The 57281-nt window shown below is 72.7% G+C and carries 54 protein-coding genes, 1 tRNA gene and 1 pseudogene (2 of these 56 running past the window's edge); 24 read left to right on the top strand and 32 right to left on the bottom strand.

Annotated elements, in window-relative coordinates; all coding sequences use genetic code 11:
* The 4 genes in view from GA0070618_RS18455 to GA0070618_RS18440 are tightly spaced (at most 11 nt apart) and all read right to left on the bottom strand, a layout consistent with a single transcriptional unit that may run on beyond the window.
* Positions 1-336, bottom strand: partial view of an FMN-binding protein gene (locus tag GA0070618_RS18455; protein WP_088982744.1) — the 5' portion only. Its footprint begins 264 nt before the window's first position; 336 of the gene's 600 nt are visible here — the first part of the coding sequence; its start codon is at positions 334-336; its stop codon lies beyond the left edge, outside the window.
* A gap of 11 nt (positions 337-347) precedes the next feature.
* The gene (locus GA0070618_RS18450; protein WP_088982743.1) at positions 348-1766 is read right to left on the bottom strand and encodes a ferredoxin reductase family protein; all 1419 of its coding nucleotides are present in this window, start codon (positions 1764-1766) and stop codon (positions 348-350) included.
* The gene (locus tag GA0070618_RS18445; protein ID WP_088982742.1) at positions 1763-3142 is read right to left on the bottom strand and encodes a DUF1501 domain-containing protein; all 1380 of its coding nucleotides are present in this window, start codon (positions 3140-3142) and stop codon (positions 1763-1765) included. The genes GA0070618_RS18450 and GA0070618_RS18445 overlap by 4 nt, the downstream gene beginning before the upstream one ends.
* 8 nt (positions 3143-3150) lie before the next feature.
* The gene (locus GA0070618_RS18440; RefSeq protein ID WP_088982741.1) at positions 3151-5268 is read right to left on the bottom strand and encodes a DUF1800 domain-containing protein; all 2118 of its coding nucleotides are present in this window, start codon (positions 5266-5268) and stop codon (positions 3151-3153) included.
* A gap of 522 nt (positions 5269-5790) precedes the next feature.
* On the opposite strand from GA0070618_RS18440, the gene GA0070618_RS18435 reads away from it, so the two are divergent.
* Positions 5791-6048, top strand: a complete 258-nt coding sequence (locus GA0070618_RS18435; protein WP_088982740.1) for a DUF3040 domain-containing protein — start codon at positions 5791-5793, stop codon at positions 6046-6048.
* A 349-nt stretch (positions 6049-6397) separates the two neighbouring features.
* Here GA0070618_RS18435 and GA0070618_RS18430 read toward each other — a convergent pair.
* Together GA0070618_RS18430 and GA0070618_RS18425 are read right to left on the bottom strand one after the other, a co-directional pair.
* Positions 6398-7321, bottom strand: a pseudogene (locus GA0070618_RS18430) (SWIM zinc finger family protein); the annotation flags it as partial.
* Positions 7318-10566, bottom strand: coding sequence for a DEAD/DEAH box helicase (locus GA0070618_RS18425; RefSeq protein ID WP_088985639.1), 3249 nt, complete (start codon positions 10564-10566; stop codon positions 7318-7320). The pseudogene GA0070618_RS18430 and the gene GA0070618_RS18425, both read right to left, overlap by 4 nt.
* Positions 10567-10629: 63 nt before the next feature.
* Between GA0070618_RS18425 and GA0070618_RS18420 the strand changes: the two genes are divergently transcribed.
* Entirely contained in the window at positions 10630-11502 is an 873-nt protein-coding gene (locus GA0070618_RS18420; protein ID WP_088982738.1) for a carbohydrate kinase family protein, read from the top strand.
* Positions 11503-11515: 13 nt separating this feature from the next.
* Here the strand turns inward: GA0070618_RS18420 and GA0070618_RS18415 are convergent, their stop codons facing one another.
* The gene (locus GA0070618_RS18415) at positions 11516-12049 is read right to left on the bottom strand and encodes a DinB family protein (protein ID WP_088982737.1); all 534 of its coding nucleotides are present in this window, start codon (positions 12047-12049) and stop codon (positions 11516-11518) included.
* 167 nt (positions 12050-12216) lie between these two features.
* On the opposite strand from GA0070618_RS18415, the gene GA0070618_RS18410 reads away from it, so the two are divergent.
* Positions 12217-12420: a hypothetical protein gene (locus tag GA0070618_RS18410; RefSeq protein ID WP_088985638.1), complete on the top strand. Its 204-nt coding sequence runs from the start codon at positions 12217-12219 to the stop codon at positions 12418-12420.
* 55 nt (positions 12421-12475) lie between these two features.
* Here GA0070618_RS18410 and GA0070618_RS18405 read toward each other — a convergent pair whose 3' ends face one another.
* Entirely contained in the window at positions 12476-13615 is a 1140-nt protein-coding gene (locus tag GA0070618_RS18405; protein WP_088982736.1) for a polysaccharide pyruvyl transferase family protein, read from the bottom strand.
* Positions 13616-13825: 210 nt separating this feature from the next.
* Here GA0070618_RS18405 and GA0070618_RS18400 point away from each other — a divergent pair, with 210 nt between their 5' ends.
* Complete coding sequence (locus tag GA0070618_RS18400; RefSeq protein ID WP_088982735.1) at positions 13826-14761, top strand: aminoglycoside phosphotransferase family protein; 936 nt, start codon at positions 13826-13828, stop codon at positions 14759-14761.
* A 95-nt stretch (positions 14762-14856) separates the two neighbouring features.
* Here GA0070618_RS18400 and GA0070618_RS18395 read toward each other — a convergent pair whose 3' ends face one another.
* Positions 14857-15654, bottom strand: a complete 798-nt coding sequence (locus tag GA0070618_RS18395) for an alpha/beta fold hydrolase (protein WP_088985637.1) — start codon at positions 15652-15654, stop codon at positions 14857-14859.
* Positions 15655-15883: 229 nt separating this feature from the next.
* A complete protein-coding gene (locus tag GA0070618_RS18390; RefSeq protein WP_088982734.1) occupies positions 15884-16450 on the bottom strand; it encodes a GNAT family N-acetyltransferase in 567 nt (188 codons plus the stop codon).
* A 106-nt stretch (positions 16451-16556) separates the two neighbouring features.
* On the opposite strand from GA0070618_RS18390, the gene GA0070618_RS18385 reads away from it, so the two are divergent.
* Positions 16557-16877, top strand: a complete 321-nt coding sequence (locus GA0070618_RS18385; protein WP_143740191.1) for a hypothetical protein — start codon at positions 16557-16559, stop codon at positions 16875-16877.
* 134 nt (positions 16878-17011) lie between these two features.
* Here GA0070618_RS18385 and GA0070618_RS18380 read toward each other — a convergent pair whose 3' ends face one another.
* Positions 17012-17461: a hypothetical protein gene (locus GA0070618_RS18380; RefSeq protein WP_088982732.1), complete on the bottom strand. Its 450-nt coding sequence runs from the start codon at positions 17459-17461 to the stop codon at positions 17012-17014.
* A 43-nt stretch (positions 17462-17504) separates the two neighbouring features.
* Positions 17505-18770, bottom strand: coding sequence for a pentapeptide repeat-containing protein (locus GA0070618_RS18375; protein WP_157748956.1), 1266 nt, complete (start codon positions 18768-18770; stop codon positions 17505-17507).
* Positions 18771-18998: 228 nt separating this feature from the next.
* Here GA0070618_RS18375 and GA0070618_RS18370 point away from each other — a divergent pair, with 228 nt between their 5' ends.
* The 3 genes from GA0070618_RS18370 (at position 18999) to GA0070618_RS18360 (ending at position 20432) form a co-directional block, all read left to right on the top strand.
* On the top strand, positions 18999-19565 hold the full coding sequence (locus GA0070618_RS18370; protein ID WP_143740189.1) for a hypothetical protein: 567 nt from the start codon (positions 18999-19001) through the stop codon (positions 19563-19565).
* Positions 19566-19671: 106 nt separating this feature from the next.
* Entirely contained in the window at positions 19672-19977 is a 306-nt protein-coding gene (locus GA0070618_RS18365; protein WP_088982729.1) for a hypothetical protein, read from the top strand.
* A gap of 158 nt (positions 19978-20135) precedes the next feature.
* Positions 20136-20432 (top strand): hypothetical protein, encoded by a 297-nt coding sequence (locus GA0070618_RS18360; RefSeq protein ID WP_143740188.1) that lies wholly within the window; start codon positions 20136-20138, stop codon positions 20430-20432.
* Positions 20433-20604: 172 nt separating this feature from the next.
* Here the strand turns inward: GA0070618_RS18360 and GA0070618_RS18355 are convergent, their stop codons facing one another.
* From GA0070618_RS18355 to GA0070618_RS18350, 3 genes are read right to left on the bottom strand one after another with little or no spacing between them, the layout of a single operon-like run.
* Positions 20605-20835, bottom strand: a complete 231-nt coding sequence (locus GA0070618_RS18355) for a hypothetical protein (protein ID WP_088982727.1) — start codon at positions 20833-20835, stop codon at positions 20605-20607.
* A gap of 3 nt (positions 20836-20838) precedes the next feature.
* Positions 20839-21135, bottom strand: a complete 297-nt coding sequence (locus tag GA0070618_RS34730; RefSeq protein WP_094977932.1) for a hypothetical protein — start codon at positions 21133-21135, stop codon at positions 20839-20841.
* 17 nt (positions 21136-21152) lie between these two features.
* Positions 21153-22049, bottom strand: coding sequence for a helix-turn-helix domain-containing protein (locus GA0070618_RS18350; protein ID WP_231931360.1), 897 nt, complete (start codon positions 22047-22049; stop codon positions 21153-21155).
* A 322-nt stretch (positions 22050-22371) separates the two neighbouring features.
* Here GA0070618_RS18350 and GA0070618_RS18345 point away from each other — a divergent pair, with 322 nt between their 5' ends.
* Together GA0070618_RS18345 and GA0070618_RS33520 are read left to right on the top strand one after the other, a co-directional pair.
* Complete coding sequence (locus GA0070618_RS18345; RefSeq protein ID WP_088982726.1) at positions 22372-23820, top strand: helix-turn-helix domain-containing protein; 1449 nt, start codon at positions 22372-22374, stop codon at positions 23818-23820.
* Between the two features lie 562 nt (positions 23821-24382).
* The gene (locus GA0070618_RS33520; RefSeq protein ID WP_143740187.1) at positions 24383-24715 is read left to right on the top strand and encodes a hypothetical protein; all 333 of its coding nucleotides are present in this window, start codon (positions 24383-24385) and stop codon (positions 24713-24715) included.
* Between the two features lie 264 nt (positions 24716-24979).
* Here the strand turns inward: GA0070618_RS33520 and GA0070618_RS18340 are convergent.
* The 7 genes from GA0070618_RS18340 to GA0070618_RS18310 all read right to left on the bottom strand — a co-directional run bounded on the left by GA0070618_RS18340 (position 24980) and on the right by GA0070618_RS18310 (position 31498).
* Positions 24980-25051 (bottom strand) — tRNA-Val (locus GA0070618_RS18340).
* Positions 25052-25131: 80 nt separating this feature from the next.
* Positions 25132-25599, bottom strand: coding sequence for a peroxiredoxin (locus GA0070618_RS18335; protein ID WP_088982725.1), 468 nt, complete (start codon positions 25597-25599; stop codon positions 25132-25134).
* Between the two features lie 63 nt (positions 25600-25662).
* Positions 25663-26100: a DUF3052 domain-containing protein gene (locus GA0070618_RS18330; protein ID WP_088982724.1), complete on the bottom strand. Its 438-nt coding sequence runs from the start codon at positions 26098-26100 to the stop codon at positions 25663-25665.
* A gap of 113 nt (positions 26101-26213) precedes the next feature.
* Positions 26214-28586 (bottom strand): transketolase C-terminal domain-containing protein, encoded by a 2373-nt coding sequence (locus tag GA0070618_RS18325; RefSeq protein WP_088982723.1) that lies wholly within the window; start codon positions 28584-28586, stop codon positions 26214-26216.
* A gap of 114 nt (positions 28587-28700) precedes the next feature.
* Positions 28701-29183, bottom strand: coding sequence for a MarR family winged helix-turn-helix transcriptional regulator (locus tag GA0070618_RS18320; RefSeq protein ID WP_088982722.1), 483 nt, complete (start codon positions 29181-29183; stop codon positions 28701-28703).
* Between the two features lie 143 nt (positions 29184-29326).
* The gene (locus GA0070618_RS18315) at positions 29327-31021 is read right to left on the bottom strand and encodes a DUF4139 domain-containing protein (RefSeq protein ID WP_088982721.1); all 1695 of its coding nucleotides are present in this window, start codon (positions 31019-31021) and stop codon (positions 29327-29329) included.
* A 72-nt stretch (positions 31022-31093) separates the two neighbouring features.
* Positions 31094-31498 (bottom strand): secondary thiamine-phosphate synthase enzyme YjbQ, encoded by a 405-nt coding sequence (locus GA0070618_RS18310; protein ID WP_170107774.1) that lies wholly within the window; start codon positions 31496-31498, stop codon positions 31094-31096.
* A 231-nt stretch (positions 31499-31729) separates the two neighbouring features.
* Between GA0070618_RS18310 and aceE the strand changes: the two genes are divergently transcribed.
* Positions 31730-34480, top strand: coding sequence for a pyruvate dehydrogenase (acetyl-transferring), homodimeric type (gene aceE, locus GA0070618_RS18305; protein WP_088982719.1), 2751 nt, complete (start codon positions 31730-31732; stop codon positions 34478-34480).
* A 134-nt stretch (positions 34481-34614) separates the two neighbouring features.
* Here the strand turns inward: aceE and GA0070618_RS18300 are convergent, their stop codons facing one another.
* The gene (locus GA0070618_RS18300) at positions 34615-35064 is read right to left on the bottom strand and encodes an SRPBCC family protein (RefSeq protein WP_088982718.1); all 450 of its coding nucleotides are present in this window, start codon (positions 35062-35064) and stop codon (positions 34615-34617) included.
* 183 nt (positions 35065-35247) lie between these two features.
* Here GA0070618_RS18300 and GA0070618_RS18295 point away from each other — a divergent pair, with 183 nt between their 5' ends.
* The 4 genes from GA0070618_RS18295 (at position 35248) to GA0070618_RS33515 (ending at position 39983) form a co-directional block, all read left to right on the top strand.
* Positions 35248-36588: a GH1 family beta-glucosidase gene (locus GA0070618_RS18295; RefSeq protein ID WP_088982717.1), complete on the top strand. Its 1341-nt coding sequence runs from the start codon at positions 35248-35250 to the stop codon at positions 36586-36588.
* A 90-nt stretch (positions 36589-36678) separates the two neighbouring features.
* Entirely contained in the window at positions 36679-37950 is a 1272-nt protein-coding gene (locus tag GA0070618_RS18290; RefSeq protein WP_088982716.1) for an MFS transporter, read from the top strand.
* Between the two features lie 266 nt (positions 37951-38216).
* Positions 38217-39626 (top strand): glutamate--tRNA ligase, encoded by a 1410-nt coding sequence (gene gltX / locus GA0070618_RS18285; RefSeq protein ID WP_088982715.1) that lies wholly within the window; start codon positions 38217-38219, stop codon positions 39624-39626.
* 219 nt (positions 39627-39845) lie between these two features.
* Positions 39846-39983 carry a hypothetical protein gene (locus tag GA0070618_RS33515; protein ID WP_157748955.1) on the top strand — a complete coding sequence of 46 codons (138 nt, stop codon included), beginning with the start codon at positions 39846-39848 and terminating at the stop codon, positions 39981-39983.
* A 76-nt stretch (positions 39984-40059) separates the two neighbouring features.
* Here GA0070618_RS33515 and GA0070618_RS18280 read toward each other — a convergent pair whose 3' ends face one another.
* The gene (locus tag GA0070618_RS18280; RefSeq protein ID WP_088982714.1) at positions 40060-40671 is read right to left on the bottom strand and encodes a copper resistance CopC family protein; all 612 of its coding nucleotides are present in this window, start codon (positions 40669-40671) and stop codon (positions 40060-40062) included.
* Positions 40672-40896: 225 nt separating this feature from the next.
* Between GA0070618_RS18280 and GA0070618_RS18275 the strand changes: the two genes are divergently transcribed.
* Positions 40897-41538, top strand: coding sequence for a hypothetical protein (locus GA0070618_RS18275; RefSeq protein ID WP_088982713.1), 642 nt, complete (start codon positions 40897-40899; stop codon positions 41536-41538).
* 196 nt (positions 41539-41734) lie between these two features.
* Here GA0070618_RS18275 and GA0070618_RS18270 read toward each other — a convergent pair whose 3' ends face one another.
* Together GA0070618_RS18270 and GA0070618_RS18265 are read right to left on the bottom strand one after the other, a co-directional pair.
* Complete coding sequence (locus GA0070618_RS18270; RefSeq protein ID WP_088982712.1) at positions 41735-42061, bottom strand: hypothetical protein; 327 nt, start codon at positions 42059-42061, stop codon at positions 41735-41737.
* 425 nt (positions 42062-42486) lie between these two features.
* Positions 42487-43119 carry a phosphatase PAP2 family protein gene (locus tag GA0070618_RS18265; protein WP_088982711.1) on the bottom strand — a complete coding sequence of 211 codons (633 nt, stop codon included), beginning with the start codon at positions 43117-43119 and terminating at the stop codon, positions 42487-42489.
* Positions 43120-43185: 66 nt separating this feature from the next.
* Between GA0070618_RS18265 and GA0070618_RS18260 the strand changes: the two genes are divergently transcribed.
* The 5 genes from GA0070618_RS18260 to fabF all read left to right on the top strand — a co-directional run bounded on the left by GA0070618_RS18260 (position 43186) and on the right by fabF (position 48236).
* Positions 43186-44412, top strand: a complete 1227-nt coding sequence (locus GA0070618_RS18260) for a PucR family transcriptional regulator (protein ID WP_231931359.1) — start codon at positions 43186-43188, stop codon at positions 44410-44412.
* A gap of 115 nt (positions 44413-44527) precedes the next feature.
* On the top strand, positions 44528-45703 hold the full coding sequence (locus GA0070618_RS18255) for an acyltransferase domain-containing protein (RefSeq protein ID WP_088982710.1): 1176 nt from the start codon (positions 44528-44530) through the stop codon (positions 45701-45703).
* Positions 45700-46644 (top strand): beta-ketoacyl-ACP synthase III, encoded by a 945-nt coding sequence (locus tag GA0070618_RS18250; protein ID WP_088982709.1) that lies wholly within the window; start codon positions 45700-45702, stop codon positions 46642-46644. Before GA0070618_RS18255 ends, GA0070618_RS18250 begins: the two co-directional genes overlap by 4 nt.
* A gap of 123 nt (positions 46645-46767) precedes the next feature.
* Positions 46768-47007 carry an acyl carrier protein gene (locus GA0070618_RS18245; protein WP_088982708.1) on the top strand — a complete coding sequence of 80 codons (240 nt, stop codon included), beginning with the start codon at positions 46768-46770 and terminating at the stop codon, positions 47005-47007.
* A 2-nt stretch (positions 47008-47009) separates the two neighbouring features.
* The gene (gene fabF, locus GA0070618_RS18240; RefSeq protein ID WP_088982707.1) at positions 47010-48236 is read left to right on the top strand and encodes a beta-ketoacyl-ACP synthase II; all 1227 of its coding nucleotides are present in this window, start codon (positions 47010-47012) and stop codon (positions 48234-48236) included.
* A 132-nt stretch (positions 48237-48368) separates the two neighbouring features.
* On the opposite strand, the gene GA0070618_RS18235 is transcribed toward fabF, so the two are convergent.
* Complete coding sequence (locus GA0070618_RS18235) at positions 48369-49148, bottom strand: acetoin reductase (protein ID WP_088982706.1); 780 nt, start codon at positions 49146-49148, stop codon at positions 48369-48371.
* Positions 49149-49617: 469 nt separating this feature from the next.
* Between GA0070618_RS18235 and GA0070618_RS18230 the strand changes: the two genes are divergently transcribed.
* From GA0070618_RS18230 to GA0070618_RS18220, 3 genes are read left to right on the top strand one after another with little or no spacing between them, the layout of a single operon-like run.
* A complete protein-coding gene (locus GA0070618_RS18230) occupies positions 49618-50334 on the top strand; it encodes a class I SAM-dependent methyltransferase (protein WP_088982705.1) in 717 nt (238 codons plus the stop codon).
* A 41-nt stretch (positions 50335-50375) separates the two neighbouring features.
* On the top strand, positions 50376-51281 hold the full coding sequence (locus tag GA0070618_RS18225) for a helix-turn-helix domain-containing protein (RefSeq protein WP_088985635.1): 906 nt from the start codon (positions 50376-50378) through the stop codon (positions 51279-51281).
* A gap of 48 nt (positions 51282-51329) precedes the next feature.
* Positions 51330-51794, top strand: a complete 465-nt coding sequence (locus tag GA0070618_RS18220; RefSeq protein WP_143740186.1) for a hypothetical protein — start codon at positions 51330-51332, stop codon at positions 51792-51794.
* Between the two features lie 181 nt (positions 51795-51975).
* Here GA0070618_RS18220 and GA0070618_RS18215 read toward each other — a convergent pair whose 3' ends face one another.
* The 5 genes from GA0070618_RS18215 to GA0070618_RS18190 all read right to left on the bottom strand — a co-directional run.
* Positions 51976-52905, bottom strand: a complete 930-nt coding sequence (locus tag GA0070618_RS18215) for an ROK family protein (protein WP_231931358.1) — start codon at positions 52903-52905, stop codon at positions 51976-51978.
* A gap of 37 nt (positions 52906-52942) precedes the next feature.
* Entirely contained in the window at positions 52943-54469 is a 1527-nt protein-coding gene (locus GA0070618_RS18210; protein ID WP_088982703.1) for a lyase family protein, read from the bottom strand.
* A gap of 61 nt (positions 54470-54530) precedes the next feature.
* Positions 54531-55484, bottom strand: coding sequence for an amidohydrolase family protein (locus GA0070618_RS18205; RefSeq protein ID WP_197701554.1), 954 nt, complete (start codon positions 55482-55484; stop codon positions 54531-54533).
* Entirely contained in the window at positions 55481-56584 is a 1104-nt protein-coding gene (locus GA0070618_RS18200; RefSeq protein ID WP_170107773.1) for a creatininase family protein, read from the bottom strand. The genes GA0070618_RS18205 and GA0070618_RS18200 overlap by 4 nt, the downstream gene beginning before the upstream one ends.
* Positions 56572-57281, bottom strand: the 3' portion of a protein-coding gene (locus GA0070618_RS18190) for an ABC transporter permease (protein ID WP_231931357.1). Its footprint extends 1084 nt past the window's final position; 710 of the gene's 1794 nt are visible here — the last part of the coding sequence; its start codon lies off the right edge, out of view; its stop codon occupies positions 56572-56574. The genes GA0070618_RS18200 and GA0070618_RS18190 overlap by 13 nt, the downstream gene beginning before the upstream one ends.

Here is a 57281-nt window from a genome sequence, read left to right as displayed (position 1 = left end):
CGGCCCGGTGACCGTGCGTCGTCCCGACGGCGGCGCGGTGGTCCGGCGTGGGGTGGGGGTGGCGGCGGTGGTCCGGTCGCCCGCGCTCCGGGGCGTGCGGGTGGTCGCGGGGGTGGACGGCTCGTCCGACCGTACGGTGCTCCGGGGCGCGCCGGTCCGGTCGGGGCTGGCCGGCGCGGAGTCGACGGGCGTCGGACCGGTGGGCGCGGGGACCACCGGCGGGCGCTCGGGTGCGGCGGTCTCGGCGACCCGGGTGGTCTCCGGCGCGCCCTTGAGCACGACCAGCAGGGTCGTGCCGGCGGCCAGGCCGGTGACGGCGAGGAACGCGCGACGCATGGGGAACCTCCCTACAGCTCGAACGTGGCGAGGTGGATCTGCCGGCGGGGCACGCCGGCCCGGCGCAGTGCCCGCACCGTCGAGGTGACCAGGCCGGGTGGCCCGCAGAGCCAGACGTCCCGGTCGGCGAGGTCCGGCACGAGCTGGCGCAGCCCCTGCGGGCTCATCAGCCGCCGGGGGCCGGGGTCGTCGCGGGAGCCGATGACGTACCAGACGTCGGTGCCGTGGGCCTCGGCGAGCCAGTCCAGCTCCCGGTGCAGCAGCACGTCGTCCGGGGTCCGGGCCCGGTAGATCAACGCCGCGTTCGGCGGCAGCTCCTCCAGCAGCGCCCGGATCGGGGTGATGCCGCTGCCACCGGCGATCAGCAGGGCCCGGTCCCGGGTGCGGTGCGCGGCGGTGAAGACCCCGGACGGCCCCTCCGCCCAGACCCGGGTGCCCGGGGTCAGGCCGCGCAGGCCGGCGGTGTGCCGGCCGACGACCTTGACGGTCAGTCGCACCCACCGGCCGTTGCCGGCCGCGGACGGGGAGAACGGGTGCGCCTGCCACCAGCGGCCGGCGGTCAGGAAGCGCCACCGGAGGAACTGGCCGCCGCGCAGGTCGAGCAGGTTCAGCCGGCGGCCGGTCAGGTAGATGGAGATGGTGTCCGGGTTCTCCGCGACCACGTCGGCGACCCGCAGGCCGTGCCGGAGGTTGAAGCGCAGCGGCACCACCACCCGACCCCAGAGCAGCGCGGCGGCCACCAGCAGGTACGCCACGATCCAGCCGGTGCGCACCGGTCCGGGACGGAAGAGCTGCTGGCCGTGGGCGAACTGGTGGCCGAACCCGAGCAGCAGCACCAGGTAGCTGCTCAGGTGCAGGTGGTGCCAGAGTTCGTAGGGCAGGGCGGTGCGGACGGCCCGGATCCCGGTGAGGCCGAGCAGGGTCAGGATGCCGGCGGCGGCGAACGCGCCGGGCATGTCCTCGTAGTCGCGCAGCAGCACCCCGGCCTCGGCCAGCACCGACTGCTTCTGCAACCGGGCATAGCCGGTGAGCGTCAGCGACACGTGGGCCAGCACCGCGACCAGCAGGGTCACCCCGATGTCCCGGTGCCAGCGGGCGATCTGCTCGCCGCCGAGCCGGCGTTCCAGCACCGGCAGGCGGCTCATCAGCAGCACCTGCACCAGCAGCAGGTAGCCGGCGACCAGGCCGGTGATCCGGCCGGCGGCGGTCAGCGTGGCGGTGGTGGTGCGCAGCGAGTCGTCCGGGGTCTGCCACCACCAGGGCAGCACGGCCAGCAGCAGCCCGGCCCAGAGCACCGCGAGCACCGCGCGGCGGCCGGCGGGTCCGCGCCGGGGCGGCACCCGTGGCGGTACGGCCGCAGCCGACCGGCCGCCGGAGCGGGACGGAGTCCCGCCGCGACGGCCGGCGGCGTGGGTACGGGGGTACGTCACGCGTACAGCTTGATCGGGGTGTACTTCATCCGGGGGAAGATCTTGTCCACCTCCGCGTTGGTCAGCCCGAAGCGACCCTGCGCGACGGAGCCGTAGACGTTGAACATGTTGTTGTACTCCGGGACGTCACCGCTGTCGAGGTCGTCCAGCCCCTGCCAGGCGCCGAGCAGCGAGCCGGCGAGCTTGCGTCCGGACAGGACGGTCACCACCCCGCCGTGCCCGTGGTCGGTGCCGCCGCTGTTCGAGGCGACCCGGCGGCCGAACTCGCTGGAGACCATCACCGTGACGTCGGCGGCCCGGTCGCCGAGGTCGGTGAAGAACGCGGCCATCGCCTCGGCCAGCTCGTTGAGCCGGCGCCAGAGTTGCCCGCCGTCGCGGGTGCCCTGGTTCTCGTGGGTGTCGTAGCCGCCCATGCCGACGGTGGCCACCCGGACGTTCGCGCCGCCCTTGATGAGCTGGGCGAGCTGCTTGAACGAGTTGCCGACGCCCCGGTACTCGACCCCCTCGGCGGCCTGGTACGGCTTGGCCGCCAGCTTCTGGGCGGTGGCGAGCGCACCGAGGCCGTCCTGGACGGCCTCCTCGACCGGATGGTTGATGCCGGTGAAGAGTCCCTTGATGGCCTTCTCGGTGGCGGCCCGGTACTTCTCGTCGCCGTTGAGCCGCAGCGAGCCGACGCTGCCCAGGGAGAGCGCGCCGTTGGTGCCGACCAGCGACCGGGGCAGGGTGCTGCCGATGCCGACGCTGCGGAACGCGGTGCCCTTGCCGAGGTGGTCGACGAGGCTGTCCAGCCAGCCCCGGCCGCCGGTCTCGCCGGGCAGGCCGCCCAGGTTGCAGGCGTCGGCGGCCTGGAAGTGGCTGCGGGACAGCCGCTCGTCGGAGACCGCCGGGACGAAGCCGAGCTGACCGGCCTTCAGCCACTTCTCCAGCGGCTTGAACGCGCTGGTCAGCTTGAAGCCCCGGGCCAGCGCGAGGGAGTCGGAACCGAGCAGCAGGTCGGGGCGGGCCTTGCGGAGCACCGGGTCGTCGGCGGGGGCGACCAGGCTCAGCCCGTCGAGTCCACCGTAGAGGAAGACGTGGATCAGGGTGCCGGTCTTGGTGGCGGCGAAGGAGGCCGAGGTGGTGACGAACTGCGCGGTGGCCAGCGCGGTGGCGGTGGCCGCGGCCCCGGCGACGAAGGTCCGCCGGGTCACCCCGCGACCGTCCTGCTGGGCCTCCTCCTCCGCTTCCAGCCGCAGGTAGCGGTCCCGCTCGGCGGCGTTCTCGGCGGCCACGACGTCCGCCTCCGCCCGCAGCAGCGCCTCCGCCGGGTCGTCCGCCAGCCGGCGCAGGTCCGGGCATTCGGGGTGCAGGGGGTACGAGTACACAGTCTTCTCCATCGGGTGCCTCACCGGAGGTGGTGCTGGGGGGACGCGAGGATCGCCCGCGCGACGGCGGAGACGGCCCCGTTGAAGGTGGCGTCGACTTTCGTGTCGGCCGACACCCCGGCGACGCCGAGGATCAGCGCCTTCTCCCGGGCGGTCAGCTTCTGGTGCACCAGCCGCCGGGCGAGCGCGTCCACGTACGCCCCGGCGGTGGTCGGCGGCTTCGCGACCAGCCGTTCCGGCTTGACGTAGGAGAACTCCCGGCGGTAGCCGTTGACCACGTCACCGGCCTCGTTCCAGCCGTTGACCATCGTGCCGGCGGAGGTCCAGGCGACGTAGACGTCGGGGTAGCCGTCCGGGGTGGGCTGGCCCATCGGAAAGTGGCCGAGTTCCCGCAGCCGGTCGTGGATCCGGCGCAGCCCCCGGGCGTACGGGGTGCGCTTGCTGTCGTCGGCCTTGTAGTCGGGGGACGCCTCCGGCGAGACGCCGAGCACCCGGTACGTGGCGATCAGGTACTCCATCGGACGGCGGACCTTCTGCCCCACCGACGCCCAGAACTCCGACGAGCTGAACAGGGTCATCAGCACCGGCTTGATCAGGCCCTTGTTCACCGTGTACGTCTTGGCGAGCCGGTCCACCAGGGACTTCGGCGGGGTGTCCGAGACGAACCGGGTGGCGAGGCTCTGTGCGACGTACCGGGCGGTGGAGGGGTGCAGCGCGATGTAGCGGATGTACGCGTCGATGACCGCGTCGGCCTTCGCCGGGTCCTTCGAGCTGTTGGCGTGGCTGAAGCCGAGGATCTTGACCTTGCCGACGTAGTGCCGGTCCTCGCGGAAGACGTACTCGCCGTCGGAGACCCCCCGTCCGGTCTGGAGCAGGGCCGCCTGCCGGACGTCCTTCTCGGTGTAGCCGCCGTCCACGCCGACCGAGTACAGCTCCAGGTTCTCCCGGGCGAGGTTCTCGTTGACCGCGTCGGCGCGGGAGTCGTTCTGGTTGAGGTAGAGCAGCAGCGCCGGGTGCCGGTTCGCGGCGACCAGCATCTCCGGGTAGCTGGTCAGGGCGTACTTGCGGACCACGTCGACGTCGAAGGAGTGCCGGTACACCTCGCCGCCGTCGAAGTCGGCGGCGACGTGCAGGAAGTCGTTCCAGAAGTCGACCATCACCTCGAAGAGCTGCCGCTCCGACCAGATCTGCCGGGCGATGGTGGCGTCGACCATCTCCTTCTCCGGCTGCGCGCCGCACTCGTTGAGCTGCTCACGCTGCTCACGCAACTGCTTCGGGCTCAGCCGCAGGGTGGGCAGCTCGCTGAGCTTCAGCTCGGCCTTCGTCGGGGCGATCTTCTCCGGGTCGAGCTGCCAGCGCAGCCAGGCGTCGATGCCCATCCGTTCGATGTCGGCGAGTACCTTCGGCGTCGCGCCGAACGTGGTCCGGGTGGCGAGGTGCCGGGCCGGGTCCTTGGCCAGCACCGTCTTGACGGTGACCGTGGTGGCCGCCGCCGCGGCGGCCGGACCGGGGAACGTACGGCCCCCGGCCGGGGTGTTCTTCTTCAGCGCCGCGCCGGCCCGGGAGCCCATGTAGCTCTCGTTCTGCTCGGTGTAGGTGCGCACGGTGCTCGGTTGCTGCCCGCTCGGACGGTTCGCGTTGCCGTCGGTGGCCCGGGTGACGGTCGCGTCGCCGGCCGCGTCGTCGCCGAAGAGGCCGCGCACCTGCGGGGTCATCGCGAGCGCGGCCCCACCGGCGACCACCGCGGCGGTGCCGCCGAGCGCGGCGAGGGCCCGGCGCCGGCTCCGGCGGCGGCTGTCGTCGGAGTCGTCGTCCAGGTCGGGCAGTCCCGGGTCACCGCCGGGTCCCTGGGGGCCGGCCGGGCCGATCCACTGCGGCCCCCGGTGGGCGGTCGACCCGGCCGAGCCGGGCCAGGAGGCCGGTGCCGGTTGCGCCTGGCCCGGCCACGGGGCGTACGACGCCCGAGGGTCGTCGGGCTGCCCGGCGTGCGGGTGACCGTACGGATAGGTCGACCCGGAACCGGACGAGTACGGCGGGGACGGGTACGGGTCGTGGTACGCGTCGGGGGTGGGGTGGTGTCGTCCGTCCCAGCGGCCCTCGTCCCGCGGCCGGCGTGGTGGCACGTTCTGGTCGGCCATGTACCAATCCTGTTTTCTGCTGAATTGCTGCCCGGAACCGGCGCCAGGTGCGGGGCGACGGCGAGGACAGTCGATGCCTGAGGTGGTGCTACGGCACGGTAACCAAGCGGTAGAGGGCCATCAAGGTGCGCGAACGCCACCCACGGGGCCACTTAAGACACGCCTGCACCAGGCGCCGACCGGGTCGGATATCCACCGATGCGGTGGCAGCCGTCCCGAGCAGGCCCGACCCGGGGCCGGACCGCCCGAACGCGACGTTTCCCCACGTCGCCGCGCGTTCCGTCGAGGCCACCGGCACAGTGAAACTTAAGGTTCCACTAAGTGGTCGCTGAGGCGGCCACCTGCGGGCACTCCAGGCGGGGCCGAGAGCTTGCTGCCGCCGCTGGCGAACCACCGGCCGGGAGCCGGCGCACCCGACGCCGTCGCGGCATCGCGGGCAAAGAAGCAGCAGCAGGGGCGTGAGCCGCCACCGCAGCGGGTATGCCGCCGGACCGCTGAACCGCATGAGGGGAAGGCACCGCCATGCTCAGCAAAGAGGACCAGCGAAGGTTCGAGCAGATCACCCGGTATCTCCGGGAGAGCGACCCGGCGTTCTTTTCCCGGCTCGACCAACGGGCGCGGGCGCACCGGGGCCGCTACCTGGTGCTGTTGACGATCGTGCTGTGGGCCTCGCTGCCAGCGATGACCGTGCTCGCCGGACGGGTGGCCGGCGCGATCTGCGCCGTGGTGCTCCTGGCCAACTCCGCCTTGCTGTGGCGTCACCGACGGCGATGGCTGTGACGGCCCACCGGTCCCACCGGGCCGCTTCTCGCCCCGGACGGCTTCACCGCCGGCCCCGCCGGGGGGCGGGTCGCCGTCACTCCCGACCGTCCTCGGCGGAGTCGGCACCGGACGGACCACTGCCGGACGGACCGACGGGGCCGGCGCCGACCACGCCGCTGTCGGTCGTGCCGCCGTGGATCGCGCTGTCGCCGGTCGTACCGTCGTCGGTCGTGCCGGCTTCGCTCGCGCTGTCGTCGGTCGTGCCCGCTTCGAACGTGCCCGCTCCGAACGTGCTGTCGTCGGTCGTGCCGGCTTCGAACGTGCCCGCTTCGAACGTGCCCGCTTCGGTCGTGCCGGCTTCGGTCGTGCCGAAGCGTCGGTACGCCCGGCGCAACCGCTCGGTCAGGCCCGGCCCGCCGAGCGCGCTGTCCGGCGGCCCGAGCTGGCGCAGCACCAGCTCCGGCTCCGTGGCCAGGGTCGGCGGACGCTCGGGCAGGGGCACCGGCGGCAGCCAGAACCGGTCCACCTGGTCGACCAGGGGCGGGTCGGGCAGGTCGCCGAGCACCCGTCCGGCACCGGCCGCACGGGGTGCGGCCGACCCGGTGGTGGGCTCGGCGGCCGGCCGCCCGCCGCCCGGTCCCGTCGACGTGCCGACCGGCGCGGTAGTGGCCGGACCCGGGTGGGACGTGGCCGCGCCGCGCAGGGCGCGGAGCCGGTCGAGCAGTTCCGCACGACTCCGGCCGCGCCAGTGCAGCAGCCGGAACGGGTCGGCGTCGAACGCCTCGGCCAGCAGGTAGAAGGTGGCCGCCAGATGCTTGCAGGGCACCGCGACGTCGGGGCAGGAACAGTGCTGGTCCAGCTCGCCGACACCGGCCGGGAACAGGGGCGCGCCGACGGAGGTGAACAGCTCCTCCAGCTCGCCGGGAAGGTCGCCGGCGAGCAGCCGGGCGCTGAAGAACGCCTGCGCGGCCAGGGCCTCCTCCAGGCGCGTCCAGACCGGTTCCGGGAACCGGGCCAGCTCGATGCGGACCTGGTACGGCCGGGGTCGGGAGCCCTGCACCACGGCGGTGACCGCGCCGGGCGCGACGTCCAGGGCGAGCACCTGGCCGGCGCGGGCGTAGGCACGTCCCCGGGTCAGCCGGGTGCCCAGCGCGAAGGACTCCAGCACCTCCACGAACCGCCGGGACCACCAGGACTGACCGATCGCGCCCCGGCTGCTGCGGGCCCGTAGTCCCCCGGTGACGCGGCGGGGTGGACCGTAGTCGGCGAACCGCCGCTCGGCGGGGCTCACTCGACCACCGCCTGCGGGGCGAGGGTGAGCAGGTCACGCAGGTCAGCGGTGGACAACTCGGTCAACCACTGCTCGCCGCTGCCCACGACCCGCGCGGCCAGCCCGCGCTTCTCGGCGATCATGGCGGCGACCTTCTCCTCCACCGTGCCGGCGCAGACGAACTTGCGGACCTGCACGCGGCGACGCTGCCCGATCCGGAACGCCCGGTCGGTCGCCTGGTCCTCCACCGCCGGGTTCCACCACCGGTCCACGTGCACCACGTGGTTCGCGGCGGTCAGGGTGAGCCCGGTGCCGCCGGCCTTGAGGGAGAGCACGAACAGCGCGGGGCCGTCCGGGGACTGGAAGCCGGTGACCATCTCGTCCCGGTCGGCCTTGCCGACCCCGCCGTGCAGGAAGAGCACCTCCCGGCCGAACCGGGCCGACAGGTGCCCGCGCAGCATGCCGCCGAACTCGGCGTACTGGCTGAACAGCAGCGCCTTCTCCCCCGCCGCGAGGACCTCGTCGAGGATCTCCTCCAGCCGGGCCAGCTTGCCCGAGCGGCCGGGCAACGCCGAGCCGTCGCGCAGCAGGTGGGCCGGATGGTTGCAGACCTGTTTCAGCTTGGTCATGGTGGCCAGCACCAGACCGCGCCGCTCGATCCCGTCGCTGGACTCGATCTTCGCCAGCATGTCGTCGACCACTGCCTGGTAGAGCGCGGCCTGCTCGGCGGTGAGGTTGCAGAGCACCTCCATCTCCAGCTTCTCCGGCAGGTCCGAGATGATCGACGAGTCGGTCTTGAGCCGCCGCAGCACGAACGGCCCGGTGACCCGGCGCAGTCGCCCGGCCGTCTCCTCGTCGCCGTGGCGCTCGATCGGCTCGGCGTACGACCTCCGGAAGGAGGCGGCCGGGCCGAGCAGGCCGGGATTGGCGAACTGCATGATCGACCAGAGGTCGGCGAGACGGTTCTCCACCGGCGTACCGGTGACCGCGATCCGGTGCCGGGCGGGCAGCGCCCGGACCGCCTCGGCCTGACGGGTGGCCGCGTTCTTGATCGCCTGCGCCTCGTCCACCACCACCCGGTGCCAGTCGATACCGGCCAGCGCGACCGCGTCCCGGGCGGCCACCGCGTACGTGGTGATCATCAGGTCCGTGTCCTGCACCGCCTCGGCGAACCGCTCGCCCCGCGCCCGGTCCGCGCCGTGGTGCACCCGCACCCGCAGCTTCGGGGTGAACCGGGCGGCCTCCCGCTGCCAGTTGCCGACCAGCGACATCGGGCAGACCAGCAGGGTCGGCCCGACCTCCGGCGAGTCGGCGGCGAGCAGGGCGAGCAGTTGCACCGTCTTGCCGAGCCCCATGTCGTCGGCGAGGACCGCGCCCAGCCCGAGGGACTGGAGGAAGGCCAGCCAGGCCAGCCCCCGCCGCTGGTACGGCCGCAGCTCGCCGGTGAAGCCCGGCGGCGGGTCCAGCGGGGCGAGCCGCCGCTCCGCCTCCCCGGAGAGCAGGTCGCCGAGCGCGCCATCAGCGCTGATCTCCAGTACCGGCAGGGACGCGTCGTCGCCGTCGGCCAGGCCGAGCCGGAGCAGGTCGGCCACGGTCAGCTCACCGGAGGAACGGAGCAGCCGCAGACCGGCGGCGAGCCGCTTCGGGTCCAACTCGACCCACTGCCCGCGCAGCCGGACCAGCGGGCTCTTCCGTTCCGCCAACGCAGCCAGTTCCTCGGCGGTCAACGGCTGGTCGCCCAGGGCCAGCTCCCAGCGGTAGTCCACCAGGGCGTCGAGCCCGACGCCGCCAGGGGTCGCCACGGTGCCCGGGGCGGTCCGGCTACGGGCCTGCAGGCGCGCGCCGAGCCGGGCACCCGGGCGGTGCCACCAGCCGGGCAGCAGCACCCCGAAGCCGGCGGCGTGCAGCACCGGGGCGCCCTCCCGGAGGAAGCGGTGCGCCCCCTCGGCATCGAGCTCCAGGGCCTCCGGAGCCGCGGTACGCAACGCGCCGTCCAGCTCCGGCCAGAGCCGGCTGGCCCGGCCCAGCTCGGCCAGGAGCGTCTCCTGCGGGGCGTCGAGCCGGTCCGCGAACACGGTGGCGCTCGCCGGGTCACGCCAGATCGACTCGGCATCGACCAGCAGGCCCGGCTCGTCGGCGGCCTGCAACCCGAACTCGACCCGCCAGACGCCCCGATCGGCGGGATCGTCCGGCGCGGTCGGGGCGGTCGGGGCGTCGGAGGCGGTTGGGCCGTCGGAGGCGGTCGGGGCGTCGCAAGCGGTCGGGGCGTCGGGGGCGTCCACGTCGTCGAAGGCGTCCGCGACGGTCGGCGGCTCGGTCAGCCGGAAGCTGGCCCGGACCGGACTACCGACCGCGTCCCGCTGCCAGGCGTGCAGCCCGGCCCGGAGCGCCTCGCGGTCGACCGGATCGACGGCGAACCCGGGCCGAGGACCGGTCAGCGCGGTCAACCAGGCGGCGACCGGGTCACGCCGTCCGGTGCCGGGCAGCCGGAGGCCGTCCAGGGCGGCCCGGGCGGCGGCGTCGGTGAGCGCGTCGAGCGCGTCGGCGACCACGTCGGCCGGACTCGGGGCACCGTCGGCCCGGCTCGACGTGCCACCGGCGACCCGACCGCGCCGACCCGACATGCTGTCGTCGGTCCGCCCCGCCGGGCCCGGCCCGCCCCCGGCGAGCGGTGCCGCGGCACGGACCGACGGCGGCAGGGCCAGGGTGAGCGCCCGCGCCCAGCCGGCGTCCGCGCCGGTGAGTAGGGGATGCCAGCAGGCGAGGGCCCCGTTGGTGCGGTCCCGGCCCGGCCGGTCGTCGTCGGCCACGACCGGCAGGACGCGCCCCCGGGCCACCAGATCGGCGGCGAAGGCGGACAGCTCGGCGAGGTGCCGCAGGCCGGCGCCGGGCGTCCCGGCGTACCCGTCGATCCGAGCAAGCACGGCGAGGGCGTCGGCCGGGGCGTACCCCAGGGTGGGCACCCGCCAGCGGGCCAGGGTGACCGCGCCGCGGACCGGGTCCACGGCGGCGGTACGGACCAGTTCCGGCGAGTCGAGCGGCGCGCCACCCCGGGTGGGCAGGACGAGCGCCGTCGAGCCGTGGGTGGCGGACGCGGCAGCCGGACCGAGCGCGGCAGCCAGCGCGGCGTGGTCGGCGGCGAAGGGGTGCGGACGTTCCCGCGGAGGACGGCCGGCACGTCGGGGCGGACGCGACGGGCCGGTGCTCTCCTCGGCCCAGAGGGCGAGCCCGACGCCGACCAGCCACACCCCGTGGATGAGCAGCACACGTCTCCCCTCGTCGTCGCCCCGGGACAGGATAGTGAGGCGGTCCGGGATACCGTCGGCGCCGTGTCCGGACTTCTGGTGATCGGCGGTCTCGGCGTGGACGTACGGGTACGCGTACCCGCGCTTCCGCTGCCCCTGGCCGACTCCCTCCACGTGGACCCCGTCGACCTGCGGATCGGCAACACCGGTGCGGGGGTGGCGCTCGCCGCGCACGCGCTCGGACTGCGGGTGACCGTGGTCGACGTCATCGGCGACGACCCGCCCGGTGACGTGATCCGGGCGGCGCTGGCCCGCACGGACGCCACGACGGTGCTGCGGACGGACGACCGGGGCACCCGACGGTCGGTGAACCTGGTCGACCCCGCCGGACGGCGCATGTCGCTCTACGACTCCCGCCCGTGGCAGGGGCCGCCCCCGTTCACCGCCGACGAGCTGGCGGCGCTGGTCGCGCGGGCGACCCACGTACACGTGTCGATCATGGATTGGACGCGCGACCTGCTGCCGACCCTGCGTGCCGCCCTCCCAGAGGGGGTCGGCGTCTCGACGGACCTGCACGACTGGGACGGCCGGAACCCCTACCACCGGCCCTTCGCCGAGGTCGCCGACCTGGTCTTCGTCAGCGGGGTGCGGCTGGGCGCGGTCGCCGCCGAGACGGCCACCGCGCTGACGCCCCGGACCGTGGTGGTCACCCACGGCGCGGACGGCGCGGCGCTGTACCGGCCGGGCCACCCGCCGGTCCGGGTGCCGGCGGCGACGCCGCCCGCGCCGGTGGTGGACAGCAACGGCGCCGGGGACGCCTTCGCGACCGGGTTCCTCGCCGGCCGGCTGCGCGGCGACGCCCCGGAGACAGCGGCCCGGTACGCGGCGGAGGTGGCGGCGGCGGCGTGCGCCCACGACGGCATGGAGTACCCCCCGGGACTGCTCCCGCAGCCGTGAGACCCGTCCCCGGTCACACCGTTCCGGTCGCCCCGTCGGTCAGTTCCCGCAGGATGTCCGCGTGGCCGGCGTGCCGGGCGGTCTCCTCGATCATGTGCACGTAGATCCAGCGCAGGTTCACCTCGCCGAGTTGCGGCTGCGGCACCACGTGGTCGAGCGGGAACCGGGCGGCGACCTCGCGGGACCGGGCGCAGGCCGCCTCGTACCCGGCGGACAGCCGTTCGACGGTGTCCTCCGGGTCGACGGTCCAGCTGCGCCGGCCCGCCTCGGCGGAGAACACGTGCTCCTCGCCCGGTGCGGGGGCGAGCAGGCGGGGGAACCAGTTCGCCTCCACCATCGTGAGGTGCTTGACCACCCCGGCGACTGTCGTGTCGGAGGGCACCAGCCGGCGGGTCGCGTCGGTGGAGGTGAGGCCCCGCAGCTTGCTGAGCACCACCTGCCGGTGCAGGTCGAGGAAGGCCTCCAGCACGGCCCGCTCGTCGCCGGTGCGGGCGATCACCGGGGCGAGCGTGGGATCGATGGACGGGTGGATCGTGGTCTCGGCCATGCGTGGACCGTAGCGAGGGACGCCGACGTCCTGCGGTCCCTTTTCCGCCCGGGAACGCCGATTCCGCACTCCGGGGCCCGCGCGACGGACTCCCCCGCCGCTGCCGACAGGTGCCCGGTCGTGGCATAGCCGTGCGGGTCGACCGGGGTGCGTGCAGGATGGGGGCCATGGCATCCACGGCAGAGATTCCCCTGGTGGGCGGCGCCTTCGACGGCGAGACCGTCACCGTCGAACTGGACCCGAACGGCCGTCCGCCGTTGACCCACCACCACCTCGGCGCCGCCGGGCTGGCCAACGCGGAGATCTACGAACTTGAGTCTGCCGAGGGCGAACCGACCTGGCGCTACTGCTGGCGCGGCCCCGCCACCTGAGCCCGGCGGGAACGGCGCTCAGGCGGTGCCGAGGCAGCGCGGGCGGAAACGGCGCTCAGGCGGTGACCCGGGCGCGGGCGCGGGACCGCAGACCGTCCAGCACCGCCCGGGTCACGAGAGAGGTGCTCCGGGCCTGTTCGCACATCTCCGCCACCCGTCGGGAGACGGATTCGGCGCGCGTGTCGCGTTCGTCCCAGAGCCGGTCGACCTCGGCCAGCAACGGCCCCTCCACCTCCCGGGCCACCCCCTTGAGCGCCGGCACGCCGAGCCGCTGGGCCAGGTCGAAGACCTTCCCGGCGTACGGCAGGGGCAGGAACGGGATGTTCGCCCTCGCCGCGAAGATCAGGAAGTGCAGGCGCATCCCGACGGCCAGGTCGAAGTGACGCATCAGGCCCAGCACCTGCGGTGGTGAGTAGTCGCCGTGCAGGATCCGCCCCCGTTCGGCGGCGGTCATGTGGGACATCACGCCGTGCGAGTGGCGGATGTCGTCGCGTTCCATCGGCACGAAGACCACATCGGCGTCGATCCGGTGCACCAGGAAGTCCCCGACCTGGGCGAGCAGGCGGTGGTACGCGTCCACGTCCAACCGCTCGGCGGCCCGGCCCGGTTCCCGTACGCTCATCGCGACCAGCCGCTTCCCGTTCGGTACGCCCTCCTCACGCAGCAGTCGGGCGGGAAAGTCCTCCGGTTCCAGCAGGAACGCCGGATCGGCGGTGACCGTGATCGGGGTGAGCAGGCCGGCCTCCTCCAGGACCACGCGGGACTCCTCGTCCCGCACGGTCACCTCGGTGGCGCTGGTCAGCGTCTCGCGGACCATGCCGCAGTCCACCGCCTCGGTCAGCGGCCCGACCCCCACCGCGTACGTCAGCAGCGGCAGGCCGCGTTCCTGGGCCACCCGCACCACCCGCAGGTAGCGGCGGGCCTCCCGGTCGTAGAGGATGCCGCCGCCGCCGAGGATGAGCAGGTCGAGCCGGTCGAGGACGGCTGCCGAGTCGACCCGGCTCACCCCCTCCCACGGCACCGCCTCCACCCCCGGATGGTGGGCCAGGGTGTGCGTGGGGTTACGGGAGAAGACGACGATCCGGGCACGGGGCTGCTGGTCGCGCAGATCGGCCAGCAGGGCGCTCAGGATCGCCTCGTCCCCGAGGTTGCGCCCCCCGTAGGAGCCCAGCACGCCGATGGTCAGCTCTCCCATGCCGCCCTCCCCTCGCCGGTTCCCGGGCCTACCCGTCCCGGCCCCGGCCATGCCTGCCCGCAGGTCACGGTGCCGGCCCGGTAGCTGGCTCGCGGCGGGCGGGGGTGGTCGCGGCGCCTCCCGCCGGAACCGATCGTGACCGGCCCCGGCGGGCCACGGGCGGCGACCAATCCGCTTGCCCGCCGGGGTCGGCCCGGCCACCGTGGACGGATGAACACCACCACGAACCGCCGGATCGGCTGGGCCGACCTGCCGGCCGGGGTGCGGACGGAGGTGGAGCGGATCGTCGGGGGCGAGGTCGTGGCGGCGGTGTCCCAGCCGGTCGGCTTCTCCCCCGGCACCGCCGACCGGGTGCGCACCGCCGACGGCCGGCGCGCCTTCGTCAAGGCGGTCAGCTCCGCCCAGAACGACCGCAGCCCGCACCTGCACCGGCAGGAGGCCCGCAACGCCGCCACCCTGCCCGCGCACGCACCGGTGCCCCGGCTGCTCGGCTGTCACGACGACGGCGACTGGGTGGCGCTGGTCTACGCCGACGTCGAGGGCCGTCACCCGGTCACCCCCTGGCACGCCGACGAGCTGGCCGCCGTCCTGGACACGCTGGCGGCGCTGGCCGCCGTGCTCACCCCCGCGCCGGCCGGTCACGCGCCCACCGCCACCGAGAGCCTGCGGTACGACTTCGCCGGCTGGCACCGGATCGCCGCCGACCCGCCGGACGACCTCGACCCGTGGGCGCGGGGGCACCTGGCCGCGCTGCGCGCCGCCGCCGACCGGGGCCTCGCCGCGTTGGCCGGGGACACGCTCTGCCACGTCGACGTACGGGCGGACAACCTGCTGGTCGACGCGGCCGGCCGGGTAACGGTGGTCGACTGGCCGTGGGCCTGCCGGGGGCCGGCCTGGCTGGACAGCGTGATCCTGCTGGTCAACGTCGCGCTGTACGGCGGGCACGACCCCGAGGCGCTGCTGCGCTCCCGGCCGCTGACCGCCGACGTCGACCCGGACTCGGTGACCGGGGTGCTCGCCGGGTGGGCCGGCTTCTTCCTGGACGCGGCCCGGCTGCCCGCACCGCCCGGCATCCCCACCGTACGGGCGTTCCAGCGGGCCCAGGGCGACGCGCTCCTGCCCTGGCTGGCCCACCGCCTACGTTGACCTACGCCCCTCGACGCGTGCGGGAGGCGGGCCAGCGGCGGGGCGTCGGGCGGCCAGCGGCGGCGTCGGGCGGGGCGGATCAGCAGCGGGACGGATCAGCCGGGTGGGCGTACCGGATGGGTGAGGAAGGGCAGCACGGCCGCCGGCAGGGCGGGTGAGCCGACGATGTCGTGGTGGGTGTGGCCGGGCAGGACGGCCAGCCGGGACGTGGGCCGGTCGGCGCCGTCCGGACCGGCGTCGTGGTGACCGCCGCCGAGCAGACCGAAGAACTCCACCACGTGGGCGGTACGCACCGCGTCCGCGTCGGCGAAGACCAGCAGGGTCGGCACGGTCAGGGCGGCCACCTCGGCGGACCAGTCGTAGTCACGCCGCAGCAGGGCGCCCAGCTTGGTCCAGAGCACCGGCCAGTCCTGCGGTCTCGGGGCGACCCGCGTGTGGTGCGCGTACGCCGCCGAGGCCCGGCTCTCGGCGGCGGTCCTCTCCCCCATGCCCGCCATGCCGGCGAGCACCTCGGGGTACCACCCGTCGCGGCGGCACGGGGCGGAGACGCAGACCAGCCGGCGGACCAGGTCGGGATGTTGGATCGCGGTCCGCAGCGCGACCGCGCCGCCGAGGGAGTACCCCATGACCTCCGCTTCGGCCAGTCCGATCTGGTCGAGCAGGGCGGCCACGTCGTCGGCCAGCGCCTCGTGGCGCAGCGGACGGTCCACGTCCGGCGTCCGACCGTGCCCCTGGAGATCGACGGTGATCACCCGGCGGTGCGCGGTGAACGCCGGCAGGGCCGACGCGAACATCTCCCCGGTGCCGATGCCCCCGTGCAGCAGGACCAGCGGAGGGCCCGACCCGTGGCTCTCGTGCCACAGACGCACCCCGTTGACGTCGGCGTAGCTCACGGTCCCCTCCAGCCCCACGGATCGTCGGACCCTCGGGAGTTCCCCCCGACCGGCCGGGCAGTCCGGCCGGGCGCGGTGAACCGGTGGTCCGGATCCCACCGGACTGCTGCGCTCCGGGCCGGAGCCCACCGGTCCTGGCACATGTCGACGCCGGTCAGCCGGCCCGAGCGGCTACGCCCTGAGGAGTACCTGCTCCGCGTGGTCCGCCGGGCGGACACGCCGTGCGCGGTCAACCGCCGCGCCGGTGCGCGGTCCGCGTCCACTCGGCGTGGAGCAGCGCGTAGACGTACTCGTCCCGCCACTCCCCCTTACCGAACGCGCACTCCCGGAAGTGCGCCTCCCGGCGCATGCCCAGCCGCTCCATCAGCTGGGCCGACGCGGTGTTCCGGGTGGAGCAGCGGGCGACGATCCGGTGCAGGCCGAACGTCTCGAAGCCGTACCGGAGCATCGCGGTGGCAGCCTCCGTCGCGTAGCCGTGGCCCTGGTGACGCGGGTCGAGAACGTACCCCAGCTCGCCCCGCCGGTGCTCGCGGCTGCGCCACACCAGTTCCACGTGGCCCACCACCCGGCCGGTGTCCCGTCGGACGACCGCCAGGGTCAGGCAGTCACCCTCGACGCGGAGCCCGTCCTCGCGGACCATCTGCTGAAGGGAGCAGCGGGACTGCTCCCGGTCGCGGGCGGACCAGGACATGAACCGGGCCACCTCCGGCCGGCGCTGGTAGGCCCAGACGTCGTCGAGGTCGCCCAGGGTGAAGGTACGCAGAATCAGACGTGAGGTGGAGAAGGGGCCGACCACCGGCCGAGCCTATGCGCCACACTGGGAAACCCTTCCCATACACCACCGCCATTCTGCGATGCGACACTCGCCGGGTTCGAAGAACCGTAAGCCGGAAAGGAATCGCATGAGGCGGAAACTTCTCAGCGTGTTCGCCGCTCTGACGATCACCGTTGGTGGCGGGACGCTGGCCACGGCGAGCCCCGCGCACGCCACTGGCACGTTCGGTCTGCTCTGCAACCTCAGCTCGAACGGATGGCTGTTCGCCTCGTACGACAGCTACGGCGGGGTCGGCTACCTGCGGACGCTGCACGCCGGTCGCGGGTTCCGCTACCACCTGTCGAGCATCCGGGACGTCCACGGTCGCATCTGGATCTTCGGCCACGGCGCCGAGGCGGACACCACGGACGGGTGGATCCTGGAGAGCCACGTGCACTGCCCTGGCTGAGCTGCCGTAGCAGCCCCGCTCAACCCCGTCGATCATGGAGTTCAGGCACCAGCCAAACCCCCGCAACAGGGGCTTTCCGTGCGCCACAACTCCATGATCGACAGGGTGGGCGTCGACCGGACCGGACGGCCGCGCTAGTCGTTCCGCACCTCGTGGAGGATCGGGTCGATCTCCGCCAGAATGGCGAGCAACTGGTCGGCGCCGCGACGCACGCGTTCGTCCGGGTCCCGGGTGAGCGCCGCACAGTCCCGCATCGCGGCATCCCGGTCGCGGGAGAACACACCGAACACGTCGATGACCGCCGCGTGAATCCAATCGCCATGGTTGGAGTCGGTCTGCGCCAGCGCGCAGGCGACAGTGGCGAGTCCGACGGTGTCCATTCGCCGGAGCAGAGCTTCGGTGGTCGCACGGGTGACGAAGGTGTCGTCGACATCGAGCACGAGTTCTCGCAGCGCCTCGGCAGCCTCGGGTCGCTCGGCAAAGCTCGCCAGCGCGCGGCCCGCGTCCGCCCTGTCCCGGTAGTCGCGACTGCGCACAAGATCCTTGAGCGCTGCCACTGCCGCACGTCTCGCCTCGTCGTCCACGCTCCTACTCCCTCAGCCTCGGCAGGACGGCCGGCGGCACTGCTCATGCTCCGGCACGGGTGGCGGCCTTCCCTGTGCTCGCCACGTCGGCAGGGTCGGCGGGGAGGCGTAGCCCGGCCGGTACGGGAACTCCCACCGGCCACGGTCTCGCCGCCGGAACCCAATGATCCTCGTCCACCGTCGACAGGTCGACCACGCCTCCGGTGAACCGGGCGCCGCTGAAGCAGACACTGCCGCCGGCGAACCGGGCACCGTCGAAGGAGACGATTCCGCCGGCGAACGTCGCATCGGTGAACATCAGCGGGCCGGTGATCGTGGCGCCGGCGAACGTGACGGTGCCGTTACCGGTGAACGTCGCGCCGCTGAAGTCACCACCGTCGAAGACAGCGCCGGAGAAGTCGAAGTCGTGTCCGCGCCAGCTGCGGAGGTCGTCCTCGGGGAAGTGGAGATTGTCCCGGATGAGCCGGATGATGGTCAGCCGGAGCTGGCGATCCTGCGCCGACGCCCGGCCACCCTGCATCGGCTCGGTCGTGACCTGTGCCCGCTCGGACCGCCCCGGCGGGCCAGCGTCCCCGCCCATCGCCTCCGGCGAAGGCTCGTAGGGCTGACGGAGGTACGCACACAGCACGTCGATGCAGCCCTGACGCGCCTCGGGCGCGTCGTTGGCCAGGGCGGCGAAGGCGTAGACACCGGCGGTACGGACAGCCGCCTCCGGCGATCCCAGCAGTTCCGCCGCCGCGCAGAACCGGTCCAGCAGCACCTTGGTGTCCTCACGATAGGCGGCCACCTCGCTGAGGCGCTGCCGTCGGTAGGCCACCGTCAGGGCGACGACCGCTCCGACGCCACCCACCACGGTCAGCACGATCTTCACCCCTTCGAGCGCCTGCTGCACGTTCCACGTCGCTGACGCCGTGGGCGCCGCCGGTCCGACGGGCGAAGCGCTGATGGCCGGCTCTCCGAGAAGACGCCACAGCAGCACACCGACCACCACCGCGACAGCCACCGCCACTGCCAGCAGCAGCGCGACGTGCGCCAGGAGGGATGTGGTCGGGGTACGGGGCCGGTGTCCGACAGCCGTGGCCTTCCGCCGCCGGCCGCCGGCCGCGAGCACTACGGCCGCCAGGAGCAGGACCGCCACCAGCCAGAAGCGCCCCGGCCACCGGGCAGCCGAGACCACCACATGCCCCCACCACTCCGGTGCCGCAGCCACCACGGCGGTGGCGAGCAGGGCCACCACCACCACATGTCGCACGGGCAGTTTCCGTGGGAAGCCGCGTACCGCTTGGCTCACCTGCAATCGCTCGCTCACATCGAACATCGTGACCCGACGACGCCAGTCGTCACCCGCTCACCCACTGCGACCACTCACGCACGAAAGCCGCTTATAGCAGTTGTTGTCCACATATCGGCAGAGCGGACCTTTATTCATCCACCGGTAGACCCAAGGCCAAGAAACCAGCCTGATGGACAGCTACGACAATGGACAGATTTCTATGATGTGGGTTCCTGCCTCTCCGTAGGTGAGGAACGAGCCAACATGACCAGACCAAGCAGGTTGACCGTTTTCCGTCTTGCGGTTGCCGTGGTGGTCGCAGCAGGCGCACTGGTGATCGCGCAGGAGGTGGTCCGCTGCTCTCCGCCTCGCGACCAGGCAGACATGATCAAGCTGTACGAGGCCGACCCTCTGCTCGCAGTCGCGCCGCACGACGGACAACTCGTCGACGAGTATGCACACAGCTTCACCTGCGACTCAGGCCACGGGGGCAGCCCAACAGGTCCGGGCTTCGCGGAAGTGATGAGGCGTTACCAGACGCCCGACGCCTACAGCGTCGACCAACTGCGACAGCGATTTGATGAACCGGCAACTGCGGCGGGCTGGCGCATCGTCAGGGATCGGACCGACCCGCAACACGAGCCTGTCATCTACTGCAAGCAGACCGGCAGGCGGGCGTCCTACGCTCGGGTGTTCTCCTCGCCCTACACAGTTCACCAAGGCGGGTCAGCAGCGGGTCCCGGCATCGAACTGGTGATCGGCGCAGCCGGGGACGGCACCCGGTGTGTCTTCGACGTTGGCGGTCAATTTTCTGCTCCGCCCGAGAACTGAGTGCACTGACAGCGGAGCCGCCGCCCTGACCCGCCCCACCCCTGCGTCGGGCAAGGATCGGACACAACACAGATGCCCATGCGCCGTCGCGTGGAAGGCTTACGGCGTGGGGCTGAACAAGGAGACCGCAGCGCGGCCCGCCGAGACACGCTTGGCGGAATGGCGACGCCTCGGCTACGACGACTGGCGTGCAATGCTCGACGACAAGGAGCTACGTCTAGTCGTCGGCCAGGACGACAAGCGGTACAGCGTGGTCAGCTATGCCCTTGACGACGGAGACGGGCGTGTCCGCATGTCGGTGGCCGTGGACGACGGCGGCTGGTCAGCTCTCGCACCGCTGGTGCGAGACGAGATCATGAACTCGGACGGCACGTTCGTCTCTTCAGAGATCGAGCAGACACGGCGGAGATGATCACCTGGCTGGCGTCAGTACCACTTTCGACAGCCGGAGAGTCTCCCACCAGCACACCAGGTGCGCCGGGTCTGCTGCTCAGGCTGACCGACTTGCCGCGCGAGGAGCTTTGGGCATAATCGGTTCGCTCGCAAGGCAACCGATCGAGAGGAAGCGCATTGAAGCGCAATGTTGTACGCGTGCTGGCGGTCATGGCCGTCGTCGCCGCCGGATCGGCCGTGGTGTCCACTCCGGCCGTCGCCAGCGACAGCCCTGGTGACATCTGCGTGACCAACCAGTCCACCTGGCTGCGCGACCAGCCCTGGGGCAACGTCCTCCGCACCCTGAGCCCCGGGCGAGGCTTCCGCGTCCACTCGATCTACGGCGGCAGTGACATCGGCACCTGGTACTACGGCCACGGGGCCGAGGCGCCGGGGCAGGACGGCTGGATCCCGGCCGCCAACTGCAACTGGTAGACACCCCCAGCTTCTGACCGTTGGTCAACTGCTTCAGAAGAGGCATCCTCTCTCGAGGGTGCCTCTTCTGCACTATGTCGTTGAAGGGCGATACCGGGATCGAACCAGCGACCTCTTGGGTGTGAACTGTAGGTAGGGCGGTCGGCTCGAATGTCATCCGAGATCAATCGGCCTACTGGGGCTCGTCCGGGTCGGGTGTGGTCCGCTCGGTTGCGGTACTCCGCTGCTGCAATTCCTCTGCGGCGCGGAGGACCTCGCGGGCGGCGGTCGCCACCGAACACCCTGCGGTCCGGCAGATCGGACAGCGGCTGTCGAGGCCGGGTCGGTGGTCGCGGAGGATCGCTCGGGCGGTGAGGATCAACCGGTTGCGGATCTGCGCCAGGGACAGGAACGGCGCGGTCACCGCTCAGCCCACCTTGAGAGTGACGGCGAGGTGGGTGAGCGTCGTCGGGGCGGCGGGGTCACGGGCGATCTGGGCGAGTACGTCCCGGCCGGCTGGTCGGTGGCGGATCTCGGCCGGCGCGATCCGGTCGGCCTCCATCAGGACCCGGCCGGCGCTGACCGGGTCATCGGCATACAGGTACGCGCGGGCGACGTCGACCAGGTACGCGGCTCGGTGCTCGGCGGCAAGCCACCGCCACCCGTCCCCCGAGGTCGCCTTCTCGTGCCAAGCCATCGCCTCCTCCACGTCGCCCCGTTCCACCGCTGCGAGGATTCGGGTCAACTCGACCGCCGTCGGCCCGAACCCCGTCCGGTGGTGGTCGTGACCATCCCCCCCCCCCCCCCCCGCGCCGCCATGTCTGCGGCCTCGTCGACCAACTCCACGGCAGCACGGTCGTCTCCGTCACGGGCGGCGGCCAGGGCGCCCTGTACCAGCAACGTTCCGCACAGGGACAACTCGGCCGGGTCACCGAACTCGACTACCGACGGAGCGACCCGGTACGCCGCCGCCAGCATCACCGACTTCGCCACCCTCGCCCGCCCCGAGGCACGCAACACCTGACCGAGCTGCACCGCAGCAGCAGCCACCAGCACCCGATCACCGGTGGCAGCCGTCATCGCCCGGTCGACGGCCAGCCATGCCACATCGGGTTCACCGAGCTTCACCAGCAGCGCGGCCGTCAGGCGGTACGCCTCTACCAACGGCACCCGACTCCTGCCGGGATCGTGGGCGTGGCTGCGTTGCGCGTCGGCCACCAACTGCGGCAGCAGATCGACCACCTGTGGGTAACGGGCGTGCTGAAAGGTGGTCCACACATGCACGACCTCTCGCGCCAACCTTTCGGCCGGCATCGCAGGGCGGCGGGGAGCCGGCCGCTCCAACGCGATCTCGTACGCCGACAGCGCGCCTCGGATCCGCTCCACACCCTCGACACGCTCAGCCACCCCGGCCGGCTGGACGCCCCCACCGAGCAGCAGCCCCGTGTCGATTCGCAGGACGGTGGCGATGTCCTGGAGCGTCGACACCTTGTCCAGCGACCGGACACCCCGCTCGACCTTGTCCACCCAACTCTTCGACTTACCCAGCCGATCGGCGAGCACCTGCTGCGACAGCTTCCGCCGCCCCCGCCAGTACGCCACCCGCCGGCCGACCGGCAACAGCTCACTGCCGTCCACGGCCCCACCGCCACTCCGGCACCGCCCGAATCGTCTCCCCAACGCGGTTGACGCCGCCTGCGCGGAGGACCCAACAGATGACGCGGCCGTTCTCGGCGTGGGCGCCCTTGAGCCCACCGCCCAACCTGCGTCCGATGGACAGCACATCTGGTGCGCTGGGCGGCGCACTCACCGAAAGCCCCATGTTCCTCACGATCTGCTGAACCGATACCGTAAGGAACAGCATTGATCGGGCACCAACCCAGCACTCGGCCAGCGTGCAGGCATCTGCTGGCACCCTGCCTACCGGATGCCGGGTGACTGCCACAGGCAGGAGAGCAGAATGGGCGCGACCCCGCCGAACCGCATCCGCGAACTTCGCACTGCGGCTGGCCTCTCCCAGCGCGACCTCGCCGAGCGGATCAACGAGCTAGCCCGGCACGAACAACACCGCACGGCAGCTGCCAGCGCAGACAGTGTCGGACGCTGGGAACGGGGCGATCACACACCCCAGCCGCTCTACCAACGGCTACTCGCCAAGACCCTCGGCGTCACTGTGCAAGACCTGCACCTCGTCCCGACGTCAGCCCGCCCAGGACCCCTCGATGCCCCCGAGGACTACATGGACGTCGTCACCCTCGACCCGCGCGTCAAACACAGCCAAGACGAGTGGCGCTACACCCGCAACGCCCTCAACGCCCAACGGCACGCCCTCTCCCAGCTCGCGGCACGCCTCTACCCGGAGGCTCACCGCCTCGGCACCACCGGACTGATCGCCCACCCCGCCTGGCTGCCCAGCACGCCCGTCGACCTCGCCGACATCGAGCTTGAACACCAGCCCCACGCCCCGTCGCCGGCATCCGAACTCGACGGACAGGAAGACGAGGCGTCCTACGCCCGGCCGATGCAGTCCATCAACCGGCGGTACGCCCGGTACACCCAGGCCATCCGTGACCTCGCCAAGCCGCGGCTGTTCGACAACCGGCTGTGCTGGCGGCTCACCGAAGTGTCGTGGGGCGACAACCTGATGGCGTTCGGCGACACCACATACTTCGCCGCCTGCGATGTTTTCGAGTCCACCGCCCACGAGCTGGCGTGTGCGGCTCTTGCCGAGGACGGCACTCCACGGGACCGGTCGCCGACCATGCGGGACCTGCCGTTCCGGCGTCTCATCGGCAATCCGTTCAACCTCGGCCGCCGTCCCGTGATGCCGGCAATCTCCACCCTGACCATCCGCAACGCACCGGGCGGTGCCGAGTTCCTGCTACACCGCCGCGATCCCCGCTCGGTGGCCGCAGCCGGCGGCATGTTGCAGGTCATTCCGTCCGGCATCTTCCAACCGTCATCGGTGCTGCCATCTGCGCAGGAAGCCGACTTCGACCTGTGGCGCAACTTCATGCGCGAATTCTCCGAGGAACTTCTCGGCAATCCCGAGCATGACGGCGACGGCCAGCCCGTCAACTACAGCCACGAGCCGTTCGCCACCCTCGAAGCAGCGCGGCGAGACGGCCGCATTCGGATCTACTGTCTCGGCGTCGCCATGGATGCGCTGACGCTGGTCGGGGAGATCATGACGGTGGCCGTCGTTGACGCAGAACTGTTCGACGAACTGGGCCGTGACTTCGTCGACCGCAACGACGAGGGAGCCATCGTCAACGAGCGCGTGCCGTTCACCGAGAAGGCCATCGCCGGCCTACTGGCCGGCGGGCGGGTCGCCCCCGCCGGGAGCGGCTGCATCGAGCTGGCCTGGAAGCACCACGCGGCGATCATGGATACCCGGGGCACTCTGTGACGAATTGACGGTCATGCGCGGCGGCACAGGGCAACCCCACCGACACCCGGCGATTGGGGGTTCGCCCGACCGAACGGCGGACCAGCCCCGGGCAGGTTGCTGAACAGGTCGCCAGACTGCTCGGAGGGACCGACGACTGAGACGACGCAGCATACCAGCAGGGCACCGGATGATCGGTGCCCTGCTGGTGTGCTGGTCAGATGGTAGCCGCGGCAGGTTTCGAACCTGCGACCACTCGCTTGTAAGTTCTGGGCGCCGCGTCCGGCGGTTTTCATCCCCATGCTCTTTCCGCGTGCAACCTTGGGCAACTGTCCGCTGACTTCCGCCTGCAGCCGCCCACGTCGAGGCCTGAGCTGGTCATTATGCCCTAGGACCGATGGCCTGCTGGTGGCCAATTTCGACCCACGCATTCACGCACGCCATATTAACTTAGGGTATTCGGGCCTTGACTCTGGATGGTTGTGGCCGCTAGCGTGATCTCCGGCACCGCAAGAGCGGCTTGGCGCCGAGTCGCTGATTGCGCAATTCGGGGAAATGCAAGTCAACCACGGGAGGATGCGTCATGCGCAAGGGGCTTGTGAGGTCCGTCCAGATCGGTCTGACGTCAGCGGCAATGCTGTTGGCGTCGGCAACAATGGCGTCGGCGGCCTCGACTGTCGAAGCGGACGCCTCTCGAAGCGGTGACTCGGGTGGGGTTTCGATCCTGGCAAACACCTGCGGCTACCGCACCTCCGCATACCCCAACAGCTACTGGGTGCTCAGTCTCGCTCCGTCGCTGTGCGCACAATGCCCGACGCACGCAGCCAATTACGAGGCCAGCAATCCCGGTAAGGACTTCTACTGCACCTACAACCCCAGCAACGACAAGGTCGACCTCCACTGGCGCTACATCTGACCTGGGGCACCCGCAGGTCAGGTAGCTCAGCAAGTGTGATGTGAAGGACGGCGGAGCTTCTCACGGGCTTGTCATCAACTGGCAGCTTCGGGTGAGGCTCCGCCGGTCCGTGCGTCGACGAAATTGATGCAGAGCCGGTGTGCATCGGCGTGGCCTTTGCGGCTCGGATGGGATCGCCGAAATGGTGGCCTCAAGCGCTGACCAATGCCATGACTGCACGGCCTGCGACACACCGTCGCAGCGCTTCGCGCTGATGGTGATGGGTGGGCGCGGCAGGTTTCGAACCTGCGACCCCTCGCTTGTAAGGCGAGTGCTCTCCCACTGAGCTACGCGCCCGGACGCCCGTACGGCAGGCCGGTGGCTGGCAGCTTACCTGCCGGCCACCGGCCTGGTCGAACCGTATGCCGGGTGGGATCTCAGGCGGCGGCGGTCTCCGCCAGCGCCTTGCGCCAACCCTGCTGGTCGCGGGCCTCGCCGGGCATGTTCATCTCGGCGAAGCGCACCACACCGGCCTTGTCGATCACGAAGGTGCCCCGGTTGGCGATACCGGCGACCTCGTTGAACACCCCGTACGCCTGGGCGACCGCCCCGTGCGGCCAGAAGTCGGCCAGCAGCGGGAACTCGTACCCCTCCTTCTCGGCCCACACCTTGTGCGCGTAGACCGAGTCGACGCTCACGGTGAGGACCTGGACGTCGTCGTTGACGAACTCGCCGAGGTTGTCCCGCACCTCGCAGAGCTCCCCCTGGCAGATGCCGGTGAAGGCGAGTGGGTAGAAGACCAGCAGCACGGTGCGCTTGCCCCGGAAGTCCGAGAGGCGGACCTCCTGGTTGTTCTGGTCCTTCAGCACGAAGTCCGGCGCCTCGGCGCCAACCTCGATCGGCATACAAGCTCCTTGGTTAGTCACGGGTGGGACCAGCCTGCCACACCCGGTGGCGGGGTGGCGGTGCTACTTCTTGCTCTTGGACCCACGCCGTGGGACGAGACGGGCACCGCTCCAGTCCCGGCCGGCGTTGACGGTCGACGTCTGCTGGAGACCTGCGGTCTGCGCGGACTCGGCGACCTCACTCGGCTCGACGTGCCCCTGCCGCCCGGCCTTGGGCGTCAGCAGCCACACGACGCCGTTGTCGGCCAGCGGGCCGAGGGCGTCGACGAGGAGTTCGAAGAGGTCACCGTCGCCGTCCCGGTACCAGACCAGCACCGCGTCGACCACCTCGTCGGTGTCCTCGTCGACCAGCTCTCCACAGCGGTCGGTAAGGGCGTCCCGGAGATCGTGGTCGACGTCCTCGTCGTACCCCATCTCCATGACGACCATCCCCGGCTCGATCCCGAACCGGTCCGCCAGGCTGCGTACCCCGTCGGCGGCCTGACCAGCGGTCGCGCTCACTGTCGCGTGCCTCCTCATCTCGTCGCTGCTCCCGGCATCTCCTCCGACACCGTTAGGCAAAGTCCACACACTTGAGCCCTCCGGCGCAAGTGGCGCACCGGGTGGAACGGAATTTACCGCGCCAGCAGCGTACGGGCACCGTGGGTAATGGCTTCCTCCGACACCAGGACCTGGCGCGCAGCCGGACCTAACGGTACAAAAGAGTCGACTGCTGCCACTCTCCGGGCAGCTCCGACATAACCGGCATCGACCAGGGCGGCGATCACCCCCTCGCCGACCCCTCCGGAACGTCTCGTCTCGTCCACCACCAGCACCCGGCCGGTCGCCGAGGCCTCCCGGATGATGTCCGGCACGGGCAGCGGCGAGAGCCAGCGCAGGTCCACCACCCGGGTGCCGACCCCCTCGGCGGCGAGGTGCGCCGCCGCGCGCAGCGACATCCGCACTCCGTTACCGAACGTGATGATGGTGATGTCCTCGGCGGATCCGACGCCGTACACCCGGGCCCGACCGATCGGCACGTGGGCGCCCACCCAACCGCCCGGCCCCTGGTACGGGTCGAGCCACTCGCCGTCGCCGTCGACGTAGAGGTCCCGGGTGTGGTAGAGCGCGATCGGCTCCAGGAAGACGCAGACGCTGCCGTCCACCGCCGCGCTGGCCAGGCAGGACCGCAGCATCGGCGCGGCGTCGTCGGCCCGCGCCGGGACCGCGACCACCAGACCGGGCACGTCCCGGAGTACGGCCACCGAGTTGTCGTTGTGGAAGGGGCCGCCGAACTCCTCCTCGTACGCCAGCCCCGCCACCCGGACGACCATCGGGTTGCGGAACGCCCCCCGGGACAGGAACTGCATCGTCGCGGCCTCGCCGCGTAGCTGGTCCTCGGCGTTGTGCAGGTACGCGAGGTACTGGATCTCGGGCACCGGCAGCATCCCGGCCATCCCCGCGCCGAGGCCGAGTCCGAGCACCGAGGTCTCGTCGAGGAGGGTGTCGAAGACCCGGGAGACGCCGAAGCGCTCGCGCAGCCCCTTCGTCACCCCGTACACCCCGCCCCTGGCGGCGACGTCCTCGCCGAAGACGGCCATCTCGGGATGGTCGAGCATGCCGTCGGCGAGCGCGGCGTTGACACTCTGCGCGAGGGTGAGCGGCCCGGCCAGCTCGGGCAGCTTTCCGTCGAACGCGGCAGCCCGGGCAGCAGCCCCGGGGCCGGCGGCGCGGGCGGCGGCGTCAGCGACCACGCGGGCCACCCGGAGCGGGCGGCGGGGTGCGAGCGGGGCCACGACGTCGGCCGCCGAGGCGAGTTTCGGTTCGCCGATGACCTCCTCGGCCGTCTTGCGGACCTCCCAGCCGATTTCGTCGTAGCGGGCGATCAGCTCGGTGGGGTCGGCGAGGCCGGCGTCGACGAGCAGCCGCGCGGTGGCCAGCACCGGGTCCCGCTCCAGGTCGGCGGCGATCTCGTCGGCGCCCCGGTACGCGGTCTCGGCGTCCGCGCCGGCGTGCCCCATCAGCCGGACGGTGCTCAGGTGCAGCACGGCCGGACGGCGGTGCCGACGGACCCAGGCCGCCGCCTCGGCCGCCCCCTCGTACGCCTCGACCAGGTCGCACCCGTCCGCGCCGAAGTAGCGGACCCCCGGCCGGGACCGCAGCGTCGCCTCGACCCAGCCCTCCGGGGAGCGGACGCTGATCCCGAGGCCGTTGTCCTCGCAGACGAACAGCACGGGCACCCGCAGTCCGGTGTGGTCGCACCAGCCGGCGGTGTTGAGCGCGGCGGTGGCGCTGGCGTGGTTGATCGAGGCGTCGCCGAACGAGCAGACCACCAGCGCGTCGGACGGCCACGGCGGCCGGCTCAGGCCCGCGCCGCCACCGGTGCGACCCCCGAGCCGCCGGCCGATGCCGTCGAGCCGGCGCAGCCGTTCCAGCGCCAGCCCCATCCCGACCGCGCGGGGCAGGTGGGAGGCGATGGTCGAGGTGGTCGGGACGATCGCCAGGTCGGACCGACCGAACACCTTGTCCCGGCCGCCGGCGGCCGGGTCCTCGGCGGAGGCGACCACGCCGCGCAGCACGTCCCGCACCGCACGGGCGTACGCCTCCGGCGTCGCGCCGCCGGCGTCGTCCCCGCCCGGGGCGTCCGCGTCGGACTCTCCCGGCGGGACCTGGGCGGCACGGACGCAGTAGAAGGCGCCGGAGCGGTAGTGCAGCAGCGCCGGGTCGGTAGGGCGCAGCGCGGCGGCCACCGCGGCGTTGCCCTCGTGCCCGGCGGAGCCGATCGTGTGGTAGCCCTCGCCGAAGCTGCGCAGCCAGCGTGCCGCCAGGTCGAGCTGCCGGCTGGTGACCTGCGCGTCGAAGAGTTCCAGCGCTCGCGTCCCGGTCAGCGTGGCGCCGTCCCGGACGGGTTGGTCCGGGTCCCGTCGCTGTGCCGCGCCGGCCAGCGCGGCCAGGCTCTCCCGGAACCGGTCGTCGAGATCTTGCGGGGTGGTCACGTCGCACAGCATTACCGAAGACGGCCGACCCTGCCCACTCAGACACGAACCCGGCGGGGGCCACGGCCCGGCCGGCGGGCTCCGCCGGCCGGTGGTTCCCGCCCTGGTCCGCGCGTTCTTCTGGGCTCAGTCGGGGCCGCAGTCCGGCGGAGCGCAGCTGCCGGAAACCTTCCAGACGAGCTGGCGCAGCGCGGCCAGTTCGTCGGCGCCGAGGGCGGCGAGCAGGCGGGAGTCCGACAGCACCTGGTGCACGCGGGCGCGCACCTCCCGGCCCACCTCGGTCACCACCAGGGTCTTGAGCCGCCGGTCGGCGGGGTCGACCCGGCGCTCGACCAGTCCGGCCCGCTCCAACTTGTCGACCAGGGCGGTCACGTTGGAGCGGTCGCAGCGGAGCTGTTCGGCGAGGTCCCGGGCGGGCACAGGGTGATCGGGGTCGAGTTCGTGCAACGCGCGGGCGACCGCCGGGGTGAGGCCGAGTTCCGCGATGTCGACGTCCTGGTAGTGACGGATCGCGGAGGCGAGGTGCATGATCCGGCGCACCGTTTCCCCGGCGAGCCCCGCGCTGTCGGCCACCTGGGGAGTGGCGGAGGTCACGGTGCCCTGAGTCATGTCTGACATCCTACGGGTTGATCATCCATCGGCATCGTTCTCGACGATGGCATGCGCGGCGGGGTCCGGCTGGCCCTTCCGCAGCCCGTTCGGCCCGGTCGTGGCGGGAGCCGGAGCCCCCGCCACCGCAGTCCGGGCGCGGGTCAGTCGCGCCAGCCGACGAGGTCGACGCCCTTGGCCAGCTCCACCCGGAAGGCCAGGGCCACCTCGCCGGTCCCGCCCGGCGCGAGTCGCAGCCGCCAGGTCAGCTCACCCAGCTCCGTACGCTCGTCCGGGGCCGGGTCGAGGCGCGTCTCGCGGACCACCACGCCCTCGTCCCGGGAGACCGGCAGCTGGTCCCGCACGGTCACCGTCGCGACGCGCGGGGTGTGGTTGGCGACGGTGATCGCGTACTCCACGTCCCGCCGCCGGGTCGAGCCCAGCGTGGCACGGGTGTCGCTACGCCGGGTCAGCTTCCGCTCCACCCGCACCCGGTCGTCCAGGCCGAGCGCCAACTCGGTCTCCTCCCCCGGCGCCCAGGCCCGCAACCGGGTGCTGCCGACGAAGTCGGCGCCGTGGAAGATCGCCGCCGGGCCGGGCAGGAGGGTGTGCGTGGAGGTGTTGCGCACCGTGGCCCGCAGGTGGGCCACCGGCTCGCGGACCGGTGCGGTCACGTGGTCCAGGGTCGCCGGGAGGTCCATCACCGCGACCGTCGCCCGGTGCGCGGTGCCGTCGGCGGGCACCGCGACCGGCCTTGCCGGCCGGTACGTCGCGGCGGCGATGCCCTGCTCCACCTCGGCGACGCTCTGCCGCACCGGGGCGGACCGGGGCGTACCGGCGCGGGCGGCCTCCGCCGTACCGAACGCCCCGGCCGGCGGGGCCGGCTTCGGGAGCGCGCCGCCGGCCGGGGCCGACATGGGCATCGACGGGGGCAGCGGCCGGACCCGGTCCAGGTACCAGGGCGACAACTCGGGCACGGTCGCCGTCACCGACGGCCGGGCGGTGGAGAGTTCGAGCCGGCACTCCGGCCAGTCCTCGCCGGTCTCCTGGCTGACCAGCCCGAACCAGGTCAGCGTGACGACCTCGTCGACCAGCCGCAGGTCGTACGAGGGCTGCCAGCGGGCGCCGTCCACCACGTACGTCAGCTCCAGCTCCAGGTCGACCACGGTGGTGGCCGGAGCGGGGGCAGCGGACGTGCGGGCGGTGGCCTCGTCGGTGGCGGGTCCGGCCGCGGGGGCCTCGTCGGTGGCGGATCCGGCCGTGGTGGCCTCGTCGGTGACCAGGACGGTCACCTCGGCGAACAGGCGGTCCGGCGCCCGCTTGGCGCGTACGTCCGCCAGGTGCCGGTCGACGGCCGCGAGCGACTCCGACACGTCGGTCCGCCGCCGGCCGAGTTCCCGCTGCCGTTCGTGCCCGGCGGTCAGCTGCCCGGCGACCGAGTCGGCGAAGGCCGCGACGTCGGCCGGGGCCGCGTCGCCGCTGGCCAACGCCCGGGCGTACGTCCCACCGGCGCGCTGGGACAACAGGGTGAGGAACTCCGTCCGCTGGGCCTCGACGGCGTCCGCGCCGTCCAGCGCGGCCAGTTCCTCGGTGAGTTCCCGGCGGCGCTGCTCCAGTTCCTGGGCCTGCTCGTCGGTGCTGCGTGGCTGGTGCCGGGTCACCAGGTCGACCCCGAGCACGGTGGCCGGTCCCCGACCTCCGACGCGCAGCGAGTCACGGCGCAGGCCGAGCGGGAGCGGCCCGATCCGCAGCCGGTGCTCACCGGCGGCCAGGGGGATGGTGCCGTGCCGGGTCACCCGGGCCCGGTCGGCGTAGACGGTCACCGCGACGATGGGGGCGTCGACGTTCTCTGCCTTCATCGCCGCGAGGGTAGTCCGGTTCCGCACTTCCGGCCCGTCTCGGGGACGAACGGGGTCGGGAGCGGGCGGAGGTCAGGCGGGAAGGAAGGAGAAGCGGACCTTCCGGGTGGGGTTGTCGCCGTTGGTGTCGACCAGGCAGATCGACTGCCAGGTGCCGAGGGCGAGCCGGCCGGCGAGCACCGGCACGGTCGCGTACGGCGGGACGAAGGCCGGGAGCACGTGGTCCCGGCCGTGTCCGGGCGACCCGTGCCGGTGCCGCCACCGGTCGTCGGTGGGCAGCAGGTCGTCGAGCGCGGCGAGCAGGTCGTCGTCGGATCCCGATCCGGTCTCGATGATCGCCAGTCCGGCGGTCGCGTGCGGCACGAAGACGTGCAGCAGTCCGTCCCCCTGGTCGGAGACGAACCGCTCGGCTTCGGCGGTGATGTCCCGGACGGTGGGTCGGGAACCGGTCTGGACGGTGATCACCTCACTGCGCATACGCCGCATTCTGCCGCAGTCCGCGCGATGGGGCAGGTCCCTGGCGTCCATGCTCGGGCGCGGAAGCGGCCCGGACGGACCAGCTGGGGCACCGATCGCAACCCGGTCGAAAGTTACTGGTCGGTACCTGTGTTGAGCGTCGCGTCTGGGGGAGGCAGACGTGACGAGGGGTGCCACCAGAGGGCAGGATGGCGCTAGAGACCTATCCCACACACAACCGAGGGAACGCCTGTGGCCACGGAACGCAAGCGCCCGGTGATCACCGCCGGTCTGCCGAGCCAGCTTCCGGACATCGACCCTGAAGAAACCAGCGAATGGGTCGAGTCGCTCGACGGGGTCATCGACGAGCGCGGAACCAAACGCGCGCGCTACGTCATGCTGCGCCTGCTGGAGCGGGCCCGGGAGCGTCAGGTGGGGGTGCCGTCGCTGACCACCACCGACTACATCAACACCATCCCGCCGGAGCGCGAGCCGTGGTTCCCGGGTGACGAGCACATCGAACGGCGGATCCGGGCGTACATCCGGTGGAACGCGGCGATGCTGGTGCACCGGGCGCAGCGTCCCGAGATCGGCGTGGGCGGCCACATCTCCACCTTCGCCAGCTCCGCCTCGCTCTACGAGGTCGGCTTCAACCACTTCTTCCGGGGCAAGGACCACCCGGGTGGCGGCGACCACATCTTCTACCAGGGGCACGCCTCCCCCGGTATGTACGCGCGCGCGTACCTGGAGGGCCGGCTGAGCGACGACCAGCTCGACGGCTTCCGGCAGGAGCTGTCCCACCCGGGTGGTGGCCTGCCGTCGTACCCGCACCCGCGGCTGATGCCGGACTTCTGGGAGTTCCCGACGGTCTCCATGGGCCTCGGCCCGCTGAACGCGATCTACCAGGCGCGGTTCAACCGCTACCTGCACCACCGGGGCATCAAGGACACCAGCCAGCAGCACGTCTGGGCGTTCCTCGGCGACGGCGAGATGGACGAGGTCGAGTCGCTCGGCGCGATCGGCGTGGCCGCCCGCGAGGAGCTGGACAACCTCACCTTCGTGATCAACTGCAACCTCCAGCGGCTGGACGGTCCGGTCCGGGGCAACGGCAAGGTCATGCAGGAGCTGGAGGCGTTCTTCCGGGGCGCCGGCTGGAACGTCATCAAGGTGGTCTGGGGCCGGGAGTGGGACCCGCTGCTCGCCGCCGACACCGACGGCGCGCTGGTCAACCTGATGAACACCACCCCGGACGGCGACTACCAGACCTACAAGGCGGAGTCCGGGGCGTACGTACGGGAGCACTTCTTCGGCCGCGACCAGCGGACCCGCAAGATGGTCGAGCAGCTCTCCGACGACGAGATCTGGAACCTCAAGCGTGGCGGGCACGACTACCGCAAGCTCTACGCGGCCTACAAGGCGGCGATGGAGCACACCGGTCAGCCGACGGTGATCCTGGCCAAGACCATCAAGGGCTGGACGCTCGGTTCGCACTTCGAGGGCCGGAACGCCACCCACCAGATGAAGAAGCTGACGCTGGAGGACCTGAAGACCTTCCGCGACCGGCTCTACCTGGACATCCCGGACAAGGCGCTGGAGGAGAACCCGTACCTCCCGCCGTACTACCGCCCCGACGAGTCCTCCGCGGAGATGGCGTACCTCCGCGAGCGGCGTCAGCAGCTCGGCGGCTACCTGCCGTCCCGGCGGACCGAGCAGAAGCCGCTGGTCATCCCCGGCAGCGAGCGGTTCTCCGACGTCAAGCGCGGGTCCGGCAAGCAGAAGGTGGCCACCACGATGGCCTTCGTCCGGCTGCTCAAGGACATCATGAAGGACAAGGAGTTCGGCAAGCGCTGGGTGCCGATCATCCCGGACGAGGCGCGCACCTTCGGGATGGACTCACTCTTCCCGACGCAGAAGATCTACTCGCCGCACGGCCAGAAGTACACCTCGGTCGACCGGGAGCTGTTCCTGTCGTACAAGGAGTCGACCACCGGCCAGATCCTGCACGAGGGGATCAACGAGGCCGGTTCGGTGGCCTCGTTCACCGCGGCCGGTTCCTCGTACGCCACGCACGGCGAGCCGATGATCCCGCTGTACATCTTCTACTCGATGTTCGGCTTCCAGCGCACCGGCGACGGTTTCTGGGCGGCGGCCGACCAGATGGCCCGGGGCTTCGTGCTCGGCGCGACCGCCGGCCGGACCACGCTCAACGGTGAGGGTCTCCAGCACGAGGACGGGCACTCGCACCTGATCGCCGCCACCAACCCGGCGGTGGTCGCGTACGACCCGGCGTTCGCGTTCGAGATCGCGCACATCGTCGAGAACGGCCTGCACCGGATGTACGGCGAGGCGCAGGAGAACGTCTTCTACTACCTGACCATCTACAACGAGCCGATCCTCCAGCCGGTCGAGCCGGCCGACGTGGACGTCGAGGGGCTGCTCAAGGGGATCTACCGCTACTCCCCCGCCCCGTCGGTGAACTCGCACGGGGACGCCCCCCGGGCCAACATCCTGGCCTCGGGCACGGGCATGCAGTGGGCGCTGAAGGCCCAGCAGTTGCTCGCCCAGGACTGGGGCGTGGCCGCCGACGTCTGGTCGGTGACCTCCTGGACGGAGCTGCGCCGCGACGCGGTGGAGTGCGAGGAGCACAACCTGCTGAACCCGGGCGGGGAGCAGCGGGTGCCGTACATCCAGCAGAAGCTGGCCGACGCCGACGGGCCGAAGGTCGCGGTCAGCGACTGGATGCGCGCGGTACCGGACCTGATCTCCCGCTGGGTACCGGGTGACTACACCTCGCTGGGCACCGACGGGTTCGGCATGTCGGACACCCGGCACGCGCTGCGCCGGCACTTCAACGTCGACGCTGAGTCGGTGGCCGTCGCGACGCTGCGGCAGCTCGCGCTGCGCGGCGCGGTGCCGGCGGAGGTGCCGGCCGAGGCGGCCCGCAAGTACGCGATCGGGGACGTCAACGCCGCTCCGGTCGGCGAGACCGGCGGCGACTCCTGATCTGACCACACGACGAGGCCCGGCGCGGGACGATCGCGCCGGGCCTCGTCGTGTACGGACTCCGGTGGTGGCCCGAGTCCCTGGCGGGGACCCCGGGCCACCACCGTCGCGGGCGTCGCCGGACCCGGCCCGGCTCAGCCGACGGCGGCCAGGTCGGTCAGCCGGGCGAGCGAGTCCTCCAGGTCGGCGCCGACCCGACGCAGGCCGAGCCGGAGCAGGGCCGCCTTGACCGGACCGGCCGGCCAACGGACGACGATGAGGCGGACCACCGTGCCGCCTTCCTCCTCCTCGTCCGAGGTCAGCTGGACGTAGATCTCGGTGCGCGCCTCCGCCCGGGCTCCGGCGCCCTTGGCCCGTTCCCGCCAACCGATGAGGTTGGGCTCCTGGAAGGCGATCACCTCCGCCTCGTGCGCCGCGCCGCGCCCGGCCTGGACCAGTTGTCGGCGACCGTAACCCTCTCCCGAGAGCACCTCGGCTGCTCGTACGCCGGCCAGCCAGGCCGGCAACTGCTCGGCCCGCTGCACCACGTCCCAGACCACTTCCACCGGCGCCGCCACGTGCGCACTGCGTTCCACGAGGATCATCTCTGTCTTTCCCCCACTGAGGACATCCCACGATATTCCGCACTCTATGCGTCAAAACGGACAGATAGGGACGGGTTCGGAAAAGACACGCCGATATCCGGCGCTCGCCGTCGATGGCCCATGGCGCATCCCCGACGCGGGGCCTAGAGTCCCGAATACGTTTCACGTCCCGTGGAGGGGTGCATGACGTCGACGCCCACGTTCCCCGCCGGCTTCCGCTGGGGAGTGTCCACCTCGGCCTACCAGGTCGAGGGTGCCGCCGGCACCGACGGTCGCGGCCCGTCGGTGTGGGACACCTTCGCCCACCAAACAGGACGCATCGTCGACGACAGCACCGGAGACGTCGCCTGCGACCACTACCACCGGTACGCCGAGGACGTCGCGCTGATGGCCGGGCTCGGCGTCTCCGCGTACCGGTTCTCGGTCGCCTGGACCCGGGTCCAGCCGCCGGGTTCCGGCCCGGCCTCGCCGCGCGGCCTGGACTTCTACGACCGCCTGACCGACGCGCTGCTGACCCTGGGCATCGACCCGGTCGCCACCCTCTACCACTGGGACCTGCCGCAGCCCCTGGAGGATACCGGCGGCTGGCTGAACCGGGACACCTCCCACCGGTTCGCCGAGTACGCCGACCTGGTCGCCGCCCGCCTCGGCGACCGGGTCCGACTCTGGATCACGCTCAACGAACCGTTCGTGCACATGAGCTTCGGCTACGGTCTGGGCACCCACGCCCCCGGTCGGCAACTCCTCTTCGACGCCGTCCCGGTCGCCCACCACCAGCTCCTCGGACACGGACTGGCCGTCGCCGCCCTCCGCGCCCGGACGACCAGCCCGGTCGCCCTGACCAACAACTACTCGCCGGTGCGGGTCCTCGGCGACACCGACGCCGACCGGGCCGCCGGGGCGGCGTACGACGCGCTGCACAACCGGCTGTTCACCGATCCGGTGCTCGGCCTCGGCTACCCGCCCGACCTCGAACCCGGGCCGGAGGTCGTCCGCGACGGGGACCTGACCACCATCGCCACGCCGATCGACGTGCTCGGCGTCAACTACTACAACCCGACCGGCGTCCGCGCCCCGGAAGAGGGCTCGCCGCTGCCGTTCGCGCAGGCCGACCTCGACGGATACCCGCGCACCGCCTTCGACTGGCCGGTGGTCCCGGACGGGCTGCGCGAGCTGCTGGTCGGCCTGCGTGACCGGTACGGCGACGCGCTGCCCCCGATCGAGATCACCGAGAGCGGCTGCGCGTACGACGACGAGCCCGACGCCGACGGGCGGGTGCACGACCCGGAGCGGATCGCCTACCTGGACGGCCACCTGCGCGCGGTGCGGGCGGCCATCGACGAGGGGGTGGACGTGCGCGGCTACTTCGTCTGGTCCCTGCTGGACAACTGGGAGTGGGCGGAGGGCTTCACCAAGCGGTTCGGCCTGGTGCACGTCGACGTCGACACACAGGCGCGCACGCCCAAGTCGTCGTACGCCTGGTACCGGGACCTGATCGCCCGCAGCCGGGAGGGCGGGGAGTGAGTGCCCGGGCTCGGTGTCGGGGCGCGAGCACCCGGGCTCGGCGGTGGTGGGTGAGCCGCCGGGCCGGGCGGTGGTGAGCGGCGGACCACGGTGAGCACCGTCGACCCGACGCCCGGCTCGCTGCCGGCCGCGCTCGCCGAACCCACCCGGCCGGTACGGCGCGGCTGGATCGCCCTGCTCGTCGCCGCCAACCTCGGCGTCTGGATGGCCTTCTTCACCCCGATCCAGGTGCTGCTGCCGCAGCAGGTCGAACGGATCGCCCCGGACGGCAAGGAGACCATGCTCGCCGTGGTCACCGGGGTCGGGGCACTCGCCGCGGTGCTGGCCAACCCGCTGGCCGGCGCGCTGTCGGACCGTACCGTCGCCCGGCTCGGCCGCCGACGACTCGGTCGCCGCCACCTGTGGACGGCCGGCGGCGCGCTGCTCGGCGCCCTCGCCCTGGTCCTGCTGGCCCGGCAGCAGACCATCCTCGGCGTGACGGTGGGCTGGGTCGCCGCCCAGGTCTGCTTCAACGCGATGCTGGCCAGCCTGACCGCCGCCGTGCCGGACCGGGTGCCGGTCGCCCAGCGGGGCGCGGTGTCCGGATGGGTCGGGATTCCCCAGGCGCTCGGACTGGTCCTCGGGGTGCTGCTGGTGACCGCGCTGGTCACCGGCAACGCCGCCGGCTACCTGGCGGTCGCGGTGGCCGTCCTGGTGCTCGCCCTCCCCTTCGCCCTGCTCACCCCGGACGACCCGCTGCCCCGCGCGCACCGCCCCGAGCTGCGGCCACGGGCGCTGCTGGCCGCCGTCGACCCGCGACGTCACCCCGACTTCGGCTGGGCCTGGATCACCCGGTTCCTGGTCCAGCTCGGCAACGCGCTGGGCACGCTCTACCTGCTGTACTTCCTCACCGACGAGGTGCGCCACCCCGACCCGGACGGCGCGCTGCTGGTGCTGATCCTGCTCTACACCGCCGGGTTGACCCTCACCACCGTCATCGCCGGTTGGCTGTCGGACCGGTCCGGGCGACGGAAGGTCTTCGTGATCGCCGCCGGGGTGGTGATGGGCGTCGCGGCGCTGCTGCTCGCCGTCGCACCGGTCTGGTCGGTCGCGGTCGTCGCCGCACCGCTGCTCGGCGCGGGCTACGGCGTCTACCTGTCAGTGGACGCCGCACTGATCACGCAGGTGCTGCCGGCCGCCACCGACCGGGCACGGGACCTCGGGGTGATCAACATCGCCAACTCGGCCCCGCAGGTGCTCGGGCCGGCGATCTCCGCGCCGATCGTGGTGCACCTCGGCGGCTACCCGACGCTGTACGCGGTGACCGCCCTGGTGACACTGCTCGGCAGCGCCCTGGTCCTGAAGATCCGCACCGTCCCCTGACCAGTCCCACCCGCGCCGCTCCCCGTCGCGCTCACCGCGCTCGCCGCATCCGCCGCATCCGCCGCATCCGCCGCGACCGCCGCACTCGCCGCGCTCACCGCGCCGTCGCGCTCACCGCACCCGCCGCGCGTGCTGCGCTCGCTGCACCTGCCGCGCTCGCCGTACGTGCTGCGGCTCGGGTGGTAGCAGGGGTCCCCTGCACGACAAAAAGCGGTAACAAGGGGCCCCTCCTACCACCAACACGCAGCAGCCGTACGCTGGAAGGCGTGACGGTACGTGTGCGTTTTGCCCCTTCCCCGACAGGTATGTTCCACGTCGGCGGTGCCCGGTCGGCCCTGCAGAACTGGATCTACGCGAAGCAGCAGGGCGGGGTGTTCGTGCTCCGCGTCGAGGACACCGACGCGGCCCGCAACAAGCCGGAGTGGACCGAGGGCATCCTGTCGGCGCTGGACTGGATCGGCATCGCCCGCGGCTCCTACGAGGGGCCGTACTTCCAGTCGCAGAACGCCGGTGAGCACCGGGCCGCCGCCGGGCGCCTCTACGAGTCGGGCCGGGCGTACTACTGCGACTGCACCCGGGAGGCGGTGCAGGCCCGCAGCGGCTCGCAGTACGCCGGTTACGACGGCTTCTGCCGGGACCGGGGGCTCGGGCCGGGTGACGGGCGGGCGCTGCGCTTCCGTACCCCGGACGAGGGCACGACCGTGGTGGTCGACCTGATCCGGGGCGAGCCCACCTTCGAGAACAAGCTGATCGAGGACTTCGTCATCGCCCGGGGCGACGGCTCGCCGGTCTTCCTGCTGGCCAACGTGGTCGACGACATGACCATGGGGATCACCCACGTGATCCGGGCCGAGGAGCACCTGCCGAACACCCCCAAGCAGCAGCTCCTCTGGGACGCGCTCGGCGTGAAGCCGCCGGTCTGGGCACACGTGCCGGTGGTGGTGAACGAGAAGCGGCAGAAGCTCTCCAAGCGCCGCGACAAGGTCGCCCTGGAGGCCTACCGGGACGAGGGTTACCTCGCCGACGCGATGCGCAACTACCTGATGCTGCTCGGCTGGGCGCCCTCCGGCGACCGGGAGATCGTCCCGTGGTCGGTGATCGAGGAGGAGTTCCGGCTGGCGGAGGTGAACCCCTCCCCCGCCTTCTTCGACGAGAAGAAGCTGCGCGCGTTCAACGGGGAGTACATCCGCGCGCTGCCGGTCGAGGAGTTCGTCGCCGCCTGCCAGCCGTGGCTGACCGGCACGGCGACCATCCCGCCGCCGCCGTGGCAGCCGGCCGAGTTCGACGCGGACGCCTTCGCGGCGGTCGCCCCGCTGGCCCAGACCCGGATCGCGGTGCTCAGCGAGATCGTGCCGAACGTGGACTTCCTCTTCCTCGCCTCGCCGCTGATCGACGAGGCGGCCTGGGCGAAGGCGATGAAGGAGGGCGCGGGCGAGCTGCTGGACGCCGCCACCGCCGCCTTCGAGGCGCTGGCGTCCTGGGAGGCGGAGACGCTCAAGTCGACCCTGGAGGCGGTCGGCGCGGAGCGTGGGCTCAAGCTCGGCAAGGCCCAGGCCCCGGTCCGGGTCGCGGTCACCGGGCGCAGCGTCGGGCTGCCGCTGTTCGAGTCGATGGAGGTGCTCGGCCGCGAGCGCACCCTGACCCGGTTGCGGGCCGCCCGGGTCCGGCTTCCCTGACCGTACGCGTCGCGCAAGCCACCAGTACGGCCGCACGACGCCGGACGGGGCGGCGCCTCGACTGAACCGCCCCAACCCCACCCCACCGCTCGCTCGCCTCAACGGGAAGCTTGGACAGTTACCGTCGCTATCGGACGGTAACTGTCCAAGATCTGGCGGCGCGGTTGGCGGAGACGGGGCCAGCCTCGGTGCGATGTGACGGGGTCCGGGCACAGGCGGGTGCTGACAGGTCGGCCGGCTTCGATCGAGTTGTACTGGCAGGCGTACCGGATCCACGCGGAGGTCGCCGACACCGACCATCGCACCCTGACCACCGTCGCCGGCACTGACCACCGTGCCCCGACCATCGCGCCCTGACCACCGCGCCTGGCCGTCGCCGACGGTTGGCTTCGCTGCCGCTGCGGTGGTTCCCGCGGTCGGACGCCCTACCCGCTCAGCCGCCCGAGCGCGGACGGCGGCGGAGCAGCAGCCCGGCGACGAGCGCAGCGAGCAGGACGACCGCACCGACCACCCAGGGCCAGACGGGCGTGTCGTCGTCGCTGTCGGCGGCCGGCTGGGCGGCCGGCGTGGTGGAGGCACCTGCGGTCGACGGTGCGGGGTCGACCGGGGCCGATGTGGGTGCCGGGGCAGTCACCGTCGGCGACGGCGACGGGTCGGCCGGGGTGCCGGTGGTCAGGGTGAACCGGATCTCGCCGCTCACCGGGTGGCCGTCCGCCGAGCGGACCTGGTAGTCGACGATGTAGAGCCCGGCCGCCCCCGGTGCGAAGTCCACGCCCACCCGGGAGCCGTTCACCGTCGGGGCACCCCGGGACGCCGGCACGTTGTCCGGTCCGGTTACTGTGATCTTCGTCGTGTTCGGATCGAGCCGGGCGAGGAAACGCAGCTCGATCCGGGTCGGAGCCTGCGCCAACCGTGCGCCGTCAGCGGGAGTGCTGCCGGCCAGCGAGTTGTGCGCGGCGGCTGGTGCCGCCGACCACAGCGACAGACCGAGTGCCACGCCGATCGTGACCACCCAACCCGCCAGCCGTAGGACCCTGCCCCCCATGCATCCCTCCGTAAAGGTACGATCCGCCCACCGATCAGACGTCCTGTCATTAGTCGGACTGAGATCACAGATAGTTCAAAATACTGTTCTGGAAGCTGCAACCGAACGACGGCCGGCGGAGTCTGTGATAAGTACAGCCGGCCCTGCCCGGCGTGCTCGTGCCATCTCCAGTCAGCGCGTAACCCGCAGCAAGGCCATCCATCGAAACGGGGCGAGGAGGCGGCAGTGGTCCGGAGGGTGAGGCGGCTACTCGTCGCGGCGGTCGGGGCGGTCCTGGTGGCGGTGATGTCGGTCGGGACGGCGCACGCCGCGCCCAAGTCCGCGCCACCCGGAGTGGACATCACCGGGGAGGGGCTGTCCGAGCCGCTACGGCTGCGGACCGAGACCGCCCCGGCCCACGTGACCGCGGTCATCGACCAGGTCAACTGGTTCGGCACCGACGGCGCGCGCTCGGGCCCCAAGGAGGCCGATCTCGGTCCGAAGTACACGGTCGTGGTGCTGGCCGGCGACCAGCCGAAGCAGACCTTCGACCTCTACCCGCTCGCCAAGGGCGGACCGCGGGCCTACCGCCCGGCCAAGCAGCCGAACGCGGCCAAGAGCAACGCGGGCTGGTTCCTCGGCCGGCTCAACATGTCCGAGACCCTGCGGACCGCCGGGGTCCCCCTGCCCCGTCAGATCGAGGCGGTGAGCGGCGGGGTCGGCGGCGGCGAGCGGATGCTCCCGGAGGAGTCCCTCGACCCGGGCCGGGACATCGACCAGGCGCTCGGCGAGTTGCAGCGCCTGCTGCTGCTGAACGCGGGCGTGGTGATCGTCATCACGCTCGGTCTGGCCGGTATCGCGCTGCTGGTCCGACGCCGTACCCGCTGACTACGACACGCACCACGCACACCGGACACACGCGTACAGGAACATCCGGGCAGGACCCCGCACACCGGTCGCCTCGGGCGCCGGGTGTTCCCGCAGGGGAGCACCCGGCGTCCTGCTGATGGGGATCCCGCTGCCGGTCGTCGTGTCGTGGCCGGCCGTACCGCAGGTCAGCTGTTCCGGGCCCGCGTGGCGACGGTCAGCACCAGCGACGCGGCGGGCGTTCCCGGCGGGTCGCGCGCTGGCTCGGCCGGACCGGCCCGTGCTGGTGCGCGCCAGCCCAGCCCGGCAGGTCGCTGCGGCAGGACGCCGCACGCAGCGGCTCCGGGTCGACGCAGTCGGCGGTCCGCTGGCGGGGCACCGGGGGATCCTCCTCGGCGGGCCGGACGACCGGCTCGGCCAGGTGCGGCGTGCCCACCGGTGACCGGCGGTGGGTGTGGTGCTTGCCGGGCGCCTGCTGGTCCTGGTGACCCGGCCGGCAGGCGTCGCCCTGGGCACAGCCGTGGTCGGCCTCCCCGTGCGGCATCTCCGGTCTCCTCACGCTCGCCCTGGGCCCTGTCCGGCCCGGCACCGGGTCACCCCCGGCAGCGGGCCGCGCGATCACGTCCGTGGAACTTCCACGCGCCGCGCCGTGCCCTGTCACCGTACTGGCCGGGCGCGTCCGGCGGTACGTCGCATGCGTAATGTCCCTCGACGCGTCATCGTGCGGGGATCGGCTCCCGGCCGAGGCAGGCCGCCATCGACCAGCGTGACGAGCATCCCTCCGGCGACCCGGGCGGCCGACCCCGCCAGCACGGCCGACACCGCCGGTGCCGCCGACACGGCCGAGCGGCCCGGCCGGGCCCAGCCGCTGGGCCGGTGCGGTCCGGGTGGGGGCCGGGCCGGTGTGGCGGTCAGTCCACGACGGGAGGGGGCGCGGGCCCACCACGCCGAGCCGTTGTCGGACGGGAGTCAGCCCGCGCGGGCGGGGGTCCGCTCCCGGACGGCGTACGCGGCGAGCGGCACGACGGTCAGCGCAAGCAGCCAGCCGCCGAGCACGTCCGTGGGCCAGTGTGCCAGCAGCGCCACCCGGGTCAGACCGACGAACACGGCGAACGCGATGGCCGCCGTCACCGTCACGAGCCGTCCGGTACGGGCCAGCCGGGGCCAGGCCAGCAGCACGACGACCAGCGCGGCGGCGGCCGCGTTGCTGGTGTGCCCGCTCGGGAAGCCGTTGCTGCTGACGGTGACGAAACCGTCCAGCGGGCGGGGGTTGTGCAGCAGCCAGTGCGCCAGCCCCCAGAGCACCGGCACGGTCACGGTGACCGTGGCGCAGAACACCGCCGCTCGGCGGTCCCGCCGGGCGGCCAGCAGGATCGTGGCGAGTAGACCAGCGACCAGGAACGGGATGGTGGCGGCCACGTCGGTGAGGATCCGCAGTGCCGAGACCAGTCCGGGGCGCTGGTCGCCGTACTCCCGGAAGGTCTCGCTGAGCGCGTGGTCGGCGCGGTCCAGCGGCGCCCAGTCGGTGAGGACCGGGACCGCCAGCGCGAGGAACGCGGCGAGGGCGAGCAACGGGAGGAGCAGCGGCGGACGCGCGATCATCGCCAATGATGGCACGTCGCGGGGTTCGGGCGAGGCGGCCGGCAGGGCGCGTGTCAGGCTAGGACGGTGGTGACCGAGCCCGGGGGTGCGCAACTGGCGGCCACGCTGCGCCGGATCGAGCGCGCGGCGGGGGCGCTGGCCACGGCGAGCGTGGCCCGGATGGACGAGACCCTGCCCTGGTTCCGGGCCCTCCCGGCCGACCAGCGGTCCTGGGTGACGTTGGTCGCCCAGGCCGGCGTCCGGTCGCTGGTGCAGTGGCTGCGCGACGGCGGCGGTCGGGCGGACAGCACCCAGGAGGTCTCCGACGAGGTCTTCGCCATCGCCCCGCAGGCCCTCGCCCGGTCGATCAGCCTCCAGCAGACCGTCGCACTGATCAAGGTGACCATCGACGTGGTGGAGGAGCAGGTCCCGCACCTGGCCGCCGACGGCGAGGAGCAGCAGTTGCGGGAGGTCGTGCTGCGGTTCTCCCGGGAGATCGCCTTCGCCTCGGCGCGGGCGTACGCGCGGGCCGCCGAGGTGCGCGGCAACTGGGACGCCCGGCTCCAGGCCCTGCTGGTGGACGCGCTGCTGCGCGGCGACTCCTCGGACGTGCTGGCCAGCCGGGCCGCCGCGCTGGGCTGGGCGGACGCGCCCCCGGTGGCGGTGGCGGTGGGTCGCTCGCCCGGCGGGGAGGTGGCCGCCGTGCTGCACACCGTCTACCGGCTGGCTCGGCGGATCCGGGTCGGGATGATCGGCGGGGTGCACGGCGACCGGCTGGTGGTGGTGCTCGGTGGCGCGGCCGACCCGCTGGCGGCCACCGAGAAGCTGCTGCCGGCGTTCGGCGACGGGCCGGTGGTGGTCGGTCCCGCCGTGCCGAGTCTGGACGAGGCGACCGAGTCGGCGCGGTCGGCGCTGGCCGGGTACCGGGCGGCTCCGGCCTGGCCGGCCGCGCCGCGCCCGGTGGAGGCCGCCGCCCTGCTGCCGGAGCGGGCGCTGGCCGGGGACGCCGAGGCCCGCCGACGGTTACGGCAGGACTACTACGCGACCCTGGTGCGCGCCGGGGGCGAACTGCTGGAGACCCTGGACGCCTTCTTCGCCTCGGGCGGGGTGTTGGAGAGCACGGCGCGCGCCCTCTTCGTGCACCCGAACACCGTGCGGTACCGGTTGCGCCGGATCGCCGAAGTGACCGGTCTGTCCCCGTTGCTCCCCCGAGGCGCCTTCGCCCTCCAGGTGGCGCTGACCGTCGGCCGGCTAGATCCGGTCACGCCGGTGCTCCCCGCACCGCCCGGCGGCGGGCGCGGCGAGGAGCGTTGACCGGGTTCGAAAGGCCTCCGACCCGGGCTTTTTGTAGGATCCCTCCAAATGTTCTAGTGCGGTTTGGTGCCTGCCGACAACGCACGGCCGCCAAGATTCAGACAGAGTCATAGGCGTGCTCGCCGTACTCTCCCCAGGCCAGGGTTCGCAGAAACCCGGCTTCCTGACTCCGTGGCTCGACCTGCACGGCACCGAGACACGGCTGCGGTGGTGGTCGGCGCTCTCCGGCGTCGATCTGGTCCACCTCGGCACCGCAGCCGACGCGGACGAGATCAAGGACACCGCCCGCACCCAGCCGCTGCTGGTGGCGGCGTCGCTGCTGGCCGCCGAGCACCTGCCGATGGGTGACGTCGGGCTCACCGCCGGCCACAGCGTCGGCGAGCTGGCCGCGGCGGCGCTGGCCGGGGTGCTTCCGGCCGAGGCCGCGATCGCCCTGGCAGGCGTGCGCGGCCGGGAGATGGCGGCGGCCTGCGCGCTGGAGCCGACCGGCATGGCGGCGGTGCTCGGCGGGGACGCCGACGAGGTGCTCGCCGCCGTCGAGAAGCACGGCCTGCACCCGGCCAACCGCAACGCCACCGGTCAGGTGGTGGCCGCCGGGGCGACCGAGGGCATCGACAACCTCGCCGCCGAGCCGCCGACCAAGGCCCGGATCATGCGGCTCAAGGTGGCCGGGGCGTTCCACACCCCGTACATGGCCCCGGCCGAGGCCGCGCTCGCCGCCGTCGCCGCCGGGATCACCGTCCGGAATCCGGACCGGCTCCTGCTGTCCAACCTCGACGGCACCGCCGTGCCGCACGGCCGGGAGATGGTGCAGCGCCTCGTCCGCCAGGTCACCGCCCCGGTCCGCTGGGACCTCTGCATGGCGACCCTGGTCGACCTCGGGGTGACCGGGGTGATCGAGCTGCCCCCGGCCGGCACCCTGAACAACCTCATCAAGCGGGAGTACAAGGGCTCCGACGCCCTGCCCGAGATCGTCACCCTGAACACCCCGGACGACCTGCCGGCCGCCCGCGCCCTGATCGCACGGCACGGCACCGCACCCCGCCACGAGCCGACCGCCCCGTTCCGCGTGGTGGTCGCGCCCGTGGCCGGCACCTTCGCGCCGGCCGAGGGTCTCGCCGAGGGCGGGACCGTCGAGACCGGCCAGGTCATCGGGCACGTCTCGACCCGCCAGGAGCCGGTCGAGGTGACCGCGCACGCCGGTGGGCTGCTCACCGAGTGGCTCGCCCACCACGACGACCCGGTCGCCCCGGGCCAGCCGCTCGTCCGTATCGGAGGACTCCAACCGTGAGCGGAAGCCGGATCCTTTCCCTCGGTCACTACCAGCCCTCGCGGGTGGTGACCAACGACGAGATAGCCCAGCTCGTGGAGACCAACGACGAGTGGATCCGCGACCGGGTGGGCATCGTCAGCCGACGGATCGCCGACGGCGAGACGGTGGCCGACATGGCCTCCGCCGCCGCCGACAAGGCGCTGGCGAACTCCGGCCTCACCGCCGCCGACATCGACCTCGTGGTCGTGGCCACCTGCACGTCGATCGACCGCAGCCCGAACGTCGCCTGCCGGGTCGCCGCCCGGCTGGGCATCAACGCGCCGGGCGCGTTCGACCTGAACACCGCCTGCTCGGGCTTCGCGTACGCGCTGGGCACCGTCGACCACGCCATCCGCGCCGGCGCCTCGCGCAACGCGCTGGTCATCGGCGCGGAGAAGCTCTCCGACTTCGTCGACTGGACGGACCGCTCGACCTGCATCATCTTCGCCGACGGGGCGGGCGCTGCGGTGGTCACCGCCACCGCCGAGGGCGAGCCGTCCGGGGTCGGCCCGGTGGTGTGGGGTTCGGTCCCCGAGAAGGGCGACGCGGTCCGGATCGAGGGCTGGCGGCCGTACGTCGCGCAGGAGGGGCAGGCGGTCTTCCGCTGGGCCACCACCGAACTGGCCCCGCTGGCGCTCCAGGCCTGCGAGCGGGCCGGCGTACGCCCGGAGGAGCTGGCCGCCTTCGTGCCGCACCAGGCCAACGCCCGGATCATCGACGGCATCGCCCGACGGCTGGGCATCCCGGACGCCGTCATCGCCAAGGACATCGTCGAGTCCGGCAACACGTCGGCGGCGAGCGTGCCGCTGGCCCTGTCCAAGCTGGTCGAGCGGCGGGAGGTGCCCTCGGGCGCCCCGGTGCTGCTGTTCGGTTTCGGCGGCGGCCTGACCTACGCCGGTCAGGTCGTCCGCTGCCCCTGATACCGGCGCGGGTCCGCCCGCGCTGCCCCTGAAGTCCGGCGGCGGTCCGACCGACCGCGCCGTTCCCGCCCGGCTCGTACCGCCGCCGGGTGCGTACAACCCGATGAGAGGAAACACAACGCAATGACCCGTGAAGAGATCACCGCCGGCCTCGCCGAGATCCTCGACGAGGTAGCCGGGGTGGACCAGAACGAGGTGGCCGAGGGGAAGTCGTTCACCGACGACCTCGACGTCGACTCGCTCTCCATGGTCGAGGTCGTGGTGGCGGCGGAGGAGAAGTTCGGCGTCAAGATCCCGGACAACGAGGTGCAGAACCTGAAGACCGTCGGTGACGCCGTCAGCTACATCGAGGCGCAGTCCTGATCATGAGTCGCACCGACGTCGTCGTCACCGGGCTCGGCGCGACGACCCCGCTGGGCGGGGACGTCACGTCGACCTGGGACGCCATGCTCGCGGGCCGCTCCGGGGTGAGTGCGCTCACCCAGGAGTGGGCCGACCAGATGCCGGTCCGGATCGCCGCGCAACTCGCGGTCGACCCGGCCGGCCTGCTGGACCGGGTGAAGCTGCGCCGGTTGGACCGGTCCGAGGCGATCGCCCTGATCGCCGCGCACCAGGCCTGGGCGGACGCCGGCCTGGCCGACTCCGGGCTCGACCCGGAGCGGCTGGGAGTGAGCGTCGGCTCCGGCATCGGTGGCGCGGTGACGCTGCTCAACCAGGACGACATCCTGGAGGCGTCCGGCCCTCGGCGGGTCTCTCCGCACACCGTGCCGATGCTGATGCCGAACGGTCCCGCCGCCTGGGTGGGCCTGGAGCTGGGTGCGCAGGCGGGCGTACACGCGGTCGCCAGCGCCTGCGCCACCGGCGCGGAGGCCATCGCCCTCGGTCTGGACATCATCCGCTCCGGCCGGGCCGACGTGGTGGTGGCCGGCGGCACCGAGGCGGTCATCCACCCGCTGCCGATGGCCGGCTTCGCCTCCATGCGGGCCATGTCCACCCGCAACGACGATCCGGAACGCGCCTCCCGACCGTGGGACAAGGGCCGGGACGGCTTCGTCCTCGGCGAGGGCGCCGGGGTGGTCGTGCTGGAACGCGCCGACCACGCCGCCGCGCGCGGCGCCCGGGTCTACGCCCGGCTCGCCGGGGCCGGCATCACCTCCGACGGGTACGACATCGTCCAGCCGCACCCGGAGGGCGCGGGCGCGATCCGGGCCATCGGCAAGGCGATCGCCGACGCCGGCGTGGCCCGGCAGGACATCGTGCACGTCAACGCGCACGCCACCTCCACGCCGGTCGGGGACATGGCCGAGGTGGTGGCGCTGCACAAGGCGATCGGTGACCACCCGGTGCTGACCGCGACCAAGTCGATGACGGGCCACCTGCTCGGGGCGGCCGGCGCGCTGGAGTCGATCGCCACCATCCTCGCGATCCGCGACGGGGTGATACCGCCGACCATCAACCTGGACGACCCGGACGACGGTCTCGACCTCGAGGTGGTTGCCAACAAGGCGCGTCACATGGAGATCCCGGCGGCGTTGAACAACTCGTTCGGCTTCGGTGGGCACAACGTGGCCCTCGTCTTCACGCGGGCCTGAGGTCACGGCGTCCACGGCGACGCCGCCCCGCTCGTCCGGCAGGTTCTGGCCCCGCTGTCGTCCGCGACAGCGGGGCCTGCCGTACGGTGTGGCCCGGCTCGTCGGAGGACCCGGGCGTGATATGGCCGCCGGTCAGCGCATGACGAGGCCGCCGTCGATCATCACGGACTGGCCGGTCATGTAGTCCGAGTCGGGGCCGGCCAGGTAGGAGACGAAGGCGGCGACGTCCTCCGGGGTCTGGACCCGGCCGAGCGGGATCCCGCCCGCGTACTTCTTGAGCGCCTCGCCCTGCTTCAGGCCGAGGTAGCCGCTGAGCTTCTGGTCGATGACGTCCCACATGTCGGTGCCGACGATCCCCGGACAGTAGGCGTTGACGGTGATCCCGAACTGCGCCAGTTCCTTCGCCGCCGCCTGGGTGATCCCGATCACCGCGAACTTCGTCGCCGAGTACGCGCCGAGGTAGTCGAACGCGGAGTGCCCGGCGATCGAAGCGGCGTTGATGATCTTTCCACCGCCGCCCTGTTTCCGTATCTGCGCCACGGCGGCCTGGAGGCAGTAGACGACGCCGAAGACGTTCAGCCGGAACAGGGGTTCCAGGTCCTGGGCGGTCACCTCGGTCAGCGGCTTGATCTGCGCCATGCCGGCGTTGGAGACCATGACGTCGACGCGACCGAGGTCGTCCGCGACCTTCGCCACCATCTCGTGGACGGCGTCCCGGTCACTGACGTCCGCAGGCACCGCGACGGCCCGTCGGCCCCGTGCCCGGATCTCGTCGGCCACCGCCTCGGCCCCTTCGGCCCGGACGTCGTTCACCGCCACGTCGGCCCCGTCGTCCGCCAGCCGCAGCGCGATCGCCCGGCCGATCCCCCGACCTGCTCCCGTGACGACCGCCACCTTGCCCTGAATGCCCATAATCGCCCCCTTGATGTGTTGGAGCGTAAAGCGTCGGCAGGTAGCCGGTGGGCGATTTCTCCTGAATGCGGCTCCTCTGCTCCGCAGGACGGAAGCCCTGGCCCCACAGCGAGACGCGACTGGCCGACCACCCCACCAGCCCCCGTCGGGCTTCCGTTTAGATCTTGGACAGTGACCGTCGAGATACGACGGCAACTGTCCAAGATCTGCCGTGAAGGGCGTCGGGGCAGCGCCAGTGGGGACCTGCGGGCACCGCACTCGGCGGACCCGCCGTCACCGGCCGAGCTGTTCCGCCGCTTCCTCCGCTGGTTCCGCCGTCCGCACCGCGCTCCGCCGCGTTGGTAGCAGGGGCACCTTGCAGTGCAAAAATCACCTGTAAGGGGCCCCTGCTACCAACCAGGCGAGCGCCGGGTGGAGGCGCGGGTCGGCATGGATAGGGTGATGGTCGCCCGATCTGCGAGGAGTACGCGTGGAAGCGACCGAGATCCGCAAGCTCGCCGCCCTCGAGGACACCCACTGGTGGTACCGCGAGCGCCGCGCGCTGCTGGGGCGGGCGCTGCGCCGGCTCGCGGCCTCGGGTCACCGCCCCGGCCAGGCGTTGGACGTCGGCGCGGCCGGTGGCGGCAACACCCGGGTGCTGCGGGCGTACGGCTGGCGACCGGTGGCGCTGGAGTTCAGCGTGGACGGCGCGGAGGTGGCCCGGGAACGCGGGCTGGACGTGATCCGGGCGGACGCCCGGCACCTGCCGGTCGCCTCGGCCGGGCTGGACCTGGTGGTCGCCTTCGACATCCTCGAACACATCGACGCCGACCACCTCGCCGCCGCCGAGATCCGCCGGACGCTGCGGCCGGGCGGCACCGCGCTGATCGCCGTACCGTGCGACATGCGGCTCTGGTCGGCGCACGACGTGGCGGTCGGGCACGTCCGCCGCTACGACCGGGAGTCGCTGCGGGCGACGGTGGAGAAGGCCGGCCTGGTCGTGGACGAGTTGTGGAGCTGGAACGTGCTGCTCCGGCCGGTCGCCGCGTGGCGGCGGCGCACCTCCACCGGCAGCGACCTGGGCGACCTGCCCGCCGTGGTCAATGTGGGGCTCCGGGCGGTGGTCGCCGCCGAACGGTACCTACCGGTGAAGGGGCTGCCCGGCGTGTCGCTGATGCTGCGGGCCCACCGCCCCGCCGACGGCTGAGGACTTGAGTCTCCAGCGACTGGAGGCTGCACGCTGTGTCCGTGGACGACCGTACCGAGCTGTTCACCATCGGGCAGCTCGCGCATCGCACCGGCCTGACCGTACGCACCATCCGGTTCTGGTCGGACCAGGGTCTGCTGCCGCCGACCACCCGGTCCGGCGGCGGCTACCGCCTCTACGACGCCGCCGCCGTGGCCCGGTTGGAGCTGTTGCGGACCCTGCGTGACCTCGGCGTCGGTCTGGACGACGTCCGGCGGATCCTGGACCGGCAGACCGGCGTCACGGACGTGGCCCGAGCACACGTCCGGGCGCTGGACGTCGAGATCCGGACCCTGCGGCTGCGCCGGGCGGTGCTGCGGTCGGTCGTCCGTCGCGGAAGCACGACCGAGGAGTTGAGACTCATGCACGACCTGGCCCGCCTCTCCGCCCGGGAGCGGCAGCAGATCATCGACGACTTCGTGACGGAGGTGTTCGCCGGCATCGACCCGGGCTCCTCCTCCGGCGGCATCGGCGCGGCGATGCGGGGGGCGATTCCCGCCGACCTGCCCGACGACCCCACCGACGAGGAGGTGAGTGCCTGGGTCGAGCTGGCCGAACTGGTGGGCGACCCGGCGTTCCGCCGCCGGGCCCGGGAGATGGCGGTGGCCGGAGCGGCCGGTGAGGATTCCCCGCCGGAGCCGATGCCGGACGTGACCCCGGCCCGGGACGCCCTCACCGCCGGCATCGCCCCGGACTCCCCCGCCGCCCGGGAGATCGTCGACCGCATCGTCGACCCGGGGCTCTCCGCCGGGCAGCGGGTCGCGCTGGCCGACCGGATGGCCACCTTCACCGACCGCCGGGTGGAGCGGTACTGGCAACTGGTCGGGGTGCTGCACCAGCGGCCACCGTTCCCGCCGATGGTGCCGGCGGTGGAGTGGCTGATCGAGGCGCTGCGCGCCAGCCGCTGACCGGGCTCGGCTCTGGTCGACTCCCGCTCCAAGCTGGACAATAGGACCATGAGAGGACGTATCTGGGGGGTGGTCCTCGCACTGGGCATGATCCTGACGGCGTACGCGTTGATCGACGAATTCCGGGCCGGCAGTGCTTACCAGGTCAACTTCGTCCGCAGCGGGGACGAGTGCACCAGTCGAGCCGACATCAACATCAACGCCAAGACAGGCGGACGGATGATCTGCTTCGGCACGGTGCCGGAGGGAGAGTCTCCCTTCACTCGGGCGGAACGGGACCATGTGGTCGCACTGGCCGAGCATCTCGGCGCCAACGCAGATGGTTTCACCGACGCCGACCGGCGGCAGGTCGAGGACCTCGTCCGCTCGATCGGTGCTGCCAACGGCGACCCGGACGAGACCGCCGACCGGGGATGGTTCCCGGGACGCGTCGCGTACCTGCTCGGGGTGCCGATGTTGTTCGCCGGCGGGCTCGCCGTCCTGCTCGGTTGGGCGAACGATCCAGCCCGGTGATCGGGTGCTCGGTCGCCCGCTGACCGGGCGCGACCGGCTGCCGATCTGACCCGCCCCGGTCGGCGGCGCGGGCGGCCGGGCCGCCATGATCGACTCCACTCTGGCGAGGTGGGGCTGTCCAGAACGTTGGAGGACGCCGTTCCGGCGAAACGGAGTCGATCATGGCGGCAGCCGGCGACGGTCAGCGGGACGCGGGCACCGCCTCGCGGGCGAGGATCACCGCGCCGTGCAGGGCGGCGTCGTCGGCGAACCGGGAAAGCACCACCTCCGGCCGGTACGGCAGCACCGCGCCGAGTCGCTCGGTCAGCAGGCCCCGGATCAGGTCGCTGCCGGCCACCCCGCCGACCAGCACCACCCGCTGCGGGTCGAGCAGCAGGCAGCAGGTGGCCAGGTGACGGGCGAACTCGTCGACCCGGGCGGTGAGCGCCTCCCGGGCCGGGCCGGGACGCGCGGCGGCGGCGGCCAGCCCGGCCGCGCCACCCAGCACCCCCTGCTCGTCGGCGAGCCGGTCCAGCGCCCGGCCGGAGAAGTTGAGTTCCAGCATGCTGCCGGGCCAGGGGCCACCGGCCACCGCGTACCCGATCTCGCCGGCCGCGCCCCGGTGGCCGCCGACCACCCGGCCGCCCACGGTGACCGCCGCCGCGACGCCGGTGCCGATGCCGACCACCAGCCCGGGGTCGACGTCGCGCAGCGCACCGAGGCGCAGTTCGGCCAGGGCGGCGGCGTTCAGGTCGTTGTCGACCGCCACCGCCGGCACGCCGAACCGCTCGCGGACGGCGTCGGCCAGCCGCAGCCGGTCCCAGCCGGGCACGTTCGGGGCCAGGTCGATGCCGTCGGGCCGGATCACGCCGGGCGAGGCCACGCCGGCCGCCGCGACCGGGCCGCCGACCTGCGCCACCAGTTTCGCGGCCAGCGCCAGCGCCCGGTCCAGGGCCTGCGGCGCGCCCTGCTCGGCGTGCGTGGGGACCCGTTCGCGGACCAGGAGCCGGCCCTGCCCGTCGGCCACCCCGACGGCCATCTTGGTGCCGCCGAAGTCGATGCCGAGCAGCATCGGCCGGTCACCGGCCACCGGTGCGGGCTGGGCGGCTCGACCGGACAATCCAACACTCACCGGTCACACCCTCCGGTCGACAGGACGGGACGCACGCTCACCGCGCCGCCCGCTCGGCGGCCACGGCGTCCAACCCCGCCCGCTCGGCGGCCACGGCGGCGGCGGCGTCCAACCCCGCCCGCTCGGCGGCGACGGCGTCCAGCGCCTCGTCGGCCCGGGCCAGCCGGTCCCGGACCGCGTCGAGCCGACCGGCGACGCCGTCGAAGGCGACGCGGAGGGTCGCCACCTGGGCCCGTACCGCGTCCCTGCCGGGGCCGTCGACCTGGGCCCGGTCGAGGACCTGCGCGGGACGGACGGCGGCGGCGATCAGGTCGTCGATCGCGGCGTCGTCGAGCCCGTCGGCGATCCCCTCGGCCGCCGCGCGGACCCCGTCGACGGTCCAGGTGCCCGGAGCGCCACCCCGGACCAGCCGACCGACCACCGAGTGGGCGGCGCGGAACGGCACCCCGTGCCGGGTCAGCGCGTCGGCTGCGGCGGTGGTGGTGGCTCCGGAGGCGACGATCTCCTCCGCCGACGGTGGCTCCAACGGCTCGATCTCGGCGAGGAAGCCGCCGAGCAGCGCGAAGAACCGGTCGGTGCGGTCGTTGCTCTCCCAGAGCCGCACCTGCACGTCGGTGGTGGCGTTGTTGGAGTCCTCCCACCAGGCCGCGCCGACGTTGTTGAGCACGCTGGCGGCGTCGGCGGCGGTGGCCCCGGCCATCGAGACCAGGTGTTCCAGCACCACCGGGTTGCGCTTCTGCGGCATGATGCTGCTGCCCTGGGTGAAGTCGCCGGGGGTGGTCACCCAGCGCCAGCTCAGCCAGTCCATCAGGGTGCGGGCCAGCCGGGCGCCGGTGGCGAGGGCCTGCGCGTTGAGGGTGCCCACCCGGACCAGGTGGTCGGCCCCGGCCACCGCCTCGTACGAGTTGGTGACCAGGCCGCCGAAGCCGAGCAGTTCGGCCACCCGGGCGGGGGCGATGTCCAGGTCGGTGCCGGCGAACGCGCAGGAGCCCAGCGGCGAGGTGTTGAGCGCCTCGATCAGGTCGGCGTACGCGACGGCCTCACCGGCGAGCGCCTCGGCGTAGCCGGCGAGGGCGTGCCCGATGGTGGTGGGCTGGGCGGGCCGGCGGTGGGTGTAGCCGGTGATCACCACGTCGGCGTACCGGTGCGCGGCGTCAAGAGTGGTGGTGGCGGTGGCGAGCACCCGGTCGAGCACGCCCACGAGCTGGTCGCGCAGGAGCATCCGGAACACCCCGGCGTCCAGGTCGTTGCGGCTACGGGCCATCTGCACGTCCAGTTCGGACGCGGGGATGCCGCACGCCTCGGCGAGCCGCTTCTCCAGCAGGTAGTAGGTGTCCTCGAAGGTGCCGTCGAACTCCGGCGCGGGCGTGTCGTCGGCGCGCAGTTCGGCGAGGCCGCGCAGCAGACGGGCGGCCCGGTCGGCGGGGACGAGTCCCTGCTCGGTCAGCATCACCACGTGCGCCTGGCTGGCCCGCACCATCGCCGGGAACAGGTACCCGACGTGGTGGTCGTACGTGGGCCGCAGGTGGTGCCGCTGGTAGGTGGTCAGCGGGGGTGTGCTCATGACGGGTGTCCACTTCCTTCCAGGCCGGGTGCGTCGCGTCAACGCGCCCGACGTCAGCCGGTCAGTCGCCGAGGCCGAGCAGCCGCTCGGCGTTCCCGGCGAAGATGGCGCGCAGGTGTTCCTCGGGTAGGCCCAGCTCCCGGCAGATCCGCAGTTGGTCGTCGAGGTAGCGGGTGACGTAGCCCCGGGGGAACCACGACGAGTCGCTGCCGAACACGATCCGGTGCGGGCCGATGGTCTCGTAGCAGCGGCGGAAGAGGTCCTCCAGGGTCAGCTTGTACGGCATCCAGCGCACCCACTGGTTGGAGCCGGAGGTGTCGACGTGGATGTTCGGGCAGCCCCACGCGGCGAAGAGGAGGTCCTGGACGTGCTGGACGCCGAAGTGCGGCACCACCACGGCCAGCTCCGGGAAGCGGCGGGCCATCCGGGCCAGCTCGTCCGGGCCGCCGTACCGGCCGTGGGAGAGGCCACCGGCGCTGCCGTAGTGCCCGATGTGGACGAGCACCGGCACGCCGAGCCGCTGGGCGGTGCCCCAGAGCGGGTCGAGGGCCTCGTCGTCGAGGGGGCCGCGTAGCAGCGGGGCGAAGAGCTTCAGCCCGCGCAGGCCGCGTTCGACCACCGCGCGTTCCAGTTCGGCGGCGGCCCCCGGGGCGTACGGGTCGTGGTGGGCGAAACCGAGCAGCAGGTCGGAATGCCGGTCGACCACGTCGGCGACGGTGTCGTTGCCGCCGCCGGTGACGAAGACCGCCCGCCGGACGTTCACCGCCCGCAGCTCGTCGGCCCACCGGTCCGCCTCGTCCTGCCAGCGCTCGGCTGGGGGTTCGGGGTCGGGGAAGCCCCACGCCTGCCGCCACCGCGTCGCGTACGGGGCGGAGCCGGCGGCGCGGACGGCCCGCTCGTGCTCCCCGCCCGGGTGCATGCCGGCGGCGTGCTCGCAGGACCGGATCGTCTCGTCCGCGCCGATCCGGAAGTGCAGGTGGAAGTCGACGATGTCGAGTCCCCGGTCGACGGTCACGAGTCCTCCCCGGAGGATGGATCCGGCCGGGAGACAGCGGCGGGGGCCGCGCCGGGCCGGGAGCCGGCGGCGGGCACGTCGGCCGGGGTGCCGTCCGGCCGCGCACCAGCCGGAGCCGGCTCGGGCAGCGGGTCGGCGGTGGGGGCGGCCGGGGGTTCGGCGGCCACCCAGGTGGCGACCAGCTCGCGCAGCCGCCCGCCGGCCAGTTCCCGGACCCGCCGCCCGATCGTCTCGTCGGCCAGCGAGATGTGCCCGGACCAGCCCTGCCACGGGTCGGGCCGGGACTCGACCAGCACGTACGGGTGCGGCACCGGCAGTTTGGGCTTCGGCGGCAGGTCGTCGACCGCGCCGAGGCGGACCGCGTCCGGGTCGAAGCCGAGCACGCCGGAGGTCTCGTACGCCCCGCCGTGCCCACGCGCCGGCAGCGGACCGTACAGCGCGGCGGTCTCCTCCGGGGTGACCAGTTGGAACCAGTTGACCAGCAGCAGGCTGGCGGTGCGCCGACCGGAGACCCACTCCATCGCGGCCCGGACGGTCGACATGTTGGCGTCGTGCCCGTTGACGATCAGCAGCCGGGGAAAGCCGGCCGCCACGATCCCCTCGATCACGTCGGCGAGGTAGCCGACGGCGATCTCCGGACGGATCGCCACGGTGCCCGGCCAGGGGCGGGTCTGCCCGGGGCAGGCCGCGTACGGCACGGCGGGGAAGAGCACCCCGCGCGGACCGGGCCCCTCGGCGGCGTTCCCGCCGGCCGGCAGGCCGTCACCCGGCGCGCCCCCGTCGGCCGGCGTACCCGCCGCGCTTTCGCCCGCCGGAGCACCCGACGCGCTTTCGCCCCTCGGCGCGTCCGACGCGCTTCCGCCGGCCGGCGCGTCCGACGCGCTTCCGCCGGCCGGCGCGTCCGACGCGCTCTCCCGGGCGAAGCCCTCGGCGAGGATCAGGTCGGTGCCGAGCGGCAGGTGCGGGCCGTGCCACTCGACCGCGCCGACCGGCAGCACCGCGAAGTCGGCCGCGGCGGCGACCGCCGCCAGTTCACCGCCGGGGATCCGGGTGGCGGGGATCAGGCCGCCCCCGGCCGGCCACGCGGTCAGGCCGTCCACTTCGCCGCCTCCCGGCTGGACCGCCGGCCGCCTTCCAGGCGACCGGAGAGCACCATCACCACGAAGATCAGCACGACCTGGAGCATGCCGTACGCGGCGGCGGTGCCGACCTCGAACGAGTACATCCGGTTGTTGATCTCCACCGAGATCGGCGCGGTGTCCGAGGTGTAGATCAGCACCGAGGCGACGAACTCACCGACACCGTGCACGAAGGCGAGCAGCGCGCCGGCCAGCACGCCGGGGAGCATCAGCCGCAGGGTCACCGACCCGAACGCCCGCCACCAGGACGCCCCCAGGTTCCGGGCGGCCTCCTCCAGCGACGGGTCGATCTGGGCCAGGGTGGCCGAGCTGGAGCGGAACACCAGCGGCAGGAACCGGACGAAGTACGCCAGTGGCATGATCCAGAAGGTGCCGATCAGCACCTGCCCGAAGCTGAACGCGTTGCCGGTGCTGAACGCCGAGATCAGGTTGATCGCGACCACCGTGCCGGGCAGCGCCCAGGCCAGCATGACCGCCACGTCCAGCAGGCCCCGGCCGCGGAAGTCCAGCCGGCGTACCGCGTAGGCGATGAGCACGCCGACCACGATGCAGCCGGCGGTGGCGAGCAGGCTCATCTGGAGCGAGTTCAGGATCGGCTGGAACGCGTCCGGGTCGGAGAAGATCGTGACGAAGTTCTGCCAGGTGTAGGCGGCCGGGA

The organism is Micromonospora echinospora, assembly GCF_900091495.1.
Classification (GTDB): Bacteria; Actinomycetota; Actinomycetes; order Mycobacteriales; family Micromonosporaceae; genus Micromonospora; species Micromonospora echinospora.
The sequence above is the reverse complement of the archived record's forward strand: the minus strand, read 5'-3'. Positions and strand labels throughout refer to the sequence as shown.

Coding starts and splice junctions, on each gene's coding strand:
- GA0070618_RS18400 (WP_088982735.1), top strand. CDS start 13,826: ATGAACACCACCACGAACCGCCGGATCGGCTGGGCCGACCTGCCGGCC.
- fabF (WP_088982707.1), top strand. CDS start 47,010: ATGAGTCGCACCGACGTCGTCGTCACCGGGCTCGGCGCGACGACCCCG.
- GA0070618_RS18210 (WP_088982703.1), bottom strand. CDS start 54,469: ATGAGCACACCCCCGCTGACCACCTACCAGCGGCACCACCTGCGGCCC.
- GA0070618_RS18415 (WP_088982737.1), bottom strand. CDS start 12,049: ATGGCCGAGACCACGATCCACCCGTCCATCGATCCCACGCTCGCCCCG.
- GA0070618_RS18280 (WP_088982714.1), bottom strand. CDS start 40,671: ATGGGGGGCAGGGTCCTACGGCTGGCGGGTTGGGTGGTCACGATCGGC.
- GA0070618_RS18220 (WP_143740186.1), top strand. CDS start 51,330: ATGAGAGGACGTATCTGGGGGGTGGTCCTCGCACTGGGCATGATCCTG.
- GA0070618_RS18335 (WP_088982725.1), bottom strand. CDS start 25,599: ATGCCGATCGAGGTTGGCGCCGAGGCGCCGGACTTCGTGCTGAAGGAC.
- GA0070618_RS18315 (WP_088982721.1), bottom strand. CDS start 31,021: ATGAAGGCAGAGAACGTCGACGCCCCCATCGTCGCGGTGACCGTCTAC.
- GA0070618_RS33520 (WP_143740187.1), top strand. CDS start 24,383: ATGCGCAAGGGGCTTGTGAGGTCCGTCCAGATCGGTCTGACGTCAGCG.
- GA0070618_RS18370 (WP_143740189.1), top strand. CDS start 18,999: ATGACCAGACCAAGCAGGTTGACCGTTTTCCGTCTTGCGGTTGCCGTG.
- GA0070618_RS18405 (WP_088982736.1), bottom strand. CDS start 13,615: ATGGGAGAGCTGACCATCGGCGTGCTGGGCTCCTACGGGGGGCGCAAC.
- GA0070618_RS18435 (WP_088982740.1), top strand. CDS start 5,791: ATGCTCAGCAAAGAGGACCAGCGAAGGTTCGAGCAGATCACCCGGTAT.
- GA0070618_RS18265 (WP_088982711.1), bottom strand. CDS start 43,119: ATGATCGCGCGTCCGCCGCTGCTCCTCCCGTTGCTCGCCCTCGCCGCG.
- GA0070618_RS18345 (WP_088982726.1), top strand. CDS start 22,372: ATGGGCGCGACCCCGCCGAACCGCATCCGCGAACTTCGCACTGCGGCT.
- GA0070618_RS18325 (WP_088982723.1), bottom strand. CDS start 28,586: ATGCTGTGCGACGTGACCACCCCGCAAGATCTCGACGACCGGTTCCGG.
- GA0070618_RS18385 (WP_143740191.1), top strand. CDS start 16,557: ATGAGGCGGAAACTTCTCAGCGTGTTCGCCGCTCTGACGATCACCGTT.
- GA0070618_RS18445 (WP_088982742.1), bottom strand. CDS start 3,142: ATGGAGAAGACTGTGTACTCGTACCCCCTGCACCCCGAATGCCCGGAC.
- GA0070618_RS18235 (WP_088982706.1), bottom strand. CDS start 49,148: ATGGGCATTCAGGGCAAGGTGGCGGTCGTCACGGGAGCAGGTCGGGGG.
- GA0070618_RS18410 (WP_088985638.1), top strand. CDS start 12,217: ATGGCATCCACGGCAGAGATTCCCCTGGTGGGCGGCGCCTTCGACGGC.
- GA0070618_RS18320 (WP_088982722.1), bottom strand. CDS start 29,183: ATGACTCAGGGCACCGTGACCTCCGCCACTCCCCAGGTGGCCGACAGC.
- GA0070618_RS18270 (WP_088982712.1), bottom strand. CDS start 42,061: ATGCCGCACGGGGAGGCCGACCACGGCTGTGCCCAGGGCGACGCCTGC.
- GA0070618_RS18310 (WP_170107774.1), bottom strand. CDS start 31,498: ATGCGCAGTGAGGTGATCACCGTCCAGACCGGTTCCCGACCCACCGTC.
- GA0070618_RS18300 (WP_088982718.1), bottom strand. CDS start 35,064: ATGATCCTCGTGGAACGCAGTGCGCACGTGGCGGCGCCGGTGGAAGTG.
- GA0070618_RS18245 (WP_088982708.1), top strand. CDS start 46,768: ATGACCCGTGAAGAGATCACCGCCGGCCTCGCCGAGATCCTCGACGAG.
- GA0070618_RS18440 (WP_088982741.1), bottom strand. CDS start 5,268: ATGGCCGACCAGAACGTGCCACCACGCCGGCCGCGGGACGAGGGCCGC.
- GA0070618_RS18295 (WP_088982717.1), top strand. CDS start 35,248: ATGACGTCGACGCCCACGTTCCCCGCCGGCTTCCGCTGGGGAGTGTCC.